This is a genomic window from Shewanella sp. BC20, assembly GCF_003129585.1.
Taxonomy (GTDB): domain Bacteria; phylum Pseudomonadota; class Gammaproteobacteria; order Enterobacterales; family Shewanellaceae; genus Shewanella; species Shewanella seohaensis.
The window spans coordinates 1-57,671 of record NZ_NHRI01000009.1 but is presented as its reverse complement, the minus strand read 5'-3'; the positions used below and the strand labels follow the sequence as shown (position 1 = coordinate 57,671).

Here is a 57,671-nt window from a genome sequence, read left to right as displayed (position 1 = left end):
AACCACCAGAAGCGGTTTCAACCAGACAGCCATAGTCGCTGAGGATTTTCGATAAAATCTCGGTCGTGATTTGATTATCGTCGACCACCAGAATGCGATATTGGCTCAAATCGGCGCGGGCGCGGGCTTCAACCTCCATCACTTGGAAGGTCAAATCGAACCAGAAGCGACTACCAACCCCGACTTTACTGGTGACTTGCAGTTGTCCGCCCATTAACTCAACTAGACGTTTACTGATAGCCAGCCCAAGTCCCGTGCCACCAAAACGGCGGGAGGTTGAGGATTCAGCCTGCTCAAACCCAGTGAAAATCCGCTCAATTTGCTCTTCGCTGATGCCAATGCCACTATCGACAATCGAAAACTGCACAGTAACGGTATCGGCCTCATGGCGAATACATTCTAGGCCGACAATCACTTGCCCGTGAGGGGTAAACTTGAGTGCGTTGCCCGCGAGGTTGATCAGAATTTGCTGCAGCCTTAATTGATCGGCCAGCAGCCAAGGAGGCAGCGCCGCATCGAGATCGAACATCACTTCCACATCGGTATTGTTGTGGCTCGCCGACAGCACCACCGCCAGATCCCGCATCAATAACTCAATCGAGCAAGGGTGTGGATCGAGTTTTAATTTGCCGGCATCGATTTTTGAGAAGTCTAAAATGTCGTTAAGCAGCCCTAACAATGACTTAGCCGCCGTTTGCGCCTTGTTCACATAGCCCTGCTGCTGCACCGAGAGCGAGGTATATTGCATCAACTGCAACATCCCCAACACCGCATTCATGGGGGTACGGATTTCGTGGCTCATATTGGCAAGGAACGCCGACTTAGCGGCATTGGCGTTATCCGCCTCCAGCTTGGCACTCCTTAAATTCGCCTCAATCTGCCGCTGGGCAGTAATATCGATGTTGATACCAATCAATCGGATCACATTCCCTTGACGGTCGCGCTCTACTTGGGCACCCGCTTGCACATAGCGCACCGCACCATCCGTGGTTAACACGCGGAAAATCGGATCATAGGGTTCATCATACTCAACCGCACGGTTAAGTTTTTCTTCGGCCTCTTCAACATCATCGGGATGGACACGCATCCGCCAATGCTCATAGCTAAGACCTTGCTGTTTAAGGCTTTCTGGCTGGTCATACATGGCAAACATGCGGTCGTTCCACTGCAACGAGTTATCGAGCAGATTCCAGGTCCAAATCCCCAGCTTAGCCACTTCCGCCGCCTTACTGAGGTGATTACTCGCCGTGAGTAAGGCCTCTTGCTGGGCGAGAATCTGCGAGATATCCACGCCAATCCCAAGGTAACCCAAAACTTCACCATCATTACCACGCAATGTTGTCACCGAGAGCGAGACTTGGAATTGACTGCCATCCTTACGCACATAAGTCCAAGTGCGAGTCTCGGAGCCCTCTTCCCGCGCCTTATGGACAAAGGTGTCAAAACCTTGAATTTTTTCACCGTACTCCGCAGAAAGCTCGGCGGCGCGAGCGGCGACTTCCTCGGCAAGATGCAAAGGTGCAGAGGTGGTTTTGCCAACCATTTCCTCGGCGGAATATCCCAGCATACGCTCGGCACCGCGGTTAAAGATGGTGATGATGCCTTGAGTATCGGCGGCAATAATCGATATTTCGGAGGCCGCATCCAGCACATTGGTCAGCAGAGTCGCAATCCGATTTTTGTCGAGCTGGGCTAATTTACGTTCGGTAATATCGGTTTGCAGCGCGACAAAACGCTCCACTTTGCCATGCTCATCGAAGACCGGGCCAATCACAGTATCGAACCATTTCAGCTGCAGATCTTTCCCTTGGTTACAGATTTCCCCATGCCAAGATTTACCGGCCTTAATCTGCTCCCACATCCGCTGCCAAAACGCGGCATCGTGCTCCCCAGACTTGAGCACTGAGTGGGTTTGACCTATTAACTCCTCCCGCGCGTAGCCACTGATCAAACAGAAGTGCTCATTCACCTCTAAAATCACCCCATCTAAATCGGTGACCGAATAATGTAGCTGCTGGTTGATGGTATCGAGTAGTGCCTGATTCTCGAGTAAGGCCTGCTGCAAAGCATGGGTACGCTTGGTCACCTGTCGCTCAAGGCTAGCGTTGAGGTTGAGAATATGTCGCTCGGCATCCTGCTGGGCCGTGATATCCCGAATGGTTTGACTCAAACCCACTATGTCGCCATGTTCGTCGTAAATCGGCAAGGCAGTGGTCGATGTCGACAGGTTGCTGCCATCGGCACGTTGATGGCGCGATACTCGATTGAGTACCGTCTTGCCGGTCAACACATCGGCCATCAGAGCCTGTTCCTCCAGCACTATGCTGGGCGGAATAATCAATTCGCTACTGGGTAAGCCCAGCGCCTGCTGCTCAGTGTAACCAAAGAGTCGCTCGGCACCTTGGTTCCAACTGGTAATATTGCCAGCGAGGTCATAACTGATAATGCCGTCAAGGGAATGCTCCAACATGCTGGCACGGCGCGCTTGCTCGGCTAACACTTGTTGTTTACGTTGCAAGGTTAAGGACCACATAGCGATCAACGCCGCCAGCAACACACTGAACAAACTGCCACTGAGTAACACTAAGCTGGGCTTATTGAGATGTAATGACTTGATAAAAGCTGGATAGGCCATTACCTCAAACTGCCAATGCCTACCAAAAATCGTCTTATTTAACTTGTAGCTGTAATCCGATAGCGGGCTTAAATCATTGGCGTGGGTTTCGAAGAAATTGATCGGCTGCTTATCGTCCGTCACGTCGCTTAACATCAGCTTGGTCATTTTCTGATTCAGCGATAATCCCGTTAAAATCTCGGTCGTCACCAGCGGCGCATAACTCCAACCAAACCCTTGAGCCAGTCGCTCTTCCGGAGTTGGAGGGACAATAGCCGTTCGGTAAACGGGTAACAGAATTAAGAAGGATTGCAGCGGCTTACCCGTGGCCTGCACTAAGGTAATCGGCGCGGAAATTTGCACTTCACCCGACAGCATGGCGCGATCGGCGGCTTCTTTTCTGTGGGTCTCGGAGGCGATATCTAAACCAACCGCCTCCTTATTGCGCTCGAGCGGTTCAATATATTCAATAAGATACTTCTCCCCTTCGTTGGGGTTGAGCTGACGAATATGGTAGTCAGGCCAATCGACTGCCTTTACCCGCGCTAAAAACTGCGCTTCGTTTTCTTTGGAGACCCGCCGAATAAAGCCAAATCCGCGTGCGCCGGGAAACTCCCCATCCACATCCCGCGTCAGACTATAGTTTTGAAATATGGGGCGACTGATATGATCTTCACCCGCCGTGAGGATCATGCCGCGGGCGCCCCTCAAGCCATATTGGTAGAGGGCAATCCGGTTGGTGACATTCTCACTGATCTGCTGCGCGCTCGCTTCGAGCGCCAAAGAAATGGTTTGCGAATTGATACGACTCACCTGCCAAGCGAGCACGGCACTAAAAAAAAGTCCTACGAGCAAGACGAAAAATCCCCACTTGGAGGCTTGCTTGTAACTCATCGACAGGGTCATATACACCTAATAATTGATAATCATAGAGTTATGATTCTGGACTAATCAAAATACTTTTGCCATAAAGCTGATAAGTTAACCCAACAAATGCATCAAAAGTAGCTAATGCCAATTTAGTTACAATTTCAGTTACATACTAGATAAATGTGACGATTCCCATGCAATTTCATTTGCTTAGTATTAACATGAGTTAGCAATTAGCCGTATTCGGTCGACATTGACTCACATCATGAGCTAGTCGCTCAGATTGAATCCAGCTATATTAAGCACATTCTTGGCAGATTCGTTTTCAATTTCAGCCAGTTAATCTTTGTTGTATGACGGCATAAAGAATAAAAGCAATAATCCGAGCAATTTAAGGACATCCCATGGGACAAGAAACCTCGAAAATCCTCGTCGTCGATGATGATATGCGCCTACGAGCACTACTCGAGCGTTACCTGATGGAGCAAGGCTATCAGGTGCGCAGTGCGGCCAATGCTGAGCAGATGGACCGTTTATTGGAGCGTGAAAACTTCCACCTAATAGTGCTCGATTTGATGTTGCCCGGTGAAGATGGGCTATCCATCTGCCGTCGTCTGCGCCAACAGGGCAGTACCATTCCGATTGTGATGCTCACCGCCAAGGGCGATGAGGTCGACCGGATTATCGGTTTAGAACTCGGTGCCGATGACTATTTGCCAAAACCCTTTAATCCGAGGGAGTTATTGGCGCGGATCAAAGCGGTAATGCGCCGCCAAATTCAAGATGTCCCCGGCGCGCCCGCGCAGCAAGAGGCTGAAATTAGCTTTGGCGAGTTCTCCCTCGACTTAGCCACCCGCGAGATGTACCACGGTAATGAGGCTATCGCACTCACCAGTGGCGAGTTCGCCGTATTAAAAGTGTTAGTCACCCATCCACGCGAACCCTTATCGCGGGATAAACTGATGAACCTCGCCCGTGGCCGTGATTATTCGGCGCTGGAGCGCTCGATTGACGTACAGGTTTCACGCCTACGCCGTTTAATTGAGAAGGATCCCGCTAACCCAAGGTATATCCAAACCGTGTGGGGCCTAGGTTATGTGTTTGTGCCCGATGGCGCCGCCCGTCGATGAGCCACTCTTGCCTGAAGTCGTCAGTGCGTTGGCATCAAGATGAAATCTAAGTTTTGGTGGCGCTTTCTTCCCCGCAGCGCCTTTAGCCAAACCGTTATGCTGATTGGTTGTCTACTGTTGATCAATCAGCTGGTTTCCTATGTCACTGTGGCTGTGTATGTATTAAAGCCCAGTTATCAGCAAATCAACCAGTTAATTGCCCGTCAAATCAATCTGTTATTTGTCGATGGTATCGATATCGGCCGCGAACACTTAACCATAGTCGATGCGCTCAATGCCAAAGTCCGTGACGATGGCATGAAGGTCTACAACCAACAACAGGCCCGCGAAGCGGGAATCGAACAGGCCACCTACTACGGTTTTTGGTCATCGCAGATGTCGGAATACTTAGGTGGTGAGGCAGAAGTTCGCGTCACTCACGGCACAGTGCTACAAATTTGGATCCGCCCGCCACAGGCGCCGTCGGTGTGGATTAAAGTGCCGCTCATCGGGCAAAACGTTTCCGATTTATCGCCACTCACCTTGTACTTAATGGTGATCGGCGCGCTCAGTGTCGCCGGTGGATGGTGGTTTGCCCGCCAGCAGAATAGGCCGCTTAGACGTTTACAAAAAGCCGCGATCTCGGTCTCACGCGGTGAGTTTCCCGATCCTCTGCCGCTAAAAGGCTCCAGTGAATTGGTGGAAGTGACCAATGCTTTCAACCAAATGTCCCACAGCATGAAACAGCTCGAACAGGACAGAGCCCTGTTGATGGCGGGGATTTCCCACGATTTACGCACGCCACTAACGCGTATTCGCCTCGCCTCCGAGATGATGGTCGAGGAAGATCAATATCTTAAAGATGGTATCGTCAACGATATCGAAGATATGGACGCCATTATCAGCCAGTTTATTGCCTACATTCGCCAAGATCAGGAGGCGAGCCGCGAGCTAGGGCAAATTAATAAGCTCATTCAAGATATTGCGCAGGCCGAAGCCAACCGCGACGGTGAAATTGAAGTCGTACTGAGCGATTGCCCCGAGGCGCTGTTCCAAGGGCTGGCGATTAAGCGAGTGCTCAGTAATCTGGTCGAAAATGCCTTCCGTTATGGTTCGGGCTGGGTGCGGATAAGCTCACAATTTGATGGTAAGCGTATCGGCTTTAGCGTTGAGGATAATGGCCCGGGGATTGATGAGTCGCAAATTCCCAAACTGTTTCAGCCTTTTACCCAAGGTGATATTGCGCGCGGCAGTGTTGGATCGGGCCTTGGACTCGCCATTATCAAACGGATTATCGACCGTCACCAAGGCCAAGTGACCTTATCTAATCGCACTGAGGGCGGCTTAAAAGCCCAAGTCTGGCTCCCCTTGGAGTAAATCCAAGATTCCACATGACAACGCTGACATTCAACTTGTGTTGTCATATTTATGTCACGCGAAATTCATAAACTCTAGGCAGTTAACTTCCTTAAGTTTCCAATGAAGATTGCATCATGAAGATTTCAACGCTGTCACTCTCAGCTTCGGCGCTGTTGTTATTGCTTGCTGGACTATTAGCAGCCGTGGTGCTGTGGAGCAGCGATCAAAGACAACAGATTGAGCAACAAACCCAAGTACTTCAAGGCCTACAACAGGATTTTCTCGTGGGGGTACGCCGCGATCTCGATGGCTATTTAGCCAGTGGTAACGCGACCCAACTCGAAGAAGCCAAAGCCAAACTGAGCAAGATTAAAACAGAGCTCAGCGAGCTCAACCTCGCCGCAGCGGGCAGTGCAGATGAGGAATTACAAACTGGCCTTAGCCAATTCATTCAAGACTTAGACACTAAATACCGCGCCGCAGGCAAACTCGCTGGCAACCCAAGACAACTGCTGGCCCACGCCGAATCTGAAATGCTCGACTATAACCGCAGGCTTGGCAGTTACGCCGACAAAGGTTTAGCAATTAATGCCACTGTGGCCGAACAATATCTGCAATTAAGTCGCGACTTACCCAGCATTGTTTATCAATTATCGCAGCTTACCGATGGCTATCTCATCGATAAAAATCAGCAACTTAAAAACATTCTCGACAGCACCAGCAAGGAGCTGAACCAGTGGCGTGACCGACTGAACGCCCTGCCGTTAATCGGCGTGTACGAGCAGCAGGAAGCCGATGAATTTGCCCTCGGCGCGAGTGAACCAGAACAGATTGAAGTGGGTGAAAATGATCGCAGCGAGCTGTTAAGCCTTGCCAACCGCTACAATAAAGAAGTCGCCAACACCCACCAACTGTTGCAAGCCAATCAGGAGATGCAAGAGCAGCTAATTCAAGCCATTAGCAGAGTTGAACAGCAGCTCATCGCCCTCGGTGAGGCGCAGGCCGCCAAAAACCAACAACTCAAATATGAGTTACAAGTCATTCTTTATGCGATGGTTTCGATTATGGCGCTGTTTGCTATCGGCTATTTAATCCTGCAACAGAACCGTGTGGTTAAACCCCTTAAACGCCTCAATCAAGCCTTTATGCAATTAAGCGAGTCTAACAGTCGTGAACGCTTGGACATCAATCGCCGCTGCGAAACCGGCCAAATTGCAGGGCATTTCAATCAATTACTGCACAGATTCGAGCAAGAAGACGAGCTCCAGCGCCAACAAATGACTAAGGTTTCCCAATCCTTGAGTCAGTTGGTCGCGCGCATTACTCAACTGTCGCAACACACCGAACACACTCAGACCATAGTCGCCGACACTCAGTCGCAAACCGAGCATATCCGCAGCCTCGCCAATGAGGTCAGCCATACCTCGGCCCTAGTCGAGCAGAGTGCGGCCGAAACCATGCGCCAAATGCAGTCGAGCCAAACCGAGGCCGAAGCCGTGCTGAGTGCCACAGAACAAACTCAAACGGCGGTTGGCCTTTGCCATGCCTCGCTCGAAAGCCTGAATAACTCAGTGGCAGATGTTGCTAAAATCATTGATGTGATTGGTAATATTGCCGAGCAAACCAATCTGTTGGCACTTAATGCCGCTATCGAAGCCGCCCGTGCGGGCGAGCAAGGTCGCGGTTTTGCCGTGGTCGCCGATGAAGTACGAAGCCTGAGTCAACGCACTCAGGTGTCGTTAAATGAAATCGTGAAGATCCTGCATCAACTCACCCAATCTAACCTCGCACTCGGCGAGAGTGTCGATGGCATTGCCCAAGCGACCGATAGCCAAAAACAACGGGCACAGAGCCTATGGCATGTGGCGCAAACCGTGCAAAATCAAGCGAGTGAAATGGCCAATACCGCCAAACAAGGCTCACTCAACGCCAAGGAACAGGTCGATTACCTCGATGAATTTGTTCGCAGCATGGATAACCTAAAAGACCAAGCGCAAACCAGTTCGCAGCAGAGCGAAGTGATTGCCCAAGAAGTACAGCAAAGCGTGGAAGATATTGAGACCAGCCTAGGCATAGCCGACACCAACACAGTATCTGCCCGAGCGGCTTAAGCTTGATGCCAATAAAAATGGGAGCCTAGGCTCCCATTTTGTTTTTTAATCAGGTATTAAAGTGCCGCTAATACCACTTCGGCTTTACTCACTTCAAATGACTTAGGTGCTTCTACATTCAGTAACGTCACCACGCCGTTATCGATGATCATCGCATAACGTTGTGAACGCACACCGCCAAAGCCAGCGGTATCCATTTCGAGTCCGAGCGCTTTAGTAAAGCTGGCATCGCCATCGGCAAGCATCAGTAACTCAGACGCATTTTGCGCTTCGCCCCAAGCTTTCATCACAAAGGCATCGTTTACCGATACACAGGCAATTAAATCAACGCCTTTGGCTTTAAACTGATCGGCCAGCACCACATAACCTGGCAAATGCGCTTCAGAACAGGTTGGTGTGAAAGCACCAGGCACTGCAAATAACACCACTTTTTTACCCGCGAACAGCTCGGTAACTTGATGATTTACCATGCCATCTTTAGTCAGTTGGCTTAGCGTCGCCGCTGGTAATGTTTGACCTTGAGCAATCATGTCTTTCTTCCTTTAGTTAACGTAACTTGCCCATACTAGCCCGAATCCGAAATGATAAACACAGAGAGAAAAAGGGGATTTGTGCAGTGAAGCAAATTACGATACGGGAAAACCTAGAATGGAATAGCAAGTTTTTACTTTGGGATGCACCACTTACTTTTTTTTGAATAAACGATGGCTATTTTTCGATCCCAACGTTTGAGCTTAGCGGCGCAGCATTTTTGTGTCGGCTTGACCGAGATTTATGGTTACCTCGAACTCAAGGCCTGCTAGTTTCTCAGCAATAAGTAACTTCTTTGCACGCTCCGTCGCTATGATCATTCGGCCACGGCTATTACCAGAGCCGAAAACAACATCAGTGCCAGAAAGATCAGATTCTGGTTCCTTTAGAAGAATTGCGGGTGTTGCACCAGCAACAGCCTTATGGAAACCACACGCAGTACAAAAGGATTCAAATTTTGTTTTTCTTGATGCAGAGTCAAACGATGTTATCGATGTTGGTTTTATCACAAAGAATTCAGAATCAGATGGGAGGGCAAGAAATTCAAGCCCACCCAGTTGCAATCGTTGACATGTCTCCTTGAACTTAAGGGAGGCGATGTTTTAACCGTCATAGGTTGCAGATAAGTCGTATTCCCTCTTTTTGACTCGAAAGAGTGAATTAATAAAATAAAGCTCCGTCTTATAACCACATACGGAGCAAATAGGGATATCTTGAACATCCTCAAGCAGGCTGTCGCAGGAGCCACACATGTTTGAATCGTTATCACGACCGTGAAGGGTAAATGCAGCCACTAACTTCCTCTAATTAATAAAGACATTAAAAGCAACTGAGTCTAACGGAGAGCAAACGCACAGGCGCTACGCTGCCTTACATTGTAAAATGTTGTCGGCTAGAAATTTGATTGAACATACGTAAGCAGCAATTCCTTAATATTGTCTGGGTACTCTGTGAACTCATAGTCAAGTTTATTTAAGTACTCTTCATGTTTTTCAGAAATACTTTCCAATATCTCAACTCTCTCATCACGGTTTTTAGGCGGGCCTTCAGGACCAAATAGATCCAGTGCTTTCTGGGCAATGCTTGCCATGTTATGAGCACCAATAGCGTCGAAAGCTTTTGCTGCATAAAAGGAAATATCGCCAGCTGAGTTATAAAAAAGCTGGTCAAAACCACCGTTATTAACTTCGGCCTCCACAGCCCATATTGTTGCTAATACACGCTCATGCTCACGAATCGCATCGAATTCTTTTGATTCAAGTTCGATCAGTGACTGTTCAAATGCTTGCTCGATATTCATGTCGGCTTTTAATATTGCTACTGTGTATATGCGCCTAATCTCACCTAAGTTCACTCGGCAAAACTATCCACAACTCACTGATTTAAAATTTGATTTCCACAATAACAAAAATCATTCTGGGTAGAAAGTGAGCATGCGCATAATTTCTACAAGTTTTACTTTACGCATTGCGAAATAAAAAAGCAGCGTATCGATAGATATGCTGCTTTTAGTATTAGCCACGCTGTTTACTCTAAATAGGCGTTGACTTAGTAAAACCCTGATGGCTTACAAAAGAGTTTATTTCAGGGTATTAAACCCATTTTTCACGCTTGCGTAGTGCAGCGAACAACCCAAGGCCAAGCAAGGCAAAGATAGACAATGCACCGCCGCTTTCTTCCACCACAATCACTTCGTCAACACGGTCACGGTCGCTACTTTCCAGCGGCAAGGCATATAAGCCATCGGTGTCATCGGCGCTAATGGTGGCGACAATATCGCTATAACCCACTTCATAAACATCGATTAATACATCGTAGTGATCCGTTGGATAGCCGGTGTAGAGGGTGGTCAGCACTTCGTAATCATCCTGCGTTGAGTCACCATAAATGGTAAACACGTCCGTGGTGTAGTAATGCACCCAAGGGCCACCGTTACGGCTGAGGTATAACTCGGCAAACAGGTCGGCGCGCTCATTGAGGTAAGAGCCAAACACATCCACATCGAAGGTCACGCTGAAGGTTTGATAAAACCCATCGTAATCAAAGTCTTCAAACAAACGGCTGCTGGCATCAAAAATCCCAAAGCTGTGATACACGGGGGCGCGATAGGGATCTTCACTGGTCGCACTCGAGCTTGGGATAGGCTGGCTCGTATGCTTAGCAATCACTTGTTCGCGGGTCATGGGGGTATCGCCCATCAATTGCACGCGATGAGCACTCGGACTCTTTGGCGACAACGACGGTGCTAAAGATTTAACTGCGGCCGCAGCGGCTTCACCCACACTTTGAGCGGGCGCCGACTGCTGCAATAGGCTTAGGGCTTGTTTTTCTTGCTCTGCGGCCTGCTCGGCATCGGCTTTTTTTGCCATCCCAATACTGGCCGCGCTAAAGGGGGCCAAGTTTGACTCGTCGAAGGACTCTGCGCTCACCATGGTCGGCGCCAGTAATGCGCCTGCCAATGCCATTGCCTTGATAAAGGTAGAGTGAGTTGTGCCTACGATACCTGATTGATTGAGTGTGCTCATCTTGAATACCCCATTGGATAATCCGTTCAAATTGGTGACATTAGAGGGCACTCAAGGTGAACATAAGCTGAACATTAAAAACCGTGATTTTTGGGATAAAAAAGCCGTTCAGCCTCAATTCATCTGTTTTGGTTAACACTGCTAATATGTCACAGGATATGACTCCTGTTCTGTAAAGAGGTTCGATGGGGATTAACTCGATAAAATCCCACGAATCGCAGTGAATTTTAAAGGAATTGTGTTTACCAATTGGCTGATCTCTATGTGTTTGTTATGGTGATAAGGTATTCTTAGTCGACTCGATAAGCTATCCACCTAGCTACTCACTTAAGATCGCCGAACATGCGCGGGTAACAGATATGAAACTTGGTTTGACACTGACCCTAGTCGCTTGCTTATGCACCTCCTTTGGCAGCATAGCGGGCAATGATAAACACGATGATCGTAATCAATCGCGCGGCCAAGGTGTGAAGAATGAACAGCGCCGCCTTGTGGTCAACAGTCCAGATCAAGCTGTGGCGATGGCACAACGTCAATATCGAGGAAAAGTGCTCAGCGTGCAGTCGAGTGGCTCGGGCTATAGAGTCAAAATCCTCAATAACGATGGCCAAGTTTTTTCTGTTTCGGTGGATGCCGCCACTGGGCGTGTTTCGAGGAATTAATATGCGACTCTTACTCGTTGAAGACGATTTAGCGCTTCAAGCCAACTTAAAACAGCACTTGCTCGATGCTCACTACAGCATAGATGTTGCCAGCGACGGCGAAGAAGGCCTGTATCAAGCCATTGAATATAATTATGACGCCGCGATTATCGATGTCGGTTTGCCTAAACTCGACGGCATAAGCCTTATCCGCCGCGTTCGCCAAAAAGAGCGCGCGTTCCCTATCCTGATTTTAACCGCGCGAGATAGTTGGCAGGATAAAGTCGAGGGCCTCGATGCGGGTGCCGACGACTATCTCACTAAGCCCTTTCATCCCGAAGAATTAGTGGCTCGGCTCAAAGCCTTGATCCGCCGCTCGGCCGGTAAAGCCAGCCCAGTGATTACTAACGGCCCCTTTAGTTTAAATACCAGTAGCTTAGAAGTGCGCAAAGGGGATGAACTCGTCACCCTAAGCGGCTCTGAATACAAGCTATTTGAGATTTTTATGCTGCATCAGGGCGAAGTGAAATCGAAAACTGCGCTCACCGAACATATCTACGATCAGGATTTTGACCTCGACTCCAACGTTATCGAAGTCTTTATCCGCCGTTTACGCAAAAAACTCGACCCAGATAACCAATACAATCTGATCGAAACCCTGCGCGGCCAAGGCTATCGTTTAAGAGTCATCTCCCCAGATGAGTAAGCGTGCGCTTGCCTGGCAGTTATTAAACTCCCTCAAAACTCGGCTCGTCCTCAGTGCGCTGCTGTTTATTTTGGTGCTGCTGCCGCTGATTGGGGTCGCCCTCAATGACGCCTTTGCCGAGCAGGTAAAAAGCGCCGCTAAAAACGAGCTAAGTGCCTATGTGTATTCGGTGTTAGCGGTGACTGAGGTTGAAAACAAACGGATTTTTATCCCCGAATTAGTGCTCGAAAACCGCTTTAACCTCATTCAATCAGGCCTCTATGCCATTGCCACCACAGAGAATGCCGAGCATCAGCAGAGCATAGTCTGGCACTCACAGTCTTTTATGGGCATCACGCCGCCGGCGCAGCTCACTATTCCGCCGACGGGCAAAAGTGCCTTCGATCAAATCGACCTCGCTGGCGCGCCGCACCTTATCTACAGCTTTAGCGTGAGCTTTGCCAGCCTGAATGAAAACGTGCCAGTTACAGTCCATATCATTAAGGATGAATTGGAGTTTCAACAGCAAATCTCCCAATTTAATCAACAGCTTTGGACTTGGTTACTGATCTTGATCTTTGTGATGCTGGTGTTTCAGTTAAGTTGGTTGATTTGGACCATTAGGCCGCTGGCGCGCTTTACCCAAGAACTCCACGATGTCGAACAGGGTAAATCGACCCAGCTTAGTAGCCAGTATCCGAGTGAGCTACAGGAAGTCGCGCGGCAATTGAATATCCTGCTCAATACCGAGCAGACCCAGCGTAAACGTTATCGCAATGCCCTTGCGGATTTGGCCCATAGCCTGAAAACCCCGCTGGCGGTGATCAAGAGTCAGGCGGACTTAAGCGAAGCCTCGAGCGAGCAAGTGTCGAATATCAGTCGCATCATCAGCCACCAGCTTAAACGCGCCCAAACGGCGGCGGCCGCTTCCTGGCATTTAGGCATTAAGGTGGAGGAGGTCGCCGCCAAATTGCTGCGAACCTTGGCCAAGATTTATCGTGAGCCGCAGATAGATCTCAGCGGCGACCTAGCACCACATGCCGTATTTAAGGGCGATGAGGCCGATCTGACCGAAATTTTAGGTAACTTGCTCGATAACGCCTGCAAGGCCGCCAAGTCGCAGGTCAAATTAACCGTCACAGGCGACGCCTACCAGCTCCAACTTTGTATCGAAGACGACGGCCCTGGGATCAGCGAAGCCCTGCAAACTCAAATATTTGAGCGTGGGATCCGCGCCGACTCTTATCACCAAGGCAACGGTATAGGTTTAGCCATAGTGCGCGATCTAGTGGATAGCTATAATGGCCGCATTTCCGTATCCCGTTCAGAAAACTTAGGCGGCGCCAAGTTTACGGTTAACTTCACCCACTCGGCTTAAGCGTCTATTTCATCAAGATAACTAGGGCGTGTTGACGTTTCGAGATTAAATTTTGTTCGTTCTGGCAAGCACGTGCTCGCGAAACGAGGAATGATGTGTAGTTATTCTACTCAAATGACGAGTGACAAAGAGCAAGGGCTTGCCAGACGAACCCTTCGGGCAGCATTTGGCTGGCTTTTCTGCCGCGTTATCGTCCGTTTATGTAGAATAACCACACTGCACGGACTTTGCCTTGCATTAAAGCCAGCCAAATTGCTGCAAAAATAACCCTGAAACGTCAACACGCCCTAATGAGTTAGCTAAAAATTGTGCTGTTTTAGGCATTTTTACCACACAAAATACTTTCAGCTTATGTTCATATTCACGCGCCTATGATGCCAATAACATCCTCAAATAGGATTATTGGAGCGAACCATGAACAGATTACATCGATGGAAATGGCTGGTGTTATCGGCGGCGTTAGTTGCCCTGCCGTTCACTGCGCCAACTCAAGCCGCAGGCGTATCAGTCAGCCAAGGTTCAAGTGCTTCACTGAGCCAAGCCGAACTCGAACAGATGCTTGCGCCCATTGCACTCTACCCCGATAGTTTATTGAGCCATATTTTGATCGCCTCCACCTATCCACTCGAAGTGGTACAGGCGCAGCGTTGGTTAGAGGATAACCCTAAGTTATCGACCGACGAGGTGATGTCTCGCACCGAAGACAAGAACTGGGATCCGAGTGTTAAAGCCCTTATGGCTTTCCCTAACGTCTTAGAGAAAATGAGCGAAGACTTAGATTGGACCCAAAAACTCGGCGAAGCCTTTTTAGCCGACGAAGGCCAAGTGATGGATGGCATTCAATCGCTTAGACAACAAGCGGATAAAGCCAACAGTTTGGCCAATATGGACAACATGGCGGTGACCCGTGCGAACAACCAGATCATCATAGAACCCGCAAGGCGCGAAGTAGTGTATGTGCCCTACTATGATCCCCGCGTGGTTTATGGCACTTGGCGCTGGGGCGTGGCCTACCCCCCTGTTTATTGGGAGTTTGGTGGCTATGTGGGCTACCCTTACCGCCCAAGTCATAGTTACTTTTACTGGTCACCCGGGATCCATATTTCCTTTAACTACTTCTTTAGCTCGTTCCATTGGCACAGCCACAGAGTCGTCGTTGTCGATCACCGTCACTCCCACCATTATCGCCCAAGGGAGCGATACTCAGTCAGCTATGGTGCTCAACCTTGGAAGCATAAACCCGAGCACAGACGCGGTGTGGTTTACCACAATCCTGTGGTGAAAGAGCGCTACTACGGCGATAGTAAGTTCCGTGGCCGTGACTCCCACTCCAGTGGCAGTGGTCAGCACTTTACCAGCCAATATGCCAAATCGAGGGAACACCAAGACGCACGGTATAACCGCGACAACAAGGGCTATGACAAGCGCCAAGATAAGGACAGAAGCAACAACTTAAGCCGCGACAATCAATACAGCCGCGAGCGTGTGCCTAGCTTCCAAAATACTCAGGCCGAGTTAAAAGAGCGCCGCGTGGCACCGACAAACTCGGCGCAAACCAAAAGAGAAGGTTACCAGAAAGAGCGTAACGACAATTTCCGTCAGGATAATCAAGTAAGACAAGCGCAGGCAAAAGCGACGAGGGAGCAAACCAAGAACAGTCCACAGCGCCAGTATCAGACTCGAGAGCAGCAACCACGCAGCTTTGAGCCACGTACTCAGCCACAGAGACCGGAAGCTCGCCCCGAGGTAAGACGCGCCGAGCCGCAACGTATAGAGCAGCCCCGCCAAGCGCCGCCAAGACAGCGGGAAGAGAATCGAGTCAGGCAGAATGATTCACGCTAAAATATGCAGATGGCCCGCAGCCCAGAGCATAACCAAGGCAGATCGGCACAGAGCCAAGAGCGCCGCCACAGGGAATAATCTCAACCAATAAAAAGAGCGCGAATATTCGCGCTCTTTCTTTATGTTCAAATAGCTAAAACTTGAGGGTCAGGGACTGGCCTTCTCCCATGCCCTGCCATTCGATGGTCAGCTCCATTATCTCATTGATAATATGTTCAAAGTCCGCTTGAGACACCTCGGGCAGCGCGAGTTTACGGTTGCTACAGCTTTGCTCTAGCAGGTATAAAAACCCGGCATAGGTCGACGCATCGGCAGACCACAGCAAAGATTGCAGGGATTCGACAATCGACTCGGTTTGCCAAATTAAGGTTTTATCCGCGACGGCTAAGGAGGCTTCGTTGTGCTCGAGGGAAAAACTGATATCGGCGCCTGCGCGCACTTGGGCGAAAAACGCGCCCTGAATATGCAGTCGTTTTTCAACGACATAATGGATCATGTCATGGGGAGCTATGCCCTGCTCGGGCATTTGTGTTTGGGTTGCGCTGCCATCCATGCGCACGCAACGTAATTGTCCATAACGCTTCGAACCTTTGGTGAAGATAACTTGCATAAAGCCGTCCTTAGTTTATCCATCTTTCCATCGCCGGATTTAGCCAAGTATAGTTCTAAATGGATAAAAAACGGCTTAAAAATTGCGCTCGATAAAACGCGAACACTCTTCGGCCGCCAAGGGTTTACTAAAGTAATAACCCTGCACTAAATCGCAGCCCATGCCCGATAACAGCACCAGTTGCGCCTCATTCTCGACCCCTTCGGCCACGACGGTCAGCCCCAACTCATGTGCCATTGAAATCGTTGCCGCACTGATGGCGGCATCGTTCGGATCGCTCTCAATATCCTTCACAAAAGAGCGGTCTAACTTGAGTCTGTCTAAGGGCAATAACTTCAAGTAAGAGAGTGACGAGTAACCCGTGCCAAAGTCATCAATCGCCAATTCGATCCCATGCTGACGCAACTCGGCCAGTAACTTGGCATTTTGCTCGGGATACTGCATGGCCACGCTCTCGGTGATTTCAAGCTCGAGCGCCCCTTTGGGCAACTTATGCTTGGTAAGCACGTTGATGATATCGACAACGATAGTGTCCTTACGCAATTGATGGGCCGAGAGATTGACCGCCATCCGCAGCCCTTTGGCGCCCTTCTCACGCCACTCGGCTAGCTGCGCCAACGCCTGCTCTAACACCCATTGGCCGATAGGAATAATCATGTCGATCTCTTCGGCGATAGGGATAAAGCGATCGGGAGCCACCAAGCCCAATTCGGGATGTTGCCAACGGATCAGCGCCTCAACACCGACCATTTGCCCAGTGTTGATATCGATTTGTGGCTGATAGTGTAGCCGCAGCTCATCACGGGCAATGGCCTGCCTGAGTCCGGTTTCGATTTGTTGACGCTCGGTCACTAAGGTGTTCATGGCGGCGGTGAAAAACTGATAGTTATTGCGCCCCGCCGCTTTGGCGCGGTACATAGCCATATCGGCATTTTTCATGAGCGCCTCAACACTGTCACCATCGGTTGGGAACAAGCTAATGCCTATGCTGGGTGATGAATGTAGCGGCTTGTTATCTATGGTGTAGGTTTGATTCAAACCACTGCGTAGGGCTTCTGCCACCTTAGCCACCTCGTCATGGTCCGTATCGGACAACACCACCACGAACTCATCGCCGCCTAAACGCGCGACGATATCGTCGCTGCTCACAATACTCTTCAGCCGCCGCGCCACTTCGAGCAGCAGCATATCGCCGACATGGTGTCCCAAGGTGTCGTTGATATTTTTGAAGTGATCCATATCGATAAACATCACGGCAATCTGGGTCTGACTGACAAAGGCTTCTTTGAAAACCGTCTCTAACCGCGATTGCAGACTCAATCGATTCGGCAGCAGAGTCAAGGAATCGTGGTGCGCGAGGAAGTGAATGCGCTCCTCGTTAACTTTGCGTTCGCTGATATCGGTAAAACTACCGATGTAATGGCTGACAGACCCCGTCTCATCCCGCACGACAGACATCATCAACCATTTAGGGAAATCAAATCCCTCTTTGTGTCTGTCCCACACCTCACCCTGCCAGAATCCGGTCTGTTCGAGGGCGGCGCGCACTCTAGCATCATTGCTACGGTCGGTCCGCTCAGCTTCGAGGAAGCGGCAGTTTTTGCCGATGATCTCATCTCGGGTGTATCCGGTAATTTGGGTAAAGGCACTATTCACATCCACGATAATATCATTCGCGTCCATGATGGTGATGCCTTCACCGCTTTGCTGGAATACCTGAGCCAGCAGGTTAACCCTAGCCACAGTGCGTTCCTGCTCGGTAATGTCCTCCACAATAAACAGGATCAGTTGCTCGCCGTTAGCTGCGGTAACCAAGGAGCCATTTAACCTCACTGCCACCATTTGCCCGTCCTTATGGCGGTAATGCTTCTGGTAGGGACCGTAACGGCGAGTCTGCTTGAGGCGCTCGAGCTGCTCGGTTTCACTCACCCGATAACGGATGGGCGTAAGCTCCCAAGGATCGAGTGTCTGCAACTCTTCGAGGGTATAACCGGTAATATCCATAAAGGCTTGGTTGATGGCTACAAACTGCCCGTCCTCTAGCCGTTTTAACGCGTGGCCCACAGGCGCCTTATCGAACAGGGTGCGATACCTTTGCTCACTCTCGATCAAGGTCGCTTGGAAGGTTTGGCTACGGGCGATCTCCTTCGAGAGTGCCATGGTTTTTTCCGCCACCTTTTCGGCGATGCGGTGCCGCTCTCCGGAAGACACTAAGGTCATACCGCCGACAACCGCGCAGGTGATAAACGCCAGCAGTAGCATCAGCAGCGATAGACTAAAGGTGTCGCCCATCAGCTCGGAATAAGACTCGTAGATAACGATATGCCAATGCCTATCGGCCAGCATTAAGTTGGCCTGATAATACTGGCCCATCTTGTCGCTTTGTATGTTCCCCTGAAACTGGGGGAAGGTCTTCTGGCTATTGGCGTAGAGTAAGGCTCCGCCAGCACTCATGTCCGTCAGTCGCCAGTGCAAGCCTTTGACCTGCTCCACCGCATTGATAATCGATTGCAGGTCGATCACCGCAGAGCAAAAGCCCTCAATATTGCCTAAACGGTCGAAGACGGGGGCAATAAACAGCGTCCCGCCCGGTCCATTTGGATCCTCCGCCAGTTGAATTTTTCCGGTCATCACAGGTGATAGTGTGGCGCGGACTTTGGCAATCGCCGCCGCCCTTGTCGGTTCGCCATTAAGGTCAATACCCAGGGCGGCACGGCTGGTGTTTATCGGTTGCACAAACTTAATCGGCACTAACCAACCGTCGGGATTGGGCCGCCCATTGGCTAAGTATCGAATGCGGTATGATTCGCCAATCTCGGCGCGGGTGGCGGCCTCGAAACTGTCTTTATCGGTCGCGGCAATCAGTGGTGACCAAGCCCAAGCCCGAAACCCATCTAATTGCAGTTGGTTGCGCTTACCAAACTGGATAAATTCATCCTGAGACACCTGCTCGCTATTATCGAATAAACTCGCGAGCGCAATCACTTGCTGAAGATTCGACACCTGAAAACTTTCAACATTGCTAATAATGGCATTGGACTGAATTTGAAATTTATCCTGCAGCTGCTGCCGCTGGTTCATATCCGAGTAGTAATAAATGCCGACACAGAATAAAAAGCCGACAAACAGTGGCAACCCTGTCTGAATCCGCCTTGAGCGCCAAATGGAGCGCTGATCGAAGAGCAACATCGTCAGCGGAATGAAGATCACCGCTCCGAGTAAGTCCCCAAGCCACCAATTGATCGTACTGCCAAAGACATCCTTTATGGGAATGGTGCCATGGGCGGCCAGGGCGGCATTACCAAACAGGGTGGCAATCATGCAGGTTAACGAGAGGCTGAGGCAGGACTTAATGACAGTGTTGGGTCTATCTAAGGTAACTAAGGGGTCGATACGGCGGATCACATTGGCAGAAACATAGGCCTGTAAACTCGATGCCGCAGCAATCACTAAGGGCAGCCAACCGAGATGGATCTCACCACCGATATTGATGTTAATCAGCCAAGAGCCGACCAAGATACCAAACCAGGGCGAATACTTGCTCCATATCAGGCAGGAGGCAATGGCAATACCCGCCGCAGGCCAAATGGCAGCCGAATAACCGGGAGGTAAGGCAATCAACAAACCGATTTTGCCAACGACAAAGTAAGCCAAGGCAACGAGTAGATTGACCTTAAGGTAGTGAGCAAATGCTTTGATATCCAATCCCTTTTTATTACTAAGCCGCAACTCAGATAGGTCACATAATGCCTTAATCTACAAATCAATCTCAAGCTTAGTAAAAGCTAATCATCAATTCTGTTATCGGTCGCCAGCGTAAACGCTTCATTAACGGTCGGTTTGCTATAGCGAAATCTGCTAGACTCACGCCAAATCTTAAGCGCAGCCAAAGGATGGGCATTAACGAGTGAGGAGGTTATCCCGCATCAATGCGATAAAGATAATTCCGTGAAAAGGGGCGAAAGCGCAGCGAGTTTAGGTGATTTTTCCAGCTCAAATTGTTTACATTTAACCCAAGGCGTTTTCTGACACAGCTCACATTAACCCTATTTTTTGCGAGTGTAATGAGTATAAATTCAGTTAATTTTGTTAATTATTTGTTTTATTATGGTTTTAATTAAGGTTTTTTTAATGCAAAAGCCGTTTTGAGCCTGGGATCCACTTTCAATCAATCCCCGCTTCTTGTTATCCTCCCGCCCGCACAAAAAAGTTGCAGCTTGAATTTTTATTCAGCCAACAATTTCCTCTCGTTCAGCCGGACCTGTTAATTGAAATTCGCACTCAGCCAATTTATCGCTGAAGGATTGAATCTCGTAGCGAGGTTCTCCCACTTCAGTATGACAAACTTAGCCCTGCTTTTTGGGTTACTGTTTGTGCTGCCCGCTGCTGACTTAGTGTCGGTGATGGTCGGCGGCTGCATCGATATTGGTGAGTTAATCACCCTGAGCGATGGATTTTTAATCGAGTTTTTCAGCGCCACGCTGCTGAGCATATTGCTGCTCAACCCCCAGATTATTAAGCAATTGTGGAATCTGTTCGACAATGGCTTCAAGTGTTTCAACAGCTTAGATTTAACTAATGCTGCCCAGTTTTTAGCACCCCCAAGGCTAAAATCCCTCGAGCACCTTGCGCACGGTTGTCGCGCCCCACCATTGTAACTCTCTGTTTTAAAATTCAAATTTAGCATTAAGCGCTGAAAGTCGATCCTCAATCTTGCATTGGGGTGGCAGGCATTTTTTGTGCCGCGCTCGAGCCACTTTCGGATTTGCCTTCGGATAACGCCGCTCAATGCTACTGCCAATCTCTCTGGGCAGAGTTGTAAACCTTAGGGTTAGAGGAATCTTCCTTTGTTAATTCGAAATTTAAGTAAAGTAGCATTCGCGGCGATAGCCCTGATGCTCGCAGGCTGTGATGGCGGCGTATTGGATCCCAAGGGCCAGATCGGTGTCGATGAAAAGCACCTGATCATCATCGCTACCCTACTCATGCTGATTGTGGTTATTCCCGTGATCTTCATGACTTTGTTCTTCGCATGGAAATACCGCGATGGCCGAGATCATGAGGTTTACGCCCCAAAATGGTCCCATTCAAGCGCGATTGAAACCGTGGTTTGGATTGTGCCTATTGTGATCGTTGTGATTTTGGGCGTGATTACTTGGGGCTCGACCCATGATCTCGACCCTTATAAACCACTCGAACACGAGGCCAAGCCAATTACGGTTGAAGTGGTTTCTATGGACTGGAAATGGTTGTTTATCTATCCAGAACAAGGTGTTGCATCGGTAAACGAACTGGCTTTCCCAGCGAACGTACCAGTGAACTTTAAGATCACCTCTGATACCGCAATGAACTCTTTCTTTATCCCGCAGTTAGGTAGCCAAATCTACTCAATGGCTGGGATGACGACTAAGTTGCACCTGATTGCCAACGAACCCGGTACCTATGACGGTATTTCCGCTAACTATAGCGGCGCAGGTTTTGCGGGCATGAAGTTTAAAGCCATTGCCACGCCAACGGCGGCCGACTTCGATGCTTGGGTAGCCAAGGCAAAACAACAGGCGACTAAGACCTTAGACTCTGCGACTTACCAAGCCTTAGCACAGAAGAGTGAAAACAATCCTGTTGAATACTTTGGCTCAGTTAGTCACGGCATGTTCGATCAAATCGTTATGCAATACATGCACATGGACTCAAACGAGCACATGGCAGGCCATGAAGGTATGGAACACATGAGTGCCGACCACAATATGGCTGGCATGCACCACGATATGGCGCATATGGCGAGCGAACAGAAGATGGCCGACATGGAAAGCTCAACCCATTCTGACACTTCATCAACAGAACACTCATCCACTCACCAAGTGGAGGCGGAGTAATCATGTCTTTTCTCGGTAAATTAAGCTTAGATGCGATCCCGTATCATGAGCCTATCATCATGGTGACCCTTGCGGTTGTTGCCGTGATAGGCCTGTACGTCGCAGCCTTGATCACTAAACACAAAAAATGGGGCGTGCTTTGGCACGACTGGTTAACCTCGGTTGACCATAAACGCCTCGGTATCATGTACATAGTGCTTGCCTTCATCATGCTGATCCGCGGTTTTTCCGACGCCATCATGATGCGTACCCAACAGGCACTGGCCACCAATGGCGCCGCAGGTTATCTGCCGCCTGAACATTACGACCAAATCTTCACTGCCCACGGCGTGATCATGATTATCTTTATGGCGATGCCATTTATGATCGGTCTAATGAACTTAGTGCTGCCACTGCAAATCGGTGCCCGCGACGTTGCCTTCCCCTTCTTGAACAACCTCAGCTTCTGGTTAACCGCGTCTGGCGCCGTGCTGATCAATATTTCATTAGGTTTAGGTGAATTCGCCCGTACCGGTTGGGTAGCTTACCCGCCGTTGTCTGAGCTGGCTTACAGTCCGGGCGTAGGGGTCGATTACTATATCTGGGCGCTGCAGATTTCGGGGATAGGGACAACCTTAACTGGGGTCAACTTTATCGCGACTGTGCTTAAGATGCGCGCTCCAGGCATGAAGCTGATGCAAATGCCTATCTTCACTTGGACTTGTACTTGGGCCAACATCCTGATCGTGGCGTCGTTCCCGATCCTGACCGCGGTTTTAGCGCTGTTAACACTCGATCGCTACATGGGTTTCCACTTCTTCACCAATGATGGTGGTGGTAACGCCATGATGTATATCAACCTGTTCTGGGCTTGGGGTCACCCTGAAGTGTACATCCTGATTTTACCTGCGTTCGGTATCTTCTCGGATGTGATTTCAACCTTTACCTCTAAGCGTCTGTTCGGCTATTCCTCAATGGTATGGGCCAGTGGCGCGATTTCGATCCTCGGTTTTATCGTGTGGTTACACCACTTCTTTACCATGGGCTCGAGCGCCAACGTCAACGCCTTCTTCGGCGTGATGACCATGGTGATTGCGGTCCCGACTGGGGTAAAACTGTTTAACTGGTTGTTCACCATTTACCGCGGCCGCCTGCGCTTAACCGTGCCAGTGCTGTGGACCTTAGGCTTTATGGTGACTTTCACCATTGGTGGTATGACGGGCGTGTTATTGGCCGTACCTGGTGCCGACTACGTACTGCACAACAGCTTGTTCCTGATCGCTCACTTCCATAACACCATTATCGGTGGTGCCGTGTTCGGTTACTTAGCTGGTTTTGCTTACTGGTTCCCGAAAGCGACGGGTTTCCACTTAAATGAGCGTTTAGGTAAAGCGTCATTCTGGTGCTGGCAGATTGGTTTCTATGTGGCCTTTATGCCGCTGTATGTACTCGGTTTTATGGGTATGACTCGCCGTATCAACCACATTGATAACCCAGCATGGAACCTGTGGATCTATATCGCTGCCGTGGGTGCTTGCATCATCATGGTCGGGATCATTCTGCAATTCGTGCAACTGTACGTGAGTATCCGTGACCGCGACCAAAACCGTGACACCACGGGCGACCCATGGAATGGCCACACGCTGGAATGGTCAACCGCATCACCACCACAGTTCTACAACTTTGCTAAGTTGCCACAAGTGTCTGATATCGATGCCTTTACCGATGCCAAAGAAAAAGGCACTGCCTATCAACGCCTCAAACACTATCAGCCAATTCATATGCCGAAAAATACCCCAAGCGGTATCTTAATGGCGCTGGGCATTACTGCCGCTGGTTTTGCTGCGATTTGGCACATTCTGTGGCTCGCGATTGTGGGCATGGTGGGCGCGTTTATCGTGTTCTTATTCCGTGCTTATAACAACGATGTGGACTATTACGTTCAACCCGATGAAGTGGCACGCATTGAAAATGCTCACTTAAACAATGTAGTAAGGGGCTGATATGAGTGTTGCAATCCCAGCTGATTTAGAAGTTGCTCACGCCGAGGAGCACCACGAGCACCATGACACGGGTGGCAACACCCTGTTTGGTTTTTGGCTCTACCTGATGACCGACTGCATCCTGTTTGCTTCGGTATTCGCCACCTACGCCGTGCTCTATATGAACACCGACGGCGGTGTATCGGGTAAAGACATTTTCGAACTGGACTTTGTGCTGATCGAAACCGCAGCCCTGCTGCTCAGTAGTATTACCTATGGCTTTGCCTTGATTTTCGCTAAGCGCCACAACAAGGCAGCAACCCTCACTTGGTTAGCCATTACCTTTGCACTGGGCTGTGTGTTTATCGGTATGGAAGTCTATGAGTTCCATCACCTGATCGAACATGGCAACGGCCCACAACGCAGCGCCTTCCTGTCATCTTTCTTCACCTTAGTGGGTATGCACGGCTTGCACGTGACCGCAGGGTTAATTTGGATGGCAATCATGATGATAGAAGTCGCCAAAACGGGCTTAGGCAACCGCAGTATCACTCGCCTGAGCTGCTTAAGCTTGTTCTGGCATTTCCTCGACATCGTGTGGATTTGCGTATTCACCGTTGTGTACTTATTGGGAGCATTGTAATGGGCGCACATACTCATTCGCATGATCATAGCCATGGCGCAGACGATCTGGCCGCCAGCATCAAGTCCTACTTAGTCGGTTTTGTGCTGTCAGTGGTGTTAACTGCCATCCCATTCTGGGCGGTAATGACCCATCACTTCGAGCAATCGACGACGCTTGCCATCGTCGTTGTCACTGCACTGGTGCAGATTTTAGTACACCTTAAGTACTTCCTGCACTTGGACTTCTCTAAGGAAGGCAAGATCAACACCTTCTCTTTCCTATTTACCGCACTGATCATCGTGATGGTGGTTGGCTTGTCGGTATGGATCATTCTCGAAGCTAACGCTTTGATGATGTAACGAGACACAGCAAATGAACGCACAAGCTAGATTGACATCGACGCAATGGAAAGCACGCTTCAAAGGGTATGTACAGGTGACTAAGCCTGGCATCATTTTCGGGAATCTGATTTCCGTTGCTGGCGGCTTCCTATTGGCCGCGAAGGGCGATGTGGATCTAGTCTTGATGCTGGCAAGCTTAGTGGGATTATCCTTAGTCGTCGCCTCAGGCTGTGCGATTAATAACTGTATTGACCGTGACATTGACGCCAAAATGCAGCGCACCTGCAAACGCGTCACCGTCACGGGTGAAATCCCCCTAAGCCATGTCTTGCTGTTTGGCATCGCCTTAGGCGTGCTTGGATTTGGCATCTTAGCCTTGTTCACCAATGCCTTAGCCCTGCTGTTTGCCGCTATTGGTTATGTCGTTTATGTCGGGATTTATAGCCTCTATATGAAGCGAAACTCGGTTTACGGCACCTTAGTCGGCAGCTTTTCGGGCGCAGTACCGCCCGTGGTGGGCTATTGCAGCGTGACGGGGCAAATGGATATGGGCGCAGTGATTTTATTGCTGATGTTCAGCCTCTGGCAGATGCCACACTCCTACGCCATCGCGATTTTCCGCTTTAATGACTATGCAGCCGCGAAGATCCCCGTGCTGCCAGTCGCCGAAGGGATGGCCAAGGCGAAGCACCATATAGTGCTCTATATCGCAGTGTTCGCCTTGGTCAGCACCATGCTGCCACTCGCAGGTTACACAGGCACCGCCTTTATGGCCGTGACCTGTGCCACCAGCCTTTGGTGGCTAACTATGGCCCTCAAAGGTTATCGTCAAGATGTGGATATGCCACGTTGGGCCAGACAAGTGTTTGGTTTTTCAATTATTACCATCACAGCACTCAGTGTAACCATGGCGCTGGATTTTCAAGCGGTCAGTCAAACCCCACTGTTTACCTTAGTGCGATAAACATAACCTTTATTCAAAAACAAAAGCGCTAACCTAGGTTAGCGCTTTTTTATTGCCGTAAGACTATCGTCAGATTTACGAACTTCCCAATACTTTAGTACCGTTTAATGACGGCAATCTCAGCCATCGAAGTTTATTGGACTACAATATCAAACGCCTATAAACGTTTATGTGCATTATTACAGGGAGTATTCGATGAAATTGATATCATCAGCCATAGTCTGTTTAAGCTTGAGCTCATTCGTACAAGCATCGAGTCCACCAAAACCCAGTGCCGAAACAATTTATATGGGCGGCAATATAATAACAGTGAATGACTCTGCCCCAACAGCAGAGGCATTAGCGGTAAAGAATGGGCGCATTCTTGCCGTTGGCAAAGCATCGGAACTGTTAAAACTCAAAGACAATAACACTCAAGTGATCAATCTCAATGGTAAAACGCTGATCCCAGGTTTTATCGACGGTCATGGTCATGTCTTCAATACAGGGATCCAAGCGCTATCAGCAAATCTGCTCGCAGCCCCTGATGGACACGTTGATAACATTGCGACACTGCAGCAAGCTCTAATCTCTTGGGCGAAAAAAACCGAAAATGCTCAGCACGGCATCATCCTCGGATTTGGTTACGACGATTCACAATTAGCCGAACAAAGACACCCAACGCGCCAAGAGCTAGATGAAGTATCAGAAGACATCCCTGTCCTCATCATTCATCAATCGGGTCATTTAGCCACCTTAAACAGCAAGGGATTAGCACTCGCGGGGTTTAACTCTGACAGTAAAGATCCTGAAGGGGGCAAAATTCGCCGCGAAGCAGACGGGAAAACACCCAATGGAGTATTAGAGGAAACCGCTTTCTTTGGCACTCTGCTACCACTGTTTGCCAAACTAAATGAACAAGAAAATGAAGCCATCTTTAATGCTGGGATGAAACTCTACGCCAGCTTTGGCTATACCACAGCTCAAGAAGGACGCGCCTCTAGCTCCGCAGTTAAAACCATGTATAACCTCGCGCAACAACGCAAACTGCCTATTGATGTCGCCGCTTATCCCGATATTCAAACCGCGCAGGATGTCATCGTTCCCCCCTATTACTCAGCAGAATACAATAATGGCTTTAGAGTCGCTGGTGCCAAATTAAACCTTGATGGTTCTCCTCAAGGAAAAACCGCATGGTTAACAAAGCCATACTTGATACCACCTGTTGGGCAAACACAGGGATATAAAGGCTATCCCAGTATGACCGATGAAAAGGCCGCCGAATATATTGCACTAGCCCAGAGCAAAGGTTGGCAATTGCTGACCCATGTCAATGGAGATGCAGCTATCGATCAACTGCTCAAAGGAGTCGAAGCAAGCGAAAGCAAACAAGGCAAACCCGATAGAGGCTTTATCGCTATCCATGCGCAAACCGCTCGCAAAGATCAAGTAAAGAGCTTTAAGCGCCTTGGCATATTTCCCTCTTTCTTCCCAATGCACACCTTTTATTGGGGTGATTGGCATATGGACTCCGTATTAGGCAAAGAGCGAGCACAAGACATCTCACCTATAGGCTGGGCGCGAGAAATCGGGATGATATACACCTCTCACCACGACTCCCCCGTAGCATTACCAAACTCGATGCGGGTCTACTCAGCAACAGTTAACCGTACTAGCAGAACAGGTCGAGTGTTAGGCCCAGCACAAAAAGCATCACCATTGGAAGGCCTAAAATCCCAAACTATTTGGGCCGCGACTCAGTATAAAGAGGAAAAAAATAAAGGCTCAATTGAGATTGATAAACTTGCTGACTTCGTTATTTTGTCTGACAATCCACTACAAATTACGCCAGAAGCCTTAGCTGATATTCAGGTACTAGAAACGATTAAAGAAGGAAAAACAGTCTATAAACTTGACGGTCAGAACAGCGCTAATAGTGGAAGTTGCATTGAATCGGCTCGTTGCCAAACCATTGCTACAACAACCATGGTCACGACAGGTCTATTGCATCACCCCCATTAAGCTATCAAGTAAAAATGTAGGTAGGAGAATTTTACTCCTATCTACACCTCTCATTTAGTAAATTGCCAAAACCATGACTCACCAAAGATTTACTTCATTGCCAATTTTACATAGACATCGAAGCGGTTTTTCTTAGTTTCGATAACCATACTGGGCTTAACGCCGGCGAGGTCTTCAGCATAATCGGGGCGCTTCACCACTACACGCTTACTGGCTAGAGCCATGGCTGGGGCGAGCAATCCATCGGCGTCGAGATCCGCACCGACTAAGGTTTGAAAGACACGCATTTCTTTTTTGACTAAGGCTGATTTGTCGCGGTGGGGATACATAGGGTCGAGGTAGACCACATCAACCTCTTGCTCCAATTTGGCGAGTGCTTCGAGGCTAGAACCATGGAAAAGCTGCATACGTTCACGCATCCAGTCGCCGATTTCGGCATCTTGATAGGCACGGCGCAGGCCATCTTCTAATAATACGGCCACTACAGGATGGCGCTCCACCATAGTCACAGTGCAACCTAAACTTGCCAGCACAAAGGCATCGCGACCGAGGCCCGCAGTACCATCGACCACTTTTGGCGTAACGCCCTGCTTTAACCCAACAGCCTTAGCAATCGACTGCCCACGACCGCCACCAAACTTGCGTCTATGGGCAACCGCGCCAGTCACAAAATCCACTACTATGCCATCGAGCTTAGGCTCATCGCGCTTATGTAGCGTCAAGGTGTCTGATTCAAAACGCAATTCAAACGGCGCATCGGCATCAAAAACCAGTTGCCAACGGGCACAAATGTCCACAAGAGTTGGAAATTGCTGATTAAAAAAAATCGGAGTCACAGGCTATCTTCAAAGCAACAAAATGATGGCTATTATGCCTAAAAATCTGCTTCGTGAATATGTAACTCCGTCAATCATCTTGTTAATGCTCATTATTCTATGAGTCAATTTGTCTAAGCCATCTTAGGGAAACTCAAACATGAGTCACAATGTAATTAACTGATTGATAAGGGCAAAAATCTATTTATATAACAGTTTAGCGATTTGTGTTATATGTTTTGTTCCGAGCCAACCTTGTGACTTCCATGCGGAATAAGGACATTTTTTGCTTAACTGGCTGAAAGGTTTTTTGTTTATCAGGGAGCAAGACTTTTTAAACCCCGATAGAACCATATTAAAAACTAGTTTATTGCGGATTATTTTGTTGAGTGGTGCCATTCTGACCACCAGCATAGTGCTGCACAGCTCATTGATCGCATATGAATTCAACCTCAGCTTTATTATTGGCATTACGGTCAGTTTTTTAACCGTCTTATTTCTCGCATTATGGTTTACCCGTCGGTATTTGCTGGCGAGCTCAATCAGCTTGCTGGCCATGGTGGTCGCGGCCTGCTTGGCAATACTGTTGTTTATTCCAGATTTTACCTTGTCGCAGGCAGGCATTACCTTCCTGTATACGCTGCCGCTGATGGTGCTTTTCCTGTTTGGTAGAAAAGTCGCCTTCTGGATGATGTGCTTCAATGTGCTGCCTTTCTTATTGCTACTGCGTAACCAGAATCTCCCGCCTATTGTCGATGTCGATATTAGCCTGCCAGCGACCCACGCTTACCTCAACGGGCTGTTGTTTATGTTTTTCAATATTTGTATCCCGTTGTCAGCCATGCGGTTGTTAAAAACCCAGAAAGTCCATGCGCAGCAAATGATCCAGCATCAACACGCGCTGCAACGCTCTTTAGATCAATATGCTGAAATCTTTGACAATAATGGCACTGCCTCCTTCTTCTGTAATGAAGATGGAGTGATCCTCAACTTGAATAATGCGGCAAAACAAATCGCAGGAGATGTCACACTTAATCGCACTCGCCTGTGTGATATTTTTGAAGTGGACCAAGATACCAGTACGAATTTGTTGGCCGCCTCATTCCATACCCGTTTAAAGCACAATAGCGGCAGCCGATATCTACTACAAAAAGCCTCATTAGAGCACCATGATACCTTGCTGTTTCACTGCCACGATATCACGGCACAAGCCAATCATGAGCTCGAACTCAATCGACTCAAAAAGCACCATATCAGTACCCATTTTTACGATTTAGTCACTGGCTTACCCAACGAGAACCACTGGTATAACCCGACACCAAGTGCCGCCCACCAGGAAATGACAGTCGCCTTGGTTAAGATCGATAATCTAAGCCAAATTAATGCCGCCTTTGGCATCAGCGTGGGAGATGCCATCCTCAAAGCCTTTGCCTTAGAGCTTAAAGAGCGCTTCAGCCATCAGGCCAAAATATATCGCTTTAGAGGTGCATCCTTTGCCCTGGAATTTACCGAACTACCACTCATCTCGCCAGAGACGCTCGCACCGCAATTACGTCTTCGCATTCCGACAAGTTTAAAACTTAAGCAAGAACAACAGATTGAATACCATTTAGAATGCCGTGTTGGCTGTAGTTCTGGCCATAAATCCGCTCCGCAGCAAGCCGCCGAGCAATGCTTGATTGCCATTAAACAAACCACCCAAGCCAACCCAGTTATGGTGTATTACGTTGGCTTGATTAACAATTTACTTGAGGCATCCTCGCAAGAAAGCAAAATCCGCGACGCGCTAAAACACAACCGACTGGAACTGTGGCTGCAACCAAAAGTGTTGGCAGATGGGCATATTATTAGCTTTGAAGCGCTCGCCAGAATGTTCGACAAAGACGGCAGTATGATCATGCCCAGCACCTTTATCCCCATCATAGAGTCATCACAGTTGCAGGCGATTTTCGCCATTAAAGTGTTTCGGCAATTACTTCAATTGATCCGTGCTTGGCCCAAAAATGTCCCTATGACTAAGATTGCCTTCAACCTATCGGGACAAGATATTTTGTCGGATCGATTCTTCAAGGTACTGATCCAGACATATATTAACCATCCAGAACTCATTCCAATTTTAGAAATTGAAATCACCGAAACCTCAGTGTTTTCCACCCACAAAGAAACTGGCAGACGCTTAAACACACTCGCGAGAATGGGCGTTTCCATTGCGATCGACGATTTCGGCACAGGCCATGCTTCCTTAAGCCAGCTGATTGACATAAGCGCCGATACAATAAAAATTGATCGCTACTTTGTTAGCCAGCTCGGCATTAGCGAGCGCCACACGCAAATTGTCAACGCGGCAATTCTGTTGGCGAAGAGTTTAAAACTGCATGTAATTGCCGAGGGGATTGAAACTGAAACCCAATTGATACAGCTCACAGCACTGGGGTGTGAACAATTCCAAGGCTACTTATTTGGCAAACCTGCACCAGCCTCGTTGTGGCTAAAAACCTATCAAATGCAAACCCCAACCCACTGGTTAGCACAGAAAAAAACGGCTAACTGAGGCATTCGTTTTACGCTTTAAGGCATCCTAGGTATAATTGCCCACATGCGTTTGCCTCCCTTTGCATTGTTTGCAAATAACTAGGATCCTCCATGTTAAGTTACCGCCACGGTTATCACGCCGGCAATTATGCCGATGTGCTGAAACACGCTATTTTGCTGCAAACTTTGCAGTTAATGCATAAGAAAGACAAACCCTTAGTCTATATCGATACCCATGCAGGTGCCGGCGGTTATGCGTTAACGGATGAGTTTGCTCAGAAGACGGGTGAATACCTCGAAGGCGTAGCTAAGCTTTGGAATAAAACCGATCTGCCAAAATCCCTGCAGGATTATGTAGATGCGGTGCGTCACTTTAATGAAGACAATCCAGAAGAACTCAACTTTTACCCAGGTTCTCCCGCCATTATCGATATGGAGCTGGGGCCGAAGGATCGTATGCTGCTGCACGAGCTGCACGGCACCGATCATCTGCTGCTGGATGAGTATTTCGAGCAGGATAAGCAGGTAAAAGTCATCAAGGGCGACGGCCTTAAAGGATTGATTGCTGCGGTACCGCCACTAGAGCGCCGCGCACTGGTACTTGTCGATCCCAGTTATGAGATTAAGACCGACTATCAAACGGTCGCCGAGACCTTAATCAAGGCGCACAAACGCTTTGCTACGGGCGTATTTATGCTCTGGTATCCCGTAGTCAACCGCGCGCAGACGGAAGAAATGCTTTCCCGCTTAGCTGGTAGCGGTATTAAGCGCCAGTTACGTATCGAACAGGCAATCAAACCGGACTCCAATGAATTTGGCATGACAGCCGCGGGACTATGGGTGATTAACCCACCTTGGCAACTGGATGAAATCGCGACTGAGATGCTCGATTACCTCGGCAAAAACTTAGGCCAAGCCGATGGCAATGTCATCGTTAAATGGGAAGTTGGCGAATAATCAATTCCTATCGTGTCATCACCGCATGCACCAGAGCAGCTAGACTTTGGCGCTGCGGTAACGTTTTAGCAGAATTTGCACCCGTTCCACATAGGCTTGGGTTTCTGGATAGGGAGGAATACCGTTGTATTGGGTCACTGTGGTTGGCCCCGCATTGTAGGCGGCGCAGGCCAATGCAATATCACCATTGAACTGTTTTAGCATTTGCGCCAAATACTTACTACCGCCGAGAATATTCTCCTCCGGCAAAAAGGCATTGGTCACGCCCATCTCTTTGGCGGTTTCGGGCATTAATTGCATCAGGCCCATTGCGCCAGTACGCGACAATGCTCTGGCATTAAAGGCCGACTCAGCGTGGATCACGGCGCGGATAAGTGCAGGGTCTAATTGATGTTTATGGGCCGCACGGCTGATCAAACTATCGTAATTGCGGGTAAACAGCCGAATACCATTCCAGTCAATTTTGGAGTCAGGACGACAGGCAAAGCAGTCATAGAGCAGGATTTGATACTCATTGGTGGTCGGCGCTTTATCGGTAAAAGCCGTGACACCATTGGCCTGTAGATATTGATAAACTTTGACTTTTTCTTGCCCAGTGTTACTCACAATACCGCTTTCAGAATAACGGGCCACAATACGAGGCTTAGGCTTGGCTTCATCGGCAAACGCGGCCGCAACACTTCCCCAAGCCAACCACAAACCAAGGCTAATGATGGCTACCGACTTAAGGCAAAGTGGCGAAGAATGCGTTGCTGGCATCAAAGTCCCGTGTGTTCGTTTAGTTTAAGTACTTCAATAATAGCAAAGAGTTGCTTCATCTCACGGTTTAACTGGCTAAATTCGGCCGAAAAATTAGCACTGTCGAAGATAGATTGCATCTGGAAACGACTGCGACGATTTGGCAAAAACAAGATCAAACGATTGCGGAAGAAGGCGCATTGAATATCCCCATCGAAGGATTTTGCCAATTGCTGCAAGCGCTCCATAAAGGCGGTATTGAGCAAATAGCGCGACTCGATCTGATCCGTTGAAAACACATCGAACTCTTTTTCGAACAAAGGATCTTCAAGCTTCACCCTCTGCAGCCCTGAGTGGCTGTCGGATAAGAAATTTGCCAGTCCACCGCGATCCTTCAATACCACGGTATGACCAATAAATTGCTTATGGCTACTTAGCTCAACCACAGTGCCGCGAAAGCGGGTCTCGGTGCGGGTCACGGTGCGGCGTTTATTGCCGTCCCACTCCTCCACTCGCACGTCTTTGGTTAGGGTTAACTCATTGACGACTAACTCGATGCCCTTGTATTGGCCTTGAATATAATCACCAAAGCTCGCCTTATCGTAATTAGGTAGCACCTTAGCCGCACTGAGGCGATTCATGTCGAGGCGCATCTCGCGGTTGTAGATAAAATCCTCACCAAAGTACTTAAACATGATGGGATAAATTTCTTGCTGTACTTGCCGCTTAAACTGCCGAGTCGGTGTAAAACTCCAAAACCCTAATCCCAATAGCGCGACCAACGGCAGCGGAAACAGCATGAGCCCACGGCTATGCCCCAATAGCGCTAACAGCACGAGACCTACGACTATCGCCAAACTAAGATATAAGCGTTTACGTGTCGCCTTAAGGCTGTTGACGCGCTTAGTTTCATAGCGGGCGGCGAGCGGCGCCAGTTGGGTATCGTAGTACTCCTGCAGCGACGCCCTATCCGAAGCGTCGGCTGACAATCTTGCCGCCTGTCGCTGAGCCTTGATGGGACTACCTAAGATAAAGGTGAGTATATTCATTCAGTTAATATGTTTGCGGAGCCTATCTTGGCCCCGCAAATATCGAAGGATTACAGATAGTCCGCCGCGTCTATCGGCGCTTTAGAGGCTTCATTCACCTCGTAGAATGGCATCACCTTAATGTTTGCCATCGACGCAATAATCGACCCGGGGAAAATCTCAACGGCGGTATTTAACTCAGACACTGCCGAGTTATAGAAACGGCGGGCAGCGGAGATATGGGCTTCGACCTCGTTATAAGTTTGCATCGCCTCGAGCATAGTATTGTCCGACTTCAGCTCGGGATAGCTTTCAACGCTTACCATCAAGGCACCCATTTTATCGTTCAGCTTCTCGGCTTGCGCAATATGCTCTTTCACCGCATTGGGATCTGTCTTGTTGTAATTGCGGGTTAATTGCGTGCGTAGCTCAGTGATTTCAGTGAGTAATGACTTTTCATGATCCATAAATCGCTTGGCGATTTTGAGGATATTGGGCACAAGATCGGCGCGCTTGGCTAACTGCACATCGATTCCCGACAGGGCTTCGAGGGCGGTATTGCGCTTTTTGACTAGGCTGACGTACCAAAGGTAGGTGACGATAAAAATCAGCGCTAATCCTAATAACAGTTTGTCCATCTTCCATCCTTAGGGTTTATTCTTAGTCTCAACGGGTACAGCTAAACATAAATGGCCAAGAATTTCATCTAAAGCGATAGCTAACGCAATGAAATATTAGCTTTAGCTACTCTGGTCAGAGCATTAAACAACAAAATGACCAGCGAGATTATTCAGCTTGGATACAGAAAAACTAGGCTATAGTGTATATGCACAACGTTAAGAGCAACCTTTTTGCTCGTGAATACTGGACTCCTAGTGAGTCCATTTTTTTACCCCGCATTTCCCCCATAATCCGCCGCACAGCCACAGTTGCAACATTTAAGTTTCAATTAAAGCTTAACCATCATACTTTTCGGCCAATTTTTTAACTTTCACCTTAGCGTTAATCCAACCACTTGGGCCAGACATAGCTCTGCCAAGTACGCCGCATCGATTCTGCTCCCGGGTAAAGAATGCGCTAGCAAAGGTCGACAGAGGCAAGAGAATGAGCTCGAAATCCAACGATATTCCCGTCAATTCACCACAGGCCGACGACATGAGTTCTCGCGGCTGGTTTGTCCGTTTTCTTAATATTGTCGAACGCTTAGGGAACCTACTCCCCCATCCTATTACCTTGTTCGCCCTGTTCTGTGTCGCCGTGATCTTAGTATCGGGCATTGCGGGCTACTTCGGATTAACAGTAACCGATCCGCGCCCCGAGGGCGCCCACGGCCGAGGTGCCGATGGGCTTATCCATGTCGTCAGCCTGATGAATGCCGAAGGCTTGCGGATGATAGTGTCCAACTTAGTCACTAACTTCACTGGCTTTACACCCTTAGGTACTGTGCTGGTCGCCCTACTGGGTGTGGGTATCGCCGAGCGTTCGGGACTGTTATCCGCGGCGATGCGTGCACTCGTTATGGGCGCGTCGAAGCGTTTGGTGACGTTAACTATCGTATTTGCCGGCATTATGTCGAACACGGCGGCAGAGCTTGGATATGTGGTATTAATTCCCATGGCGGCGATGATCTTCCACTCCTTAGGTCGCCATCCACTGGCGGGGCTTGCCGCAGCATTTGCTGGGGTATCAGGGGGATACAGCGCTAACCTATTGCTTGGTACTGTCGATCCACTGTTATCGGGTATCACTGAGGCGGCGGCGCGAATGATCGATCCCGACTACAACGTCGGCCCCGAGGTTAACTGGTACTTTATGTTTGTCTCGACCTTTGTGATCACTTTCCTCGGCGCCTTTGTGACCGAGAAAATTGTCGAGCCGAAATTGGGCAAGTATCAGGGCGATGATGCCGATGAAACCGTGCATCAATCCATGGGCAATGTCACCGAGCTGGAAAAACGCGGCCTCAAGTGGGCGGGATTATCTATGCTGGTGCTAGCGGTATTCCTTGCGCTGTCAGTCGTGCCAGAAGGCGCGCCACTGCGCGATCCTAAAACCGGTCTGGTCTCGGGTTCGCCGTTCCTCAAAGGCATTGTCGCCTTTATCTTTATCTGTTTTGCGATCCCAGGTTTTGTCTACGGCAAGGTTGTTGGCAGCATTAATAACGACAAAGACGTTATCAATGCCATGTCGCACAGCATGAGCACTATGGGGCTGTATATCGTACTGGTATTCTTTGCGGCGCAATTTGTGGCCTTTTTTAACTGGAGTAATCTGGGCGCCGTGTTAGCCGTGCTGGGTGCCGATGCCCTGCAATCCATCGGCTTAACCGGGCCAATCCTGTTCCTGTTTTTTATTATGATCTGTGGCTTTATCAACTTGATGCTGGGTAGCGCTTCGGCCCAGTGGGCCATTACCGCCCCCATTTTTGTGCCCATGCTGATGTTAGTCGGCTATGCGCCCGAAACCATTCAAGCGGCCTACCGTATTGGCGACTCAGTGACTAACTTAGTCACGCCTATGATGAGTTATTTCGGGTTGATTTTGGCCGTGGCTTGCCGTTACCAGAAAAACCTTGGCATAGGCACGCTTATCGCCACTATGCTGCCGTACACCTTAGTGTTTTTCGTTGGCTGGACGGCGTTCTTCTTCCTGTGGGTGTTTGGCTTTGGTCTGCCTGTGGGGCCAGGCGCAGCTACTTACTACACGCCTTAAGCTGAGGCCTGCCTCCATCCCTAACCAAAAGGGCGTCGAAGCTAAGCTCGACGCCCTTTTTGATGTCCGAATTCATGCAGGGATTAACGACTTCAGTCGTATAACCATTCCATTAAAAAACTACAGATCAGCAAGAAAACCCCCAGATTAAACACCACAGTCTGTAACTTTGCCTTAGGCGATTTATCCTCGGCCTGACTCATCACTTGGTTGAGGGGAGTAAAAAACATATTAGGGTCCAGCCCCATGCCAATAAAAAATACTGCGACGGCAAAGAGGCGAGTCAGCTCAGGAACGGCCAGTTGCTCAAGATAAAACTCATAGGCGCCATAGGCGACCATACCCAGCGCGATACAATGGCAAACGACTGCCATGATAAGCTGCTTAGTCATAAAACCTCTCACCGATGACACCACTTTGCTCCTAAAGCCAACACACTGTTACTCATTATGCGGCTGATAATATTCGGCGCGCAGTCTATCTCTTTTACGTTGTAGCCGCACCCAAGCAAACCAACCAAATAAAATACCTGCCGCAGGATAAATACAGAGTGCCCGAGCTAACTCGCCCCAAAAGGATGTATCTGAGGTGAGATAATGGATAGTGGCGACCACGAGGGAGGTCATGCCTCCCCAAAACAACACGCCAACCACTAGGATAAAAAACCACTTTCCCTTGGCTATGGCTTTATCCAGCGCTGCAAGTTCCTGTGACAACATACCAAGCTCCCTATCCATTATGATTCCGTCAATATGCCCGAATTGGCTAATGCTGGCTATCCATCGTAGTAACGATACGCTAACAAAAAGCCCTGCATGTGCAGGGCTTTAATAATGTTAGGTTAGATTACTCCGCCGAGGTCGGCTTTTCTTCTTTACCTTTCTTCTCGCGCTTACTGAAGATACGTTCCACAATCACGAAGAACAACGGCACGAAGAAGATACCGAGGAAGGTCGAACTCATCATACCGCCGAGTACACCGGTACCGATGGCGTTCTGGCTACCAGAACCTACACCAGTACTAATCGCTAACGGTACAACACCTAGACCGAAGGCGAGTGACGTCATCAGAATTGGACGCAAACGCACACGTACCGCATGTAAGGTCGCCTCAATAAGTCCCGCACCTTTCTCATAGAATTCTTTGGCGAATTCTACAATCAAGATGGCGTTCTTCGTCGCCAAACCGACCGTCGTCAACAGACCCACCTGGAAGAACACGTCGTTTGGCAAGCCACGACCATTCATCGCCAGTAGGGCACCGATAATCCCCAGCGGAACCACTAGGATTACTGCGAACGGTACAGACCAGCTCTCATAAAGTGCTGCCAGTACGAGGAATACCACCAGAATCGACAGCGCATACAGCGCTGGCGCTTGGTTACCCGATAAACGTTCCTCATAGGATAAGCCGTTCCACTCGATACCAAAGCCTGGTGGCAACTGCTTCACCATGTCTTCCATGATATTCATCGCCGCACCTGTACTGAAACCAGGAGCCGTTGCGCCTTGAATGTTCATGGCAGGTAGACCGTTGAAACGCTCTAGACGAGGTGAACCATATTCCCAAGCGCCTGTTGCGAAGGCCGAGAATGGCACCATGTCGCCCTTGTTGTTACGCACGTACCAAGTGTCTAAGTCTTCAGGTTGCATACGGTATTGCGCATCACCCTGTACGTAAACTTTCTTCACACGACCACGGTCGATAAAGTCGTTTACATAAGAGCCACCCCATGCGGTTGCGAGCACGCTGTTCACGTTCGCAATCTCAATGCCTAAGGCACTCAGTTTGGCGTGGTCAATATGCAACTGATAGATTGGCGCATCTTCCTGACCGTTTGGACGAACGCCCACGAGGTTTGGATTCTGTGCCGCCATACCTAACAATTGGTTACGCGCTGCGACTAACTTGTCGTGCCCTTGGCCATTCTTATCTTGCAGGTACATATCGAAACCGTTAGCCGTACCCAGCTCGATTACCGCAGGCGGTACGAAGGCGAATACGAAGGCTTCTTTCATTTGGCTGAATACGCCCATCGCGCGGCCCGCAATGGATTGCACATCCATACCTGGCGCTTCACGCTCTGACCAATCCTTCAAGCCAACGAAGGCAATACCCATGTTCTGGCCTTGACCCGCGAAACTGAAGCCCGCCACGCTGAATACCGATCTCACCCCCTCTTCAGCCAGATAGTGATCAGAGACTTTCTCTAACACTTTCATGGTGCTTTCTTGGGTAGAGTTGGTTGGCAAAATTGCCTGCGTGAACAAGATACCTTGGTCTTCGTCAGGTAAGAATGCCGTTGGCATGCGCATGAAAATCCAGCCCACAGCCACAACTAAGGCTGCGTAAATCATCATGACTCTGAAGCCACGCTTCACAATACCTGCCACGCTCGATTCGTAACGGTTCGTTAAGCGATCGAAGCCACGGTTAAACCAGCCAAAGAAACCTGTTTCGATATGGCCATGGCCTTTCTTCAACGGTTTTAACATGGTCGCACACAGTGCAGGCGTTAAAATCAAGGCCACCAGTACAGACAGCGCCATCGCAGAAACGATAGTGATCGAGAACTGACGGTAAATAACCCCAGTAGAACCCGACATAAACGCCATAGGTACGAATACCGCCGACAAGGTCAGACCGATACCGACTAACGCGCCAGTAATTTGATCCATCGACTTACGGGTCGCCTCGAGTGGGCTTAAGCCCTCTTCGGCCATTACCCGCTCAACGTTTTCCACCACCACAATCGCGTCGTCCACGAGCAGACCAATCGCCAGCACCATAGCGAACATGGTGAGGGTGTTGATGGAGAAGCCCGTTGCCGACAGAATCGCAAAGGTACCCAGCAATACGACAGGTACGGCGATCGTTGGAATTAAGGTCGCACGGAAGTTCTGCAGGAAGAGGTACATGATGACGAACACCAGTACGATAGCTTCAAGCAGAGTGTGTACTACGCCTTCAATCGACTTCTCAACGAATGGCGTTGTATCGTAGGGGTAAACCACATCTAACCCAGCAGGGAAGAAGGGGCGTAACTCTTCAACTTTAGCGCGAACCGCTTCAGCCGTATCTAGGGCGTTAGCGCCGGTTGCCAGCTTAATCGCAATACCCGAAGCTGGTTTGCCGTTATACAGAGACTCTACTGCATAGCTTTCTGAACCCAGTTCAACACGCGCCACATCACCCAAGAATACGTTCGCACCCGATGTATCGGATTTAAGAATGATCTTGCGGAATTGTTCTGGCGTTTGTAGACGGCTCTGTGCCGATACAGTCGCGTTTAGCTCTTGTCCAGGCAGTGATGGTGTGCCACCGAGTTGACCCGCAGATACCTGCGCGTTTTGCGCACGGATAGCGCTCACCACATCTAAGCTGGTGAGGTTGTATTGGGTCAGTTTCAGTGGGTCTAACCATATACGCATCGCATATTGAGCACCGAAAATCTGAATTTCGCCCACGCCCGGTACACGGCTCATAGGATCTTGGATGTTAGCGCCCACATAGTCGGCGATGTCACCCTTATCTAAAGAACCGTCGGTCGAAACGAAGCCCAGTACCATCAGGAAGCCAGAGCTTGACTTGTTAACGTTAACCCCTTGAGATTGCACCTCTTGTGGTAACAAAGTCATTGCGCCCTGTAACTTGTTCTGTACCTGAACCTGCGCGATATCCGGATCGGCTTCCGCGTTAAAGGTCAAGGTAATAGAAGCGTTACCAAAGCTATCACTGGTTGAGGCGATATAACGTAGGTGGTCGATACCCTTCATACGTTGCTCAATCACCTGAGTCACTGAGTCTTCAACGATTTTGGCCGATGCACCTGGGTAGTTTGCACTGATCACCACTGTCGGTGGCGCAATACTGGGGTACTGCGAGACTGGCAGGGATCGGATCGACAGAACCCCCGCCAACATAATGATTAAGGCGATCACCCACGCAAAGATGGGGCGATCAATAAAAAAACGTGCCATAGCTATGCCCTATTGTGCTTGGGTTTCAGAAATAACTTTGGGAGTGACTGGTGCACCTGGACGGATCTTTTGTAATCCTTCCACAATCAACTTATCGCCCGCTTCCAAACCGGCAGTAATACGCCATTGATTGTCGATAACTTCAGCTGTAGTAACAATTTTTGCTTCCACTACGCCTTGATCGTTCACCACCATAGCCACGGCTTGACCCTTAGCGTTACGGCTAATGGCTTTTTGCGGCACTAGGATGGCTTGAGGATCGGTACCAGTATTCAATACGGCGCGAACATACATGCCAGGCAGTAAGATGCCATCGGGGTTAGGGAACTCTGCACGCAGGATCACTGAGCCAGTGTTTTCATCCACACTCACTTCAGCAAATTGCAGCTTACCGCTGTGGCCATAAATCGTGCCGTCTTCTAAGACTAACTGCACGTCAGCGTTATCAGCCGCCTGCAGCTTACCTTGCTGCAGCTTGGCTTTTAGACGTAACAGCTGAGCACTCGACTGCGCGATATCCACATTGATAGGATCGAGCTGTTGAATAGTCGCCAACGTTTGGCTTTGGTTAGCGGTCACCAGCGCACCGGCTGTCACACTCGATTTACCGATACGGCCTGAAATAGGCGCTAACACTTCGGTGTATTCGAGGTTAATTTTGGCAGTGTTGATTGCCGCTTCAGCCACAGTCACACTCGCCAGTGCTTCTTTGTAAGCCGCTTCAGCTTCGTCGAAATCCTGCTTACTGATGGCGTTAGTCTTCACTAACTGCTGATAACGGGCAGCTTTCGCCTTAGCTGATGCAAGGCTTGCATTCGCTCTGGCTAAATCGGCATTTGCGCTTACCAATGCCGCTTTGTAAGGCGCAGAATCGATTTGATAGAGGGACTCGCCCTGCTTCACATGACCGCCTTCAACAAAGCTACGCTTGGTAATAATACCATTCACTTGAGGACGCACTTCGGCTTCGAGGAACGCCTTGCTACGGCCCGGTAATTCGACTTGGATAACCTGAGGTTTGGTCGCCACATTGATGACCCCCACCTCAACACTCTGCGGCCCAGCGCCAGCAGGACCAGCCTTCTCTTCTTGAGGGCTACAAGCTGCCATCCACAACGCCACGCTAATTACTGAGGCAAGTTTAATTGTCTGCCGCATGAGAACTCCTTTAAATATTAACGCTACCGTTTTGCCACGCTGCAATGGTGAACTCACGGCCGTAATTATAACTAAAATCAAATCTGCTACTTATCGCATACCCTATAAGGATGAACAAGAAAGATAAACCAACTAAAATGTAAACTAATGAAAATATTCACACCCTAGCGAATACCTTATTCATTAAATTGTTACCCTATTTAATGAATATGCTAATAGTGGATAAGGTTGTTAGCGTTATACGATACAAAGCACTTATCCAGCCTACTCTATATCAAAAATGTTGCAAACATGTTTGGCAACACAGCTTTAGTCACCATAAATGCTGAACACAGTTAATCGATAACGATGCGATATATTCGCTCGCGCCTCTCATTAATAAGATTTTACGCATATAACATCTCCCAAATAACGGCAGATGCTTGATAAACAAGGATGGTTCATATCGCCTTGTTATCCAACTAAAGCGTTGAAAAATCGTAGGCGAAAAATACTCTTGATACCGTGAAATAATATATGGCTTATGTAAATTCTTTTTAAATCTACATCTTGGAAATGAGAGACGCCCAAAACCTTGGACGCGACATTTTATGACCAAGTGTAATTGAGGGCAAACCCGAAATGGCGATTTACACCCCATTAAATGAAACTCTGCTTCCCAAAAAACGCATTTAAAAAATAAACGCTACTCACAACCGTGCTATTTCGCTGCTTGTTCACATTCATTCATATCTTTTCGTCATTGGTTCATCCCAAGCTACAGCGCTATTCACAACTTATTTTTACGATAAAGGTGCGCTAACAATTCCCAATGACTTTGAGATGATGATTATGAAGACTCGTACTAAATTTCTGCTAAGTGGGGCGTTACTTTCACTGGCGGCCAGCTCCCATGGTGCCGAAGACAACCAGCTTTTTGGTGGCACCATTAACGGCAATGTTAACTTTGCCTCGGATTATGTGTTCCGCGGTGAATCAGAGACCTTAGACGGTGATATTCCCGTGGTACAAGGTACGCTGAGTTGGAATCACAACCAAGGTTGGTATGCGGGCGTATTTAGCTCCAACATCAAATTTGCCGACCCTAACTTAGAAATCGTGACCGCACCTTTTATTGGTAAAGCGGGTGAGTTTGGCGATTCCGGTTTTACCTATGATGTGATGTTATTTTCATACCTCTATCCCGGTGCGTCTTACTCTAACTACACCGAATTATGGTTAAAAGTAGGCAAACAATTTGGCCGTGCGAATCTGCAACTCGAAGTCACCCCAACGGTTGATGATTGGTTTGGTGTCGATGGCTGGCACGGGGTTAACTATGCTTTGCACCCAAGCTATACCTTTGACAATGGCGTAAAAATTTCGGCCTCTGTGGGTTATCAAGACCTCACGGGTGATGGCGCCGAAGGTTGGGGCCACTGGAACATCGGCTTGAGCAAAGCTTACTACGGCCTCAACTTCGATTTACGCTACCACGGCAGCACTGTCGACAGTGACCATAAAGTCTATGGCACACAGACTGAAATCTTCGATGACAGAGTCGTCATTGGGATCAGTAAGAGTTTCTAATCCTGTTTTTTGCTTATACGTTCATCCCGCTGCTTCCCTGCAGTACTCCAATTGCTTGAAATATCGAGCCTTGACCAGCCAATTTGGCTGGTCCTTTTTTATCTAAATACGATTATCGCCCACGCTACAGGCTAAGACGCGGCTGATATCCGCAAGACAACGACCCGATTCTTGTTGCCATTGGTTGAATGCGGCCTGCACCTGTTTTAACACCGTTTGCGAGCTAAAACCGGCATCCACCAGCTTGTGCGCTTTAAAATAACCCTGCACATCATCGGTTAACAAAAAGGTATCCTTACCAATACCGCGCAGGAAATACGGCCCCGTATTGCCACCGAGGCGAGCGCCTCGTTTCTTTAAGAGTGCCCAAAGCCCAACTATATCTTCGGTCGGCCAATCGCCAATCAGCTTAGCCAAGCTGCCATGTTCGCGGGCAATATCATGGATCATCAAGGCATTATCATAAATCGCTTGGGTTTTCTTTAAATGGCGGATCAGAGTCGCATCCGCGGCACGTGTTTGGATCTGCTCCGGTGACAGCATCAACACCTTTTCAGGCACAAAATGAAAGAAAGATTGCTCATAAGCAGGCCACTTATTATCGACCACACGCCAGACAAAGCCACTCTGAAACACCTGTCGGCTCATGGCAGAGAGCAGCGTGGCATCATCATACTGGCGAATTTCGGCACTCGTTAGGCAGCCAGGCAGTAATGCTTCGAGCCCCTTTTTACCGCCCTTGCGCTCACTCGCTCTGGCATAGATGGATGAGAAACTTTCTAACTGGCTCATACTGTTACCTTTGGTTATCTCTATTTCACTGCGATTTTAAAGCTAATAGTACCGAATTTTTGCGCGAGAGGATCATTCCGCATGGCAACCCGCTTTTACGCAACTGACGCCCATCTGCAGAAAAAATCCCACAGCAAGCGCCTTGATAACGACTAAAGTTAAGGCGTAGAGTCAAAAAATGCAGGGGTTGTGGGGTCGACACCTATGGAGCTGTTCTATCATCCGTTATCACGTTATTCACAGAAGGTGTTGATTGCTCTCTATGAAAAACAAGCTAACTTTTACCCGCGGATCACCGATTTGCGCGACCCGCTAGCACGTCAAACATTCCAGCAATTTTATCCTCCCGGCAAACTCCCATTACTTAAAACCCACGAAGGTCAACTGCTCCCCGAGTCCAGCATTATTATTGAATACCTAGACAGGCATTTTCAAAACAGTACCCAGTTACTGCCCGCCGAACCCGAACGCAATCTCGCGGTGCGCTTATTCGATCGCATCATAGATAACGATATTAATAACCCGTTATTTCAATTGGAAAAATTAAAGCATGCCCCCGAAGGGCATGAATTTGAGATCAAGCAGATAGAAAAGCAGATGTTTATCCAGTTTCAGCGTTTGGATACCCATCTCACGCAGAATCACTGGGTGTGCGGCGATAGTTTTACCTTGGCCGATTGCGCGCTTATCCCCTGTTTAAGCTACAGTTTTGCCCACTTAAATCTGCTGGATTTAGATGAACTCGTGCGTTACTGGCAACAGGCGCAGCTACGCGGCGCCTGGATGCTGGTGCTTGAAGAGGTGCTACTCGCCGAAATGGAGGAAGACACAGGGATCAGGAGTATTCCCTAGTGCCAACACATTAGGGCGTGTTGACGTTTCAGGGTTATTTTTGCAGCAATTTGGCTGGCGTTTATGCAAGGCGAAGTCAGTGCGGTGTAGTTATTCTACATAAACGGACGATAACGCAGCAGAAACGTCAGCCAAACGCTGCCCGAAGGGTTCGTCTAGCAAGCTCGTTCTCTTTGTCACTCGTCATTTGAGTAGAATAACTACACGTCATTCCTCGTTTCGCGAGCACGAGCTTGCCAGAACGAACAAAATCTAATCTCGAAACGTCAACACGCCCTAGCGATTGCGTTCTTTCTTCAATTGTAAAAACGCTTTCCATTTAATGACTTCTGGCGGCAACTCAGGAGCAGGATCGGTATAACCCGCCTCTTTGACTAACACATCCAAGGGAACTTGCTTACCTTTACAGACAAACACACCACGCACATGCACTATGCAGTGCAAGCCACGTTCACTCACAAAGCGTTGTTCAATATAGAAATATTTCTCGTCCCAACCCACGACTTTGGTTTCAATCTCAAACTTTTTTAAGGGCTTGATATCGCGGATATAGGTAAATTCGGCAGCGTTAACAATCGGCATCCACTTCAATTTGAGGAAACGCTTCAACAGCCCCATTTCGGCCAGCATATAGGTGCGCGCCAGATCCATAAACGCCGGATAACGGGAGTTAGTCAGGTGGAAGTTGATATCGCAATCGCTAGGTAATGCACGGTAAGTAATGCGGCTCGTACCCAAAAAATCAATCTTACGGCAGTGGCGCGTGCGCCAAAACAACAACCAAAACAAACGGAAATACAGATTCATATGCAGTCGCTCTAAAAAGAAGAGCCACAGGCTAACAGAGGTCATACCAGAGGGCAAGCGAGATCTAGCTCACAAAAAAGGCGCCAAATGGCGCCTTTTTATGCTCAAGCTTTCCTATTTAGGGTGGCTTAAGCCGCAATCCCAGAGTGGCGCAGCAGCGCATCGATACTCGGCTCGCGTCCCATAAACTGTTTGAACAAGTCCATCGGCTCAGCAGAACCACCCATTTCGAGAATGTTGTGCAGGAAGCTACGGCCAGTATCAGGATTGAAGATGCCTTCCTCTTCGAAGCGAGAAAACGCATCCGCCGACAGCACTTCGGCCCACTTGTAGCTGTAGTAACCCGCGGCATAACCGCCCGCAAAAATATGCGCAAAACCATGTTGGAAACGGTTAAATGCAGGCGGAATTAACACGGCCACCTGACGACGCACTTCGTCCAAGGTCTCTTGAATACGCGCCCCTTTGGCGGGGTCATATTCGTGGTGCAATCTAAAATCGAACAGTGAAAACTCAAGCTGGCGCAACATCATCATGCCAGATTGGAAGTTTTTCGCCGCTAACATCTTGTCTAGCATGGCTTTTGGTAAGGGCTCACCGGTTTCGTAGTGACCGGAGATTTCAGCTAAGGCTTCTTCTTGCCAGCACCAGTTTTCCATAAACTGGCTAGGCAATTCGACCGCATCCCAAGGCACACCGTTGATACCCGACACGCCAGCCACATCAATTTTGGTCAGCATATGGTGAATGCCATGGCCAAATTCATGGAACAGCGTCGTCACTTCATCGTGGGTAAAGAGTGCTGGTTTGCCATCCACAGGGCCATTAAAGTTGCACGTGAGATAAGCCACGGGTTTTTGTAGACCATGAGGCGTGTTACGACGCACGCGGCAATCATCCATCCAAGCGCCGCCGCGTTTGCCTGTGCGGGCGTATAAGTCTAAATAGAAGCTGCCTCTGTGCTCGCCCGTTTCGTCAAAAATATCGAAGAAACGCACGTCTTTATGCCAGCGGTCGAACTCAGTTTGCTCAACAATTTTTAAGCCAAATAGGCGCGAGACAGTGTAAAACAAGCCAGAAAGCACTTTATCTTCAGGGAAGTAAGGGCGCAGCAACTCTTGAGAGATCTCATATTTATGTTGCTGTAACTTCTCGGCATAGAAACTCAAATCCCAAGACGCCATTTCGCTCACGCCATACTGCTCCAGTGCAAAGGCTTTAAGCTCGGCTAATTCGGCCTTAGCTTGATCCTTAGAGCGCAGCGCCAATTCGTTTAAGAATGCCATCACTTGAGCGGGAGTTTCGGCCATTTTCGTCGCGAGGGATTTTTCGGCAAAACTATCAAAGCCTAACAACTGTGCCAGCTCGTGGCGCAGCGCAAGGATTTCATCCATCAATGGACCATTATCGAATTCACCCGCATTTGGACCTTGATCCGAGGCGCGAGTGACGAAGGCGCGGTAACACTCTTCACGTAGGCTACGGTTTTCGCTGTAGGTCATCACGGGTAAATAGGAAGGGAAATCTAAGGTAAATAACCAACCTTCTTGTTCGCGGGCCTCGGCCATCGCTTTTGCGGCCGCCTTAGCTGAATCGGGTAAACTGGCTAATTCTGCCTCGTCGGTAATTAACTTAGTCCAAGCTTGGGTCGCATCGAGCAGTTGATTCGAAAAGCCGCTCGTCAGCTCGGATAGGCGTTTAACGATTTCGCCATAACGCACTTTTTGCCCATCATCTAAGCCGATACCCGAGAGCTCGAAGTCCCGTAAGCTGTGCTCAATCACCATCTGCTGTGCTTGGCTTAATTGGTCAAACTCTGCCGATGCACGCAGCGATTTATAGGCCTGATACAGCCCTTGGTGTTGGCCCACATAGGTGCCGTATTCAGATAACAGTGGCAAACAAGCATCATGGGCGGCGCGCCATTCATCAGTGCTCACCACTGAGTTCATATGGGAGACGGGCGACCAGATCTGGCTTAACTCGTCGTCCACTTGCTCCAGCGGGGCAACTAAGTTATCCCACGTAAACGGCCCTGAGTTTTGCAGCACTTCATCAATCTTGGCACGACACTGAGCAATGGCCTGCTCAACGGCAACTTGAATATGTTCAGGTTTAATCTGGGAAAAAAGCGGTAATTTTGCGCCGTTAAGCAAAGGGTTGCTCATAATGGTTCCTCTACAATCTGTGTAGCTAATAAATAAGGGCTTATCTACTATTTATCAAGGCGAGAAAACCGATTGCAACCTTCGTCTATGTCACTAACGCCATTAGGCGAAGAAAAAAGCGAGCCAGCTCACAATTAAGATTTACACCAAATTTACTTATTCAATCTTGACGAGTTGATCGCAAATCAAATCCATTCTCATTAACGATCATATTCCGATGTATTAAAATCTAGTTATAGTTCGCATCTAGATCAGATTTCGTTATGGCCGTTTTAAAACACTTCATCCTCGGTACCTTGGGCATCCTTAGCTTAGCCTGTGCAAACAACGGCTGGGGCAACGAGAGCCTCGCGCAAACCGAAGGGGTTAGTAGCGGCGTATTGCCCGTATCGACATCAGACTGGGCCGTTAATCTCGACCTAGGTTGGGACAGCAAATACATCTCCCAAGGACGCAACAACCTCGAGCATGGCGGTATCTATTGGATGAACGCCAGCGTTGAATACGGCAACCTGACAACCTACGCCCTTGTCGGGCGCGGTGATAGTCAGGCTTATACCGAGTGGAACATTGGCCTCGAATACGCATTACACTTCAGTGAAGATGTTGAAGCACATGTGGGCTATCAACGGATTGAAGGCTATAGCAGCAGTCGCTGTCAGGATAACGAACTGTTCGCAGAATTAGCCTACACCGCCGCCCCTTGGTTAGTCCCCTCGGTAAATTATGTGTATTCCACCGAGGCTGCGGGCTATTTTGTCGAATTGAGTCTACACAGTTATTGGCAACTCACGGAGCAGTTCACAGTCTCGCCCTATGTAACGCAAGGTTTTGATTTTAAATATCGCACTGAAGACCACAACGGCCAAAATCATCTGCAATTTGGGGTAGAGGCGAATTATGATCTGGCCGACAATATGAGTCTCAGTGGCCATATTAGCCACAGCATAGCCCAAGATGACATTGAGCAAGAAGCGGCCACCAATGGTGACTTTAGCTCGCTGGATCAAACCTATGCGGGTATCCATTTCAATATCAGCTTCTAAGGGTGACACGGCCACTGGCCACTTTTATTCTTCCGTTTGGCAAACCTATCCCGCGCTAACTACACTCAAGATGTCGAAGGAACGACCTTAACGTGCCGAGGAACAGGGAATGTTAACTCACCAAGCCAAGGTGTTATCTCACACCTTTATCCTATTAGTATTTTGCAGTTTGTCCTCCATCTGCGCCGCGCGCGAGCCCGTGTTGGTGCCCGAATATGGATTAGAAAACCTCTCCCAAAACACGCCTAGCGAGCCTCTGCCCCTAGGCACACTGCTCGATAGCGAGGGAAAACCGCTTGCCATCCCTGCAGAACAAAGCGCCTTGGAGTATTCGTCGCCCACAGTCAATGTGGATGAGGCAAAGACCAAGCAAACGACCAAATCGACCGCTGCGAAAAAGAAAAAGCCGAGCCGCAAACAACAACTCGCCAGTCGAGATAGAGTCGCTAACGACCCTAGTTGCCGCTGGCTCAATGCCCGCATGTCACAACTCGAAACTCAAATTGGCAGCCGACCCGACAGAGCGGCGAGCTATAACACCGATGAGCTCAGTGCCCGTCAGCAGGAATGGCAATGCCTCAAATGTGGCGCCGAAGGACCAAACCAAGACGATCACTATCGCTGCCAATATCGCCGTTAAGCTTGAGCTAACCGCCCATAGTTAAAGTGAGTGCTTTGCTGAGATTTTTTGCGGCAAGACAAGGTCTATACCAAAGCAACCTAATGGGCTGGTCTGCAAACCCATTCCAACCTACAATGACCTTCTGCTATTAAGCACCTCATTCTTAGAGTTAGACGGAGAAACTCATGGCTCAACATTTTGACTATATCTGCCTAGGCGCAGGCAGCGGCGGTATCGCCTCAGCTAACCGAGCTGCCATGCGTGGCGCTAAAGTTCTACTCATCGAAGCGAAACATGTTGGCGGTACCTGCGTAAACGTGGGCTGCGTACCTAAAAAAGTCATGTGGTATGGCGCGCATATCGCCGAAGCCATGAACCTCTACGCCAAAGATTATGGCTTTGATGTTTCAGTCAACAAATTCGACTGGAACACCTTAGTGAACAGCCGCGAAGCCTATATCGGTCGTATCCACGAGGCCTACGGTCGCGGCTTTACCAATAACAAAGTCACCCTGCTCAATGGTTATGGCCGTTTCGTTAATGGCAACACCATTGAAGTAAATGGCGAGCACTACACGGCCGACCATATCCTGATCGCCACCGGCGGCGCGCCAACTATCCCAAACATTCCTGGTGCGGAATACGGGATTGATTCCGATGGTTTCTTCGCCCTGCGCGAACAACCTAAACGTGTCGCTGTCGTCGGCGCTGGCTATATCGCCGTCGAAGTCGCGGGCGTGTTACACGCGCTTGGCAGCGAGACTCACCTGTTTGTCCGTAAACATGCGCCGCTGCGTAACTTCGATCCTATGCTGATCGACGCCCTAGTCGATGCAATGAAGACCGAAGGCCCAACCCTGCACACCAACAGTGTTCCTCAATCTGTGGTCAAAAATGCCGACGACAGCCTGACTCTGCACCTCGAAAATGGCGAAAGCGTGACCGTTGATTGCCTGATTTGGGCCATTGGCCGCTCACCCGCGACGGGCAATATCGGTTTAGAAAATACCGACGTGCAATTGGATAGCAAAGGCTATGTGATTACCGACGCGCAGCAAAATACCACCCACAAAGGCATTTATTGCGTGGGCGATATTATGGCGGGCGGCGTGGAGCTGACTCCCGTTGCGGTTAAGGCAGGTCGCTTACTCTCTGAGCGCTTATTTAACGGCATGAGCGATGCCAAAATGGATTACAGCCAAATCCCAACCGTGGTCTTCAGCCATCCACCGATTGGCACTATGGGATTAACCGAGCCAGAAGCCCGCGCGCAATATGGTGATGATAATGTGAAGGTTTACACCTCAGGCTTTACCTCCATGTATACCGCCGTCACTAGCCATCGCCAGGCCTGTAAGATGAAGCTGGTCTGCGCCGGTAAAGAAGAGAAAGTGGTTGGTATTCATGGCATTGGCTTTGGTATGGACGAAATTCTCCAAGGGTTTGGTGTCGCAATGAAAATGGGCGCCACCAAAGCTGATTTCGATGCCGTTGTTGCCATCCACCCCACTGGGGCTGAGGAATTTGTTACGATGCGATAAATCTCGCAAATTCAGAAACTTAAAGGCCAGAATAGTCTGGCCTTTTTTATTACTCAGTCGTTTAAGCTTCAATAGAAGTCGCTGCCAGACAACCTCTTTCAAACGCCATCACACCGCAAGTCAGCCGCCTAAGTAAATACTTTTGCCACAACCCCATGCTTAGGGTAGTTTAGCTAATGGTGATTTTTGTCTCATAAGGGCAGACATTCTCTGCTAAGTGACGGGACTTAAAAACCAATAGGAACCCACATTGCATAGGATGACGCAAATGACACAATCTCGGCCGCGAATCAAAACCCCAGTATTTATCTCATGCCTCACCTCTTGCCCATCCTTAGCCATTAACTCAAATAAAATCGAGAGGTTAATATGAGAGCATGTTATTCATTTATCGCAGGTATCGCCCTGCTGCCCCTATACACAGCGCACGCGGCCGACAGTGACACTACGCCTGTCGTAAAAACTGAAAAACAGCCGCAGGATATGTCCGATCCGCTTGCGATTTATACTCAAGCGGGCTTTGGCGTAACAGATAAAGGCCTCAACCTGAAAATAGGCCAAGCCTATTATACGGGCGAAGAAAATAAAGCTGGGATGAATGTCATCGAAGTGAAAGGGATCTTTGGCGATACCTTAGGCTGGCGAGGCGAAGGCGCCGCCTCTGACTCTGTCGACTCATTCCGCTTTCGTAACTTTACCGCCAATGTCACCAACGGCCGAGCCGCGCAAATTGATATCAGCTATAACCTTAATCCTAACTTAGTCGCTCAAGAGAGTGCCGATCTGTCCTATAGCTTTATCCAAGCCTTGCCGCCGATGGGGCGATTCAGCCTCTATCCATTGGTTGGCGCTGGTGTGTCTATTGGTAACGACGCCCTCGAAGATGATGGCTCCATTGACAGTGGTTACTCCATCATGGGCGTTTACGGCCTAGTGGGAATGTATAGCAAGCTCAAAATCACCGACAAAATCTGGTTGAATTACAATCCCTTCTGGCTGACGACTATTTCTGGCTCTGACAATTACACCGACAACTATTATGGCTTAGGCAAGAGCCATATTTTGACCCACGAACTCGCGCTCAGTTACCAAATCAACCCACGAATGAACCTGCGCTACTTTGCCAACTTTAATGAAAACGTTAGCTTTATGGACGGTGATCATAGGATAGAGTTTAACTACCAGCTCTAGTAAACCCGCGCTGTAAGCCATCCCCAGTCGTTTGATGAAGAAGCCCCTTCGAAAGGGTTTCTTCCTCTTTCAACCACGACCTTTCTCACGCTAAATCCTCAATTGCAAACACAAAATTGCTATCAACTCAAACTATAAAAGTCAGTCAAAAGCGCGAATTCGCCCTATTAAATTGTGATTTAGGCGGGAAAATTAGATTTATATATGTTACGGTAATTAGAGTACTAACTAAATCACACTCTCATTTTTGTTTGAGAAAAATCAAGGAGGCATTATGTCAGCTAAGCATGCTACAGATGAAAACCCCATCTCACAGATCATCCGCTCCACCCGAGCACGCCTTCATGGAACACTACAATATTTCTGCCTGTTCGCCATTCTAAGTACCTATCTCTTTGTCATTTTGAAACCGAGCTTCATTCAAAATAACAAAGCGTTAGGAGGAAAATAATCGATGAATTCCCTCTCTTACGTTTCATTGGCAATTTACTTTATTGCCATGCTCGCTATTGGTTTGTTCGCCTACCGTAAGTCGACCGATGATGTCTCTGGCTACATTTTGGGTGGCCGCCAAGTGAGCCCACAAGTGACAGCACTCTCGGCTGGCGCCTCGGATATGAGTGGCTGGATGCTGATGGGCCTGCCCGGCGCTATGTTTCTGGTGGGGTTTGAAACCCTGTATATCGCCCTCGGATTATTAATTGGTGCTCTAATCAATTATCTGGTAGTCGCCCCTAAATTGCGGGTCTACACCGAGGTCGCCGATAACGCGCTGACGATTCCTGAGTTCTTCGCTAAACGCTTTGGTCAGGCCGATAACAGCATTCGCATTATTGCCGCAGTCATCATAGTGATCTTTTTCACCCTCTATACCTCGGCGGGATTGGTCGCGGGCGGTAAGTTGTTCGAATCTGCTTTTGGGCTGAACTACGATATTGGCCTAGTGGTCACCTTAGCCGTCGTGGTGTCGTACACTCTGCTGGGGGGATTTTTAGCCGTTAGCCTCACCGACTTTGTGCAGGGCTGCATTATGTTTGTCGCCTTGGTCTTAGTGCCTTTCGTGGCATATCAAGAATTTACCAGCGCAGACCGCATGATGAATTTTGCCTATCAGTCGATCCCGCATTTTACCGACGCGATGCAAAATGTGACTCTTCTTGGCTTAATTTCTAGCCTCTCATGGGGACTTGGGTATTTCGGCCAGCCGCATATTATTGTGCGTTTTATGGCGATCCGCTCGGTCGCCGACATTAAAACCGCACGCCGCATCGGCATCAGTTGGATGACAGTGACCATTATCGGCGCCTTAGCGACGGGCTTGGTCGGTATCGCCTACGCCAATAAATTTGACATGAAGCTGTCAGACCCTGAAACCATCTTTATCGTGTTTTCAGAGTTGCTGTTCCACCCCTTAATCAGCGGCTTCCTGCTGGCAGCGATTCTCGCGGCCATTATGAGCACGATCTCCTCGCAGCTATTAGTCTCGTCGAGTTCGCTGACCGAAGATATTTATCGCACCCTCTCGAAGAAAGACGCGAGCGAGCAAGAGATGGTCAAAATGGGTCGTTACGGGGTCGCAGGTGTCGCCATTGTCGCAACGCTGCTGGCACTCGACCGCTCGAACAGCATCCTCTCCCTCGTGAGTAATGCGTGGGCAGGCTTTGGTGCCGCATTTGGTCCGCTGGTGCTGTTTAGTTTGTATAAGGCTAACCTCACCCATAAAGCGGCGATTGCGGGGATTATTTCGGGCGCGCTCACAGTACTCTTTTGGATTTATGCCCCCGTGCTTGCTGATGGTAAGGCATTGACTAGCCTAGTATATGAGATGATCCCCGGCTTTGTTGTCAGCAGTACAGTGATTTATCTGGTGAGCAAATTCGATACCGATCCTTGTCCTAAAACCACTAAGCAATTCCATCAGGCCGGTCGTGTACTGGCCGAGGAAAGCTAAGGAGGCGTTATGACAGACTCTCCCCGTAAACGTATTGTCGTCAAAGTGGGGAGCGCCTTAATCGCGCCCCACAAGCAAGGTTGCAGTAGCCATTATCTCTTGGGTATCGCGCAGTTTATTACTTACTGCCGTGTCCAAGGTATCCAAGTGGTACTGGTTTCATCCGGCTCGGTTGCCGCTGGTTGGCATCATTTTGAGGGCCAAGCTCAGCCCAGTGTCACAGTGAAAAAGGCCATGGCGGCCGCGGGGCAGGCGGATATGATGGCGACGTGGAATAAGCTATTTGATTTTCCCACCGCCCAACTGCTGCTGACCCATGGCGACTTACGTAATCGCGAGCGTTATATCAGTATTCGAGACACCATTTTTAGCCTGCTCGAACACGGTTTAATGCCGATCATCAATGAGAATGATGCCGTTACCGCCGACAAACTTAAGGTTGGCGATAACGATAATCTCTCGGCCATGGTGGCGGCTGCGGCCGATGCCGACACCTTAGTGATTTGCTCGGATGTGGATGGACTCTATGATCAAAATCCCCACGAACATCCCAATGCCAAGTTGATAAAGCAAGTCACTGAAATCAATGCCGATATCTATGCGATGGCGGGAGGCGCCAGCAGCGATGTTGGTACAGGAGGCATGCGCACTAAGATCCAAGCCGCCGAAAAAGCCATCTCTCACGGCATTGAGACCTTTATTATCAATGGCTTTAATGCCGACTCCTTTAGCCAACTGCTAAAGGGGCAAAATCCGGGCACCCTCTTTACCCCCTACGAAAAACCGATGCAGGAGCATTTGCATTGGATGACCCACACCTCGCAGGCGCAGGGCGAAGTGATCGTCGAGGATGATTTTGACCTCGCACTCGATCAGCACAGCGAGCAATTAACCAGCGATGATGTGGTTGAAGTCAAAGGGGATTTCTCAGTGGGCGATACCATTCTGGTGCGTAAAGGCGATGGCACTAAGTTGGCGAAAGCCAAATCTAACTACAGCAGTTGCCTACTGAGTTTTATTACCGAGCAGGATGATCAGGCGTTTGCCAGTGAATTCCAGCAAAAAACCGGCCCCATCATTTCCGATAAGAATATCGCCATTCTTAAATCCATTTGAGTGGAGAAACTATGAGCCTAATTAAACAAATATCTACCGATGCCGCCCATGCGGCCCGCACACTCGCCCAACTCGATGAGTCGTTAAAAAACACCGTATTACTGGATATGGCGCGCTCATTAAGGGAAAAAAGCTATGAAATCCAAAGCGCGAATCTGATTGACGTGCACCGAGCGACTCAGGACAACTTAAGCCCTGCAATGGTCGATCGCCTCACGCTAAACCAGCATCGCATCGAGGCGATGGCGCAAGGAATCGAAACCATCGCCGCGCTGCCCGATCCCGTTGGCCGCGAGCGTTTTATTGGTAGACGGCCTAATGGCTTATCCATCAGTAAGATGCGCGTGCCACTCGGCGTGGTGTGTATGATTTATGAGGCGCGCCCTAATGTCACCGCCGATGCTGGCGCATTGTGCTTTAAATCCGGCAATGCGGTGATCCTGCGAGGCGGTAAAGAAGCACTACACACCAGCCAAGTGATCGCCAGTATTTTACAGGCGGTACTGACCGCCTATGGTTTGCCTAAAGCACTTATCAGCGTGATCCCCGATCCTGACCGCGCCCTAATGCTCGAACTGATGCAGCTGCGGGAATTTATCGATGTGATCATCCCCCGCGGTGGCGAAGGACTGATTAATTACGTCACTGAAAACAGCAGCATTCCGGTTATTCAGCACTTTAAGGGCGTGTGCCATTTATATGTGGATAAAGACGCTAATCAAGATATCGCCTTGGATTTGCTGCTCAATGGCAAAACCCAACGCACAGGAGTGTGCAACGCCCTCGAAGGCTTGTTAGTGCATAAGGATATCGCGCCGCGATTCTTGCCCCGCGTCGCCAAAGCACTGGCCGAGCATCAAGTAAAAATCAATGCATGCCCTCCGGCCGCCGCGTATTTCGACGCCTGCACTTATATGGCAGAAGAAGATTTTGGCCAAGAATACTTGGACTTAGAAATCGCCATTCGCCAAGTCGACAGTTTTGAGGTCGCCACCCAACATATCGCTAAGTTTGGCAGCCACCATACCGAGGTGATTTGCACCGACAATGAACTCACCGCCGCCCGCTTTCAACGCGCAGTGGATGCCTCGGTCGTTATGGTAAATGCCTCATCGCGTTTTTCCGATGGCAGCGAACTCGGCCTCGGCGCCGAAATCGGCATAGCCACCACTAAGCTACATGCCTACGGTCCCATGGGACTCGAAGCCTTAACTACTGAAAAATATCTGGTTTCAGGCACAGGACAGATTAGGGCTTAGCGATTACTTAGACGATGTGATTAACTAAATAACAAAGCCCCAAGGTATTCTCCCTTGGGGCTTTGTTTAAGTGCTCGTCATAGAAATTGAGCTTCATACTTCTTATACGGCTTTCAAATGTTTCGAAAATACCCAAGCGAGTTTGTCTTGATATAGAAAGGCCTTCCAATCACCGCTTGCAGCCAGCACACTAATACGCTCACCTTTTGAGAGTACACCCAGTAACTCCCCATTTTTCTTAGGTTTGTTGCGGATATTGAGCTTATCGATAGTTACTTCATATAGCTGTCCATTCTCCAGAACAGGATTGCTCGCAATGTCCGCGTTTGGCGATTGCAAATGGCTTTTCTCTTGTGACACCACGGTGCGAGTGCTAGCACTTGTATTTGCCGATCCGATACGACAAGTTTTGTTCCAAGAAATGCAGGAATTGCCGCACGGTTGACCCTTTTTACAGTTTTTGGCGTTGGCAATGGATATTGGATGCCCCAGAACAAAAACTAACAGTAATATCCATAACCTATTCACATTTCACTCCTTGAATATTCTCGCCTCAAAATAATTACCGCTAGATTGCTTTAAGCATAGATTTACCGCCCGATGCAGCAGAATACGACTCCCCTCGGAGTTGCCGCAGGGCGAATAGGCAAATTGCGTGAGTTCGGTCATGGATAATGGAATGGACCCATCCACTTTAAATCGGCCTCGCAATGGGCCACGATGTAGTCGCTAAAACTCATCAGAAAGAGGACGGGTCCACCTATGAAGATTACTACAATCGGTTTAGATATCG

General features: G+C 49.1%; 45 protein-coding genes and 1 pseudogene (1 of these 46 running past the window's edge). 27 read left to right on the top strand and 19 right to left on the bottom strand.

Features of this window, described 5'->3' with window-relative positions:
- Positions 1–3,520 carry the 5' portion of a PAS domain S-box protein gene (locus CBX96_RS10930; RefSeq protein WP_109286713.1) on the bottom strand. 1,361 nt of this gene lie to the left of the window's left edge, so only the first 3,520 of its 4,881 coding nucleotides appear in the window; the start codon lies at positions 3,518–3,520; the stop codon falls past the left edge of the window.
- 368 nt (positions 3,521–3,888) lie between these two features.
- Here CBX96_RS10930 and ompR point away from each other — a divergent pair, with 368 nt between their 5' ends.
- The 3 genes from ompR (at position 3,889) to CBX96_RS10915 (ending at position 8,063) form a co-directional block, all read left to right on the top strand.
- Entirely contained in the window at positions 3,889–4,614 is a 726-nt protein-coding gene (gene ompR / locus CBX96_RS10925) for a two-component system response regulator OmpR (RefSeq protein WP_011718733.1), read from the top strand.
- Between the two features lie 39 nt (positions 4,615–4,653).
- Positions 4,654–5,970 (top strand): two-component system sensor histidine kinase EnvZ, encoded by a 1,317-nt coding sequence (gene envZ, locus CBX96_RS10920; protein WP_086902460.1) that lies wholly within the window; start codon positions 4,654–4,656, stop codon positions 5,968–5,970.
- A 116-nt stretch (positions 5,971–6,086) separates the two neighbouring features.
- Positions 6,087–8,063, top strand: coding sequence for a methyl-accepting chemotaxis protein (locus CBX96_RS10915; protein ID WP_109286712.1), 1,977 nt, complete (start codon positions 6,087–6,089; stop codon positions 8,061–8,063).
- Positions 8,064–8,119: 56 nt separating this feature from the next.
- On the opposite strand, the gene CBX96_RS10910 is transcribed toward CBX96_RS10915, so the two are convergent.
- From CBX96_RS10910 to CBX96_RS10895, 4 genes are all read right to left on the bottom strand, one after another.
- Entirely contained in the window at positions 8,120–8,593 is a 474-nt protein-coding gene (locus tag CBX96_RS10910; protein ID WP_011624535.1) for a peroxiredoxin, read from the bottom strand.
- A gap of 204 nt (positions 8,594–8,797) precedes the next feature.
- A complete protein-coding gene (locus CBX96_RS10905) occupies positions 8,798–9,157 on the bottom strand; it encodes a hypothetical protein (protein ID WP_109286711.1) in 360 nt (119 codons plus the stop codon).
- A gap of 329 nt (positions 9,158–9,486) precedes the next feature.
- The gene (locus CBX96_RS10900; protein ID WP_088586386.1) at positions 9,487–9,894 is read right to left on the bottom strand and encodes a DMP19 family protein; all 408 of its coding nucleotides are present in this window, start codon (positions 9,892–9,894) and stop codon (positions 9,487–9,489) included.
- 292 nt (positions 9,895–10,186) lie between these two features.
- On the bottom strand, positions 10,187–11,119 hold the full coding sequence (locus CBX96_RS10895) for a choice-of-anchor H family protein (RefSeq protein WP_109286710.1): 933 nt from the start codon (positions 11,117–11,119) through the stop codon (positions 10,187–10,189).
- Between the two features lie 359 nt (positions 11,120–11,478).
- Here CBX96_RS10895 and CBX96_RS10890 point away from each other — a divergent pair, with 359 nt between their 5' ends.
- From CBX96_RS10890 to CBX96_RS10875, 4 genes and pseudogenes are all read left to right on the top strand, one after another.
- A complete protein-coding gene (locus CBX96_RS10890; RefSeq protein ID WP_109286709.1) occupies positions 11,479–11,781 on the top strand; it encodes a PepSY domain-containing protein in 303 nt (100 codons plus the stop codon).
- Between the two features lies 1 nt (position 11,782).
- Entirely contained in the window at positions 11,783–12,466 is a 684-nt protein-coding gene (locus CBX96_RS10885; RefSeq protein ID WP_011627620.1) for a response regulator transcription factor, read from the top strand.
- Positions 12,459–13,823 carry an ATP-binding protein gene (locus CBX96_RS10880; RefSeq protein ID WP_109286708.1) on the top strand — a complete coding sequence of 455 codons (1,365 nt, stop codon included), beginning with the start codon at positions 12,459–12,461 and terminating at the stop codon, positions 13,821–13,823. The genes CBX96_RS10885 and CBX96_RS10880 overlap by 8 nt, the downstream gene beginning before the upstream one ends.
- Before the next feature lie 414 nt (positions 13,824–14,237).
- A pseudogene (locus tag CBX96_RS10875) lies at positions 14,238–15,743 on the top strand (DUF3300 domain-containing protein).
- A gap of 55 nt (positions 15,744–15,798) precedes the next feature.
- On the opposite strand, the gene CBX96_RS10870 reads toward CBX96_RS10875, so the two are convergent.
- Entirely contained in the window at positions 15,799–16,275 is a 477-nt protein-coding gene (locus CBX96_RS10870; RefSeq protein WP_109286706.1) for a cytoplasmic protein, read from the bottom strand.
- 75 nt (positions 16,276–16,350) lie between these two features.
- A complete protein-coding gene (locus CBX96_RS10865) occupies positions 16,351–19,980 on the bottom strand; it encodes an EAL domain-containing protein (RefSeq protein ID WP_181382190.1) in 3,630 nt (1,209 codons plus the stop codon).
- A gap of 632 nt (positions 19,981–20,612) precedes the next feature.
- On the opposite strand from CBX96_RS10865, the gene CBX96_RS10860 reads away from it, so the two are divergent.
- The 7 genes from CBX96_RS10860 (at position 20,613) to CBX96_RS10830 (ending at position 28,043) form a co-directional block, all read left to right on the top strand.
- Entirely contained in the window at positions 20,613–20,933 is a 321-nt protein-coding gene (locus CBX96_RS10860) for a hypothetical protein (RefSeq protein ID WP_109286705.1), read from the top strand.
- A 189-nt stretch (positions 20,934–21,122) separates the two neighbouring features.
- Positions 21,123–22,151 carry a ubiquinol oxidase subunit II gene (gene cyoA / locus CBX96_RS10855; protein ID WP_109286704.1) on the top strand — a complete coding sequence of 343 codons (1,029 nt, stop codon included), beginning with the start codon at positions 21,123–21,125 and terminating at the stop codon, positions 22,149–22,151.
- Positions 22,152–22,153: 2 nt separating this feature from the next.
- Positions 22,154–24,133, top strand: a complete 1,980-nt coding sequence (gene cyoB / locus CBX96_RS10850) for a cytochrome o ubiquinol oxidase subunit I (protein WP_088212523.1) — start codon at positions 22,154–22,156, stop codon at positions 24,131–24,133.
- 1 nt (position 24,134) lies between these two features.
- On the top strand, positions 24,135–24,755 hold the full coding sequence (cyoC, locus tag CBX96_RS10845) for a cytochrome o ubiquinol oxidase subunit III (RefSeq protein ID WP_011718747.1): 621 nt from the start codon (positions 24,135–24,137) through the stop codon (positions 24,753–24,755).
- On the top strand, positions 24,755–25,096 hold the full coding sequence (gene cyoD, locus CBX96_RS10840; protein ID WP_023266130.1) for a cytochrome o ubiquinol oxidase subunit IV: 342 nt from the start codon (positions 24,755–24,757) through the stop codon (positions 25,094–25,096). Before cyoC ends, cyoD begins: the two co-directional genes overlap by 1 nt.
- 13 nt (positions 25,097–25,109) lie before the next feature.
- A complete protein-coding gene (gene cyoE / locus CBX96_RS10835) occupies positions 25,110–26,042 on the top strand; it encodes a heme o synthase (protein ID WP_109286703.1) in 933 nt (310 codons plus the stop codon).
- A 195-nt stretch (positions 26,043–26,237) separates the two neighbouring features.
- Entirely contained in the window at positions 26,238–28,043 is a 1,806-nt protein-coding gene (locus CBX96_RS10830; RefSeq protein ID WP_109286702.1) for an amidohydrolase, read from the top strand.
- An 89-nt stretch (positions 28,044–28,132) separates the two neighbouring features.
- On the opposite strand, the gene CBX96_RS10825 is transcribed toward CBX96_RS10830, so the two are convergent.
- Positions 28,133–28,879 carry a class I SAM-dependent methyltransferase gene (locus tag CBX96_RS10825; RefSeq protein WP_109286701.1) on the bottom strand — a complete coding sequence of 249 codons (747 nt, stop codon included), beginning with the start codon at positions 28,877–28,879 and terminating at the stop codon, positions 28,133–28,135.
- A 265-nt stretch (positions 28,880–29,144) separates the two neighbouring features.
- Here CBX96_RS10825 and CBX96_RS10820 point away from each other — a divergent pair, with 265 nt between their 5' ends.
- Both CBX96_RS10820 and CBX96_RS10815 read left to right on the top strand, forming a co-directional pair.
- Positions 29,145–31,409 carry an EAL domain-containing protein gene (locus CBX96_RS10820; RefSeq protein WP_109286700.1) on the top strand — a complete coding sequence of 755 codons (2,265 nt, stop codon included), beginning with the start codon at positions 29,145–29,147 and terminating at the stop codon, positions 31,407–31,409.
- A gap of 92 nt (positions 31,410–31,501) precedes the next feature.
- Positions 31,502–32,347 (top strand): 23S rRNA (adenine(2030)-N(6))-methyltransferase RlmJ, encoded by an 846-nt coding sequence (locus tag CBX96_RS10815; protein ID WP_109286699.1) that lies wholly within the window; start codon positions 31,502–31,504, stop codon positions 32,345–32,347.
- A gap of 39 nt (positions 32,348–32,386) precedes the next feature.
- Here CBX96_RS10815 and CBX96_RS10810 read toward each other — a convergent pair whose 3' ends face one another.
- Genes CBX96_RS10810 through CBX96_RS10800 form a run of 3 tightly spaced genes read right to left on the bottom strand, consistent with a single transcriptional unit; the run spans position 32,387 to position 34,751 of the window.
- Positions 32,387–33,106, bottom strand: a complete 720-nt coding sequence (locus tag CBX96_RS10810; RefSeq protein ID WP_109286698.1) for a lytic transglycosylase domain-containing protein — start codon at positions 33,104–33,106, stop codon at positions 32,387–32,389.
- The gene (locus CBX96_RS10805) at positions 33,106–34,134 is read right to left on the bottom strand and encodes a DUF3137 domain-containing protein (RefSeq protein ID WP_109286697.1); all 1,029 of its coding nucleotides are present in this window, start codon (positions 34,132–34,134) and stop codon (positions 33,106–33,108) included. The genes CBX96_RS10810 and CBX96_RS10805 overlap by 1 nt, the downstream gene beginning before the upstream one ends.
- 50 nt (positions 34,135–34,184) lie before the next feature.
- Positions 34,185–34,751 carry a LemA family protein gene (locus CBX96_RS10800; RefSeq protein ID WP_011624553.1) on the bottom strand — a complete coding sequence of 189 codons (567 nt, stop codon included), beginning with the start codon at positions 34,749–34,751 and terminating at the stop codon, positions 34,185–34,187.
- Between the two features lie 466 nt (positions 34,752–35,217).
- On the opposite strand from CBX96_RS10800, the gene CBX96_RS10795 reads away from it, so the two are divergent.
- The gene (locus tag CBX96_RS10795) at positions 35,218–36,825 is read left to right on the top strand and encodes an AbgT family transporter (RefSeq protein ID WP_146194339.1); all 1,608 of its coding nucleotides are present in this window, start codon (positions 35,218–35,220) and stop codon (positions 36,823–36,825) included.
- Positions 36,826–36,917: 92 nt separating this feature from the next.
- Here the strand turns inward: CBX96_RS10795 and CBX96_RS10790 are convergent, their stop codons facing one another.
- The 4 genes from CBX96_RS10790 to CBX96_RS10775 all read right to left on the bottom strand — a co-directional run bounded on the left by CBX96_RS10790 (position 36,918) and on the right by CBX96_RS10775 (position 41,964).
- A complete protein-coding gene (locus CBX96_RS10790; RefSeq protein WP_011624555.1) occupies positions 36,918–37,217 on the bottom strand; it encodes a hypothetical protein in 300 nt (99 codons plus the stop codon).
- A gap of 48 nt (positions 37,218–37,265) precedes the next feature.
- Positions 37,266–37,562: a hypothetical protein gene (locus CBX96_RS10785; RefSeq protein WP_109286696.1), complete on the bottom strand. Its 297-nt coding sequence runs from the start codon at positions 37,560–37,562 to the stop codon at positions 37,266–37,268.
- Positions 37,563–37,671: 109 nt separating this feature from the next.
- A complete protein-coding gene (locus tag CBX96_RS10780) occupies positions 37,672–40,806 on the bottom strand; it encodes an efflux RND transporter permease subunit (RefSeq protein WP_109286695.1) in 3,135 nt (1,044 codons plus the stop codon).
- A 9-nt stretch (positions 40,807–40,815) separates the two neighbouring features.
- Complete coding sequence (locus CBX96_RS10775) at positions 40,816–41,964, bottom strand: efflux RND transporter periplasmic adaptor subunit (protein ID WP_109286694.1); 1,149 nt, start codon at positions 41,962–41,964, stop codon at positions 40,816–40,818.
- Positions 41,965–42,786: 822 nt separating this feature from the next.
- Between CBX96_RS10775 and CBX96_RS10770 the strand changes: the two genes are divergently transcribed.
- Positions 42,787–43,533 carry a TorF family putative porin gene (locus CBX96_RS10770; protein WP_109286693.1) on the top strand — a complete coding sequence of 249 codons (747 nt, stop codon included), beginning with the start codon at positions 42,787–42,789 and terminating at the stop codon, positions 43,531–43,533.
- 102 nt (positions 43,534–43,635) lie between these two features.
- On the opposite strand, the gene CBX96_RS10765 is transcribed toward CBX96_RS10770, so the two are convergent.
- A complete protein-coding gene (locus CBX96_RS10765; protein WP_109286692.1) occupies positions 43,636–44,325 on the bottom strand; it encodes a DNA-3-methyladenine glycosylase I in 690 nt (229 codons plus the stop codon).
- Positions 44,326–44,529: 204 nt separating this feature from the next.
- Here CBX96_RS10765 and CBX96_RS10760 point away from each other — a divergent pair, with 204 nt between their 5' ends.
- Positions 44,530–45,177: a glutathione S-transferase family protein gene (locus tag CBX96_RS10760; protein WP_109286691.1), complete on the top strand. Its 648-nt coding sequence runs from the start codon at positions 44,530–44,532 to the stop codon at positions 45,175–45,177.
- A gap of 276 nt (positions 45,178–45,453) precedes the next feature.
- Here the strand turns inward: CBX96_RS10760 and CBX96_RS10750 are convergent, their stop codons facing one another.
- Both CBX96_RS10750 and prlC read right to left on the bottom strand, forming a co-directional pair.
- On the bottom strand, positions 45,454–45,984 hold the full coding sequence (locus CBX96_RS10750; protein ID WP_011718763.1) for a thioesterase family protein: 531 nt from the start codon (positions 45,982–45,984) through the stop codon (positions 45,454–45,456).
- Positions 45,985–46,112: 128 nt separating this feature from the next.
- Entirely contained in the window at positions 46,113–48,152 is a 2,040-nt protein-coding gene (prlC, locus tag CBX96_RS10745) for an oligopeptidase A (protein WP_109286690.1), read from the bottom strand.
- Between the two features lie 263 nt (positions 48,153–48,415).
- Between prlC and CBX96_RS10740 the strand changes: the two genes are divergently transcribed.
- The 8 genes from CBX96_RS10740 (at position 48,416) to CBX96_RS10710 (ending at position 56,878) form a co-directional block, all read left to right on the top strand.
- On the top strand, positions 48,416–49,198 hold the full coding sequence (locus CBX96_RS10740) for a hypothetical protein (protein ID WP_109286689.1): 783 nt from the start codon (positions 48,416–48,418) through the stop codon (positions 49,196–49,198).
- A 109-nt stretch (positions 49,199–49,307) separates the two neighbouring features.
- Complete coding sequence (locus CBX96_RS10735; RefSeq protein WP_109286688.1) at positions 49,308–49,838, top strand: hypothetical protein; 531 nt, start codon at positions 49,308–49,310, stop codon at positions 49,836–49,838.
- Positions 49,839–50,005: 167 nt separating this feature from the next.
- Positions 50,006–51,361 carry a glutathione-disulfide reductase gene (gene gorA, locus CBX96_RS10730; RefSeq protein WP_109286687.1) on the top strand — a complete coding sequence of 452 codons (1,356 nt, stop codon included), beginning with the start codon at positions 50,006–50,008 and terminating at the stop codon, positions 51,359–51,361.
- A 369-nt stretch (positions 51,362–51,730) separates the two neighbouring features.
- Complete coding sequence (locus CBX96_RS10725; RefSeq protein ID WP_109286686.1) at positions 51,731–52,552, top strand: hypothetical protein; 822 nt, start codon at positions 51,731–51,733, stop codon at positions 52,550–52,552.
- Positions 52,553–52,826: 274 nt separating this feature from the next.
- Positions 52,827–53,003, top strand: a complete 177-nt coding sequence (locus tag CBX96_RS21565) for a hypothetical protein (RefSeq protein ID WP_164717906.1) — start codon at positions 52,827–52,829, stop codon at positions 53,001–53,003.
- A 3-nt stretch (positions 53,004–53,006) separates the two neighbouring features.
- Complete coding sequence (putP, locus tag CBX96_RS10720; protein ID WP_109286685.1) at positions 53,007–54,503, top strand: sodium/proline symporter PutP; 1,497 nt, start codon at positions 53,007–53,009, stop codon at positions 54,501–54,503.
- A gap of 9 nt (positions 54,504–54,512) precedes the next feature.
- On the top strand, positions 54,513–55,619 hold the full coding sequence (gene proB / locus CBX96_RS10715; protein WP_089068828.1) for a glutamate 5-kinase: 1,107 nt from the start codon (positions 54,513–54,515) through the stop codon (positions 55,617–55,619).
- A gap of 11 nt (positions 55,620–55,630) precedes the next feature.
- The gene (locus tag CBX96_RS10710; protein ID WP_109286684.1) at positions 55,631–56,878 is read left to right on the top strand and encodes a glutamate-5-semialdehyde dehydrogenase; all 1,248 of its coding nucleotides are present in this window, start codon (positions 55,631–55,633) and stop codon (positions 56,876–56,878) included.
- A 102-nt stretch (positions 56,879–56,980) separates the two neighbouring features.
- Here CBX96_RS10710 and CBX96_RS10705 read toward each other — a convergent pair whose 3' ends face one another.
- Complete coding sequence (locus CBX96_RS10705; RefSeq protein ID WP_069455370.1) at positions 56,981–57,406, bottom strand: SH3 domain-containing protein; 426 nt, start codon at positions 57,404–57,406, stop codon at positions 56,981–56,983.
- Positions 57,407–57,671 lie beyond the last annotated feature (265 nt).

What these genes read in the sequence shown, in the direction of transcription:
- proB (WP_089068828.1), top strand. Translation starts at nt 54,513, where the DNA reads ATGACAGACTCTCCCCGTAAACGTATTGTCGTCAAAGTGGGGAGCGCC.
- CBX96_RS10815 (WP_109286699.1), top strand. Translation starts at nt 31,502, where the DNA reads ATGTTAAGTTACCGCCACGGTTATCACGCCGGCAATTATGCCGATGTG.
- CBX96_RS10890 (WP_109286709.1), top strand. Translation starts at nt 11,479, where the DNA reads ATGAAACTTGGTTTGACACTGACCCTAGTCGCTTGCTTATGCACCTCC.
- CBX96_RS21565 (WP_164717906.1), top strand. Translation starts at nt 52,827, where the DNA reads ATGTCAGCTAAGCATGCTACAGATGAAAACCCCATCTCACAGATCATC.
- gorA (WP_109286687.1), top strand. Translation starts at nt 50,006, where the DNA reads ATGGCTCAACATTTTGACTATATCTGCCTAGGCGCAGGCAGCGGCGGT.
- CBX96_RS10765 (WP_109286692.1), bottom strand. Translation starts at nt 44,325, where the DNA reads ATGAGCCAGTTAGAAAGTTTCTCATCCATCTATGCCAGAGCGAGTGAG.
- CBX96_RS10895 (WP_109286710.1), bottom strand. Translation starts at nt 11,119, where the DNA reads ATGAGCACACTCAATCAATCAGGTATCGTAGGCACAACTCACTCTACC.
- CBX96_RS10870 (WP_109286706.1), bottom strand. Translation starts at nt 16,275, where the DNA reads ATGCAAGTTATCTTCACCAAAGGTTCGAAGCGTTATGGACAATTACGT.
- CBX96_RS10780 (WP_109286695.1), bottom strand. Translation starts at nt 40,806, where the DNA reads ATGGCACGTTTTTTTATTGATCGCCCCATCTTTGCGTGGGTGATCGCC.
- CBX96_RS10740 (WP_109286689.1), top strand. Translation starts at nt 48,416, where the DNA reads ATGGCCGTTTTAAAACACTTCATCCTCGGTACCTTGGGCATCCTTAGC.
- CBX96_RS10710 (WP_109286684.1), top strand. Translation starts at nt 55,631, where the DNA reads ATGAGCCTAATTAAACAAATATCTACCGATGCCGCCCATGCGGCCCGC.
- cyoB (WP_088212523.1), top strand. Translation starts at nt 22,154, where the DNA reads ATGTCTTTTCTCGGTAAATTAAGCTTAGATGCGATCCCGTATCATGAG.
- CBX96_RS10910 (WP_011624535.1), bottom strand. Translation starts at nt 8,593, where the DNA reads ATGATTGCTCAAGGTCAAACATTACCAGCGGCGACGCTAAGCCAACTG.
- cyoC (WP_011718747.1), top strand. Translation starts at nt 24,135, where the DNA reads ATGAGTGTTGCAATCCCAGCTGATTTAGAAGTTGCTCACGCCGAGGAG.
- CBX96_RS10725 (WP_109286686.1), top strand. Translation starts at nt 51,731, where the DNA reads ATGAGAGCATGTTATTCATTTATCGCAGGTATCGCCCTGCTGCCCCTA.
- CBX96_RS10800 (WP_011624553.1), bottom strand. Translation starts at nt 34,751, where the DNA reads ATGGACAAACTGTTATTAGGATTAGCGCTGATTTTTATCGTCACCTAC.
- CBX96_RS10860 (WP_109286705.1), top strand. Translation starts at nt 20,613, where the DNA reads ATGACAAACTTAGCCCTGCTTTTTGGGTTACTGTTTGTGCTGCCCGCT.
- CBX96_RS10770 (WP_109286693.1), top strand. Translation starts at nt 42,787, where the DNA reads ATGATGATTATGAAGACTCGTACTAAATTTCTGCTAAGTGGGGCGTTA.
- CBX96_RS10805 (WP_109286697.1), bottom strand. Translation starts at nt 34,134, where the DNA reads ATGAATATACTCACCTTTATCTTAGGTAGTCCCATCAAGGCTCAGCGA.
- CBX96_RS10810 (WP_109286698.1), bottom strand. Translation starts at nt 33,106, where the DNA reads ATGCCAGCAACGCATTCTTCGCCACTTTGCCTTAAGTCGGTAGCCATC.
- CBX96_RS10795 (WP_146194339.1), top strand. Translation starts at nt 35,218, where the DNA reads ATGAGCTCGAAATCCAACGATATTCCCGTCAATTCACCACAGGCCGAC.
- prlC (WP_109286690.1), bottom strand. Translation starts at nt 48,152, where the DNA reads ATGAGCAACCCTTTGCTTAACGGCGCAAAATTACCGCTTTTTTCCCAG.
- CBX96_RS10735 (WP_109286688.1), top strand. Translation starts at nt 49,308, where the DNA reads ATGTTAACTCACCAAGCCAAGGTGTTATCTCACACCTTTATCCTATTA.
- envZ (WP_086902460.1), top strand. Translation starts at nt 4,654, where the DNA reads ATGAAATCTAAGTTTTGGTGGCGCTTTCTTCCCCGCAGCGCCTTTAGC.
- cyoE (WP_109286703.1), top strand. Translation starts at nt 25,110, where the DNA reads ATGAACGCACAAGCTAGATTGACATCGACGCAATGGAAAGCACGCTTC.
- CBX96_RS10915 (WP_109286712.1), top strand. Translation starts at nt 6,087, where the DNA reads ATGAAGATTTCAACGCTGTCACTCTCAGCTTCGGCGCTGTTGTTATTG.
- CBX96_RS10830 (WP_109286702.1), top strand. Translation starts at nt 26,238, where the DNA reads ATGAAATTGATATCATCAGCCATAGTCTGTTTAAGCTTGAGCTCATTC.
- CBX96_RS10790 (WP_011624555.1), bottom strand. Translation starts at nt 37,217, where the DNA reads ATGACTAAGCAGCTTATCATGGCAGTCGTTTGCCATTGTATCGCGCTG.
- CBX96_RS10760 (WP_109286691.1), top strand. Translation starts at nt 44,530, where the DNA reads ATGGAGCTGTTCTATCATCCGTTATCACGTTATTCACAGAAGGTGTTG.
- CBX96_RS10880 (WP_109286708.1), top strand. Translation starts at nt 12,459, where the DNA reads ATGAGTAAGCGTGCGCTTGCCTGGCAGTTATTAAACTCCCTCAAAACT.
- CBX96_RS10885 (WP_011627620.1), top strand. Translation starts at nt 11,783, where the DNA reads ATGCGACTCTTACTCGTTGAAGACGATTTAGCGCTTCAAGCCAACTTA.
- CBX96_RS10750 (WP_011718763.1), bottom strand. Translation starts at nt 45,984, where the DNA reads ATGAATCTGTATTTCCGTTTGTTTTGGTTGTTGTTTTGGCGCACGCGC.
- putP (WP_109286685.1), top strand. Translation starts at nt 53,007, where the DNA reads ATGAATTCCCTCTCTTACGTTTCATTGGCAATTTACTTTATTGCCATG.
- CBX96_RS10900 (WP_088586386.1), bottom strand. Translation starts at nt 9,894, where the DNA reads ATGAATATCGAGCAAGCATTTGAACAGTCACTGATCGAACTTGAATCA.
- CBX96_RS10775 (WP_109286694.1), bottom strand. Translation starts at nt 41,964, where the DNA reads ATGCGGCAGACAATTAAACTTGCCTCAGTAATTAGCGTGGCGTTGTGG.
- cyoD (WP_023266130.1), top strand. Translation starts at nt 24,755, where the DNA reads ATGGGCGCACATACTCATTCGCATGATCATAGCCATGGCGCAGACGAT.
- ompR (WP_011718733.1), top strand. Translation starts at nt 3,889, where the DNA reads ATGGGACAAGAAACCTCGAAAATCCTCGTCGTCGATGATGATATGCGC.
- CBX96_RS10785 (WP_109286696.1), bottom strand. Translation starts at nt 37,562, where the DNA reads ATGGATAGGGAGCTTGGTATGTTGTCACAGGAACTTGCAGCGCTGGAT.